We start from the raw sequence: 57671 nt of genomic DNA, 5'->3' as shown, positions 1-57671 counted from the left end.
TTGCCTTGCTCAAGGACCAGCAAGCGCTTTCGGAGACCGTACGCTTCCCCATCATCCGGCTCGAAGAGCCGACCAAGGTGGATCTCGCCGCCTTCCGGAATGGCGCCAACCTGCCAAGGCTTGCCTTCCTCCTTGCGATGGATGTGACAACCGGCGAGGCCAATGAAGCGATCGTCGACTTGCGTTCCGGAAAAGTCCTAGGTTTCGTTCGTCTTCCACTCGACCAGGCCCCCTACGGTCAGCCACCGGTCATGCTCGAAGAGTTCATGCGCATCGAAGACGCGGTCAAATCGGACCCGCGCTGGGTTGCGGCCGTCAAGAAGCGCGGGATTACCGACGACGACATTCCACTGATCCAGATAGATCCCTTCTCGTCGGGCTATTTTGGCCGAGAGTTCGAGAAGGGGAGGCGTATCGTGCGGGCGGTCAGTTACTGGCGCGAAGATCCTCGAGACAACGGATACGCACATCCGATCGAAGGCGTGGTCGCGGTCGTCGACCTGATTTCCAATACCGTAGTCGACCTGGTGGATGACGAAGAGGTCATCCCGGTTCCAAGGAAGAAACGCAACTACGGTCGCGAAGCGTTTCCCGAAACGCGCAACGATGTCAAACCGCTGCACATCGTTCAGCCGGACGGGCCGAGTTTCCATGTCGACGGCTGGAAGGTCGAGTGGCAGAACTGGAGTTTCCGCGTCGGCTTCACTCCGCGTGAAGGCCTGGTGCTGCACGAGCTCGGCATTGCTGACGAGGGCAGGGTACGGCCTGTCATTTTTCGGGCGAGCGTCACGGAGATGGTCGTGCCTTACGCCGATCCGACCGCCAATCACTATTGGAAAAGCGCCTTCGATGCCGGCGAATACGGTCTCGGCCGGCTGGCCAACTCTCTGGAGCTTGGCTGTGATTGCCTCGGCCAGATCCACTATTTCGATGTGCCCTCCGCAGACGATCTCGGCCAACCGGTGGTGATGAAGAACGCTATCTGCATGCACGAAGAGGACTACGGAATCCTCTGGAAGCACTATGAGTTCCGCAACGATATCTTCGAAGTCCGTCGCTCTCGTCGCCTGGTGATTTCGTTCTTCGCAACCGTCGGCAATTACGACTACGGCTTCTATTGGTATCTCTATCAGGACGGCACCATACAGCTCGAAGCGAAACTGACCGGTATCATCCAGACTGCGGCGGTCGCACCAGGCGAGACATACCAGTGGGGAGGCATGGTCGACGACAATCTCGGTGGACCGACCCACCAGCATTTCTTCAATGCCCGTCTGCACATGGATGTCGACGGCGGAGGCAACACCGTAACCGAGCATGAATTCGTCCCTCGTCCGTGGGGCGAGGACAATCCGTATGGCAATGTTTTTGACACAACCACACGCCCGCTGAAGCGCGAGCTGGACAGTCCTGCCGTCGCCAATGGCGAGACCGGTCGCTATTGGAAAATCTCTAATCCGAATGTTACCAACAGCGTCGGCAAGGCGCCGGGCTACAAGCTCTCCGTGATGCCATCTCCTTTGATGTTGGCTCAGCCTGGCTCCACGGTCGCCCAGCGCGGTGGCTTTGCCAAAAAGCACATCTGGGTTACCGCCTTTAACGCGGCGGAAAAATATGCCAGCGGCGACTATCCCAACGTCCATGCCGGCGGCGACGGACTGCCCAAATATGTGCAACAGAACCGGCCGATCGAAAATGCAGATCTGGTCCTCTGGCACTCCTTCGGCCATACGCATGTTTGCAAACCGGAAGATTTTCCGATCATGCCGGTGGAATATGCGGGCTTCACCCTGAAGCCAAACGGCTTCTTCTCTGCGAACATCGCCATGAACCTGCCGGCCGAGAAGAATGCACACAGCAGGGACAACCGTGATCCCGCGGGGGAGGGGGACCCGAACCATTCCTGCTGCCATCCAACCGTAGCATCATCCAACTTCAGTTAGCCGAGCACGACTCCGCTATCGAATAGGGATCTGAAACCAGAGGCGAGCGACTTTCGCAGTCCGTCTCTGGTTTCATCGTGCGATCACCACGTTGTCTGCGGACAACTGCCGACCGAAACAGCCTCACGCGACTTGAGCAGATGATCCGTGCCCACGCATCAGTGCCATGATCATCGGTCCAAGCGAGAACTCACCTCTGCGCGCCCGACCGGTCAAATCGCGAAGATAGCCGCCCGGCGAATTGATGTGGCCCGACCTCTCGAAGATGCACGCCATGACGGACGCCGCCGTCGCTTGTCCCATGACCTCGCAAGCCTCTTCATACGCCGACGGGCTGACCCCAAGCATCGATCGAACGGTAACCGCCGCCATCATCAGATCGCGCCAATTCTTGATGTCCCCCTCCGGCCCGTAGTCGCGGATGTCCCGGCATGCCCTCAAGACCATCTCCAACGGAAATGCCTGAACCTTCATCTTGGGTCTGTCATCCAGATTGAGCGATCTCGCCTCCTGCTCTTTTTCAGAGCTAGGTTCAAGTTCATTGCTGGATTCGGTATTTGAATTCTGTTTGTGGCGATCAAAATGACCATCATTGGCATTCATATCTTGTGAAATTACCTGCTTTTCCAGCATATTGACGACTTCGTCGTGAAGCAGCGTCAGTTCTTCAGCGATCTCCGTGAGGTCGGTGACCGTCGGCGAGCGCGGAATACGGCCCACTATCGCAATGTAGTAATCTCCCACGCGAGCCCAGTCACCGGCAGCCCCCTCCTCTATCGCAGCAGAGATCAGCTTGCGAATATCTCGGCGGCAGAGAGAGACGCGTTCCTTGGCAGCCTTGAACCGCCGCTGCTCCGCGACAACTTCCTGCGCCAACATCGCCAGTTCTTCCGAGCGCGCCAGAAGCGGTGCGAGACTGAACCCGTAAGCCTCCTGGATCTCGCCCTGGTTTCCTTTTCTGGCGTAGCGCTTTCCGTTTGGGCTATCTTTTCGTGAAATCAACCCCGCGTCGACGAGTGCCGCAAGGCTACGCCTCAGCGTGCTGCCGGATATGCCATTCGAGCGGCTGGTCAGCTGCGCGTTCGAAGGGAACACCACCATCGGGCTGTCGCCGGACAGTTCCGCGTTTGGATAAAACGACAACAGAGCGTTCAGGACCGCCAATGCACGATCCTGCAGCCCCAGCCGCGATCGTGCGTCGCATGCGTCGCGATGGATCTTCCATTTGTCCACAGATTTGCCAGAGGCAATGTCTGAGGCTTCGATCTGTCGTTTTACCAGCGCAAGCGACATCGAACGCCGTCCAAACGGCGTCGTAACGCTTAATCTCTCCATTTTCTTCTCTACCTTTTTCTAGGCAAAGAAATAGGGATCACCGGAAAGGCGTCGAATCTCACGCGAGACTCTTGACTGTGATTCTTGGAAGTGCGAATCTCGAAATCGCCAAAGATCGAGAAAGGGCCTTCTGAGACGCTGTTTCGGGGGGCCTTTTTTCTTTTGCCGGTATATCTCCGTTCAAGGTGTTGGAATAACCGAACTTAATGTTCGGCGCCGTCTTTACCTGCCTGCTCAGCTTCCCTGTATGCGTCGTAAAGCGCGGGAAGTTTTGCCGCCAGGTATCCTGCAAAGCCGTCGTTCTTCGCGCGATTGACGGATAGTCGCCACTGCGCGCTCGTCATTGAAACCTTACCGATCTCCTCGCCCGACAAGGAAACGACCGACATGCTCGACGCCGGGACCTTGTCTTCCTCGACCGCATTGGCCGCGGACAAAACCGCGATGAACCTGTCGTCAGTTGCCTTCGTCCCCAGCTTCGCCGAGGCCATCGCTGCCGCGACGCGCACCGACGCGCCAGGCGTCTTGAGAGCATCCGCCAAAGCCTGCCATCGGCCGCGGCCAATCTTGGGGGCACGACCGATCGCATCAACGATCTCGCGCGACAAGGCCCTGGAAACGGCAATCAGTTTCGATACTTCTGCTCGGTCGACCGAAAGTGCCGTCTGGATCAGAGCCCTCTGAAAACCCGCATCCTCCAACCGCGCCGCAAAGACCGCCCGCTCGATGAAACTGAGGTCTTCACGTGCCGAGTTCTCCAGCCCTTGTGCGACGACAAGGTCTTCGTCGGAGAGCGGCCGGAGATAGGCCTTGACCGGCAGTCCTAGTTCTCTTGCCGCACGTACACGCCGATGACCGTAAGCGCTCTGGAAGCGTCCAGCTATCGTCGGGTGCTGGCGTACGAGCACAGGAATTTCCTGGCCACGTTCGCTGATGGATGTTTTCAGGGCGTCAAAGGTAGCAGCGTCCTGTTCCACGAACCGGTCCGCAAGAGGCGAGGGGTCAATCAGTGCCGGATCGATCTCGATCGCGACCTGCCCGGTAGCAAGCTGCGCCCGAAGCGCCTCGTACTCCCGTTCGACGTCGGAAAATGTGTCCTTCAACGAACGTACTGCGCCTGACGTAACCCGCGATAGCGTCGGTCGCTTCTGCTCGCCGGCGTCAGCGCCGTCGGACTGCCCGGCAAACATCGATCGGATTGATTGTGTCCGCTTGTTCACACCGTTATCCCTTCAGCCTGGCCTATCGAAGAAAGTGCAGAAGAGATCATCGACCCCATACCTCCGATATCATCGCCACCACTTCAGCGTTGACCGCATTAATGGACTCCATGGCGCGGTCATAGACCGAGCGTCCAACGGAACCCTTCGAAAGCTCATAGAGCGACTGCTTGGTCAGTCCGGCATTTGCAATTGCCGTCGATTTCCATGCTGTCGCTCGCAAAACATCCGGTCCGAACAAGTCGCGAAGCAACCCGACGATCTCCTGCTCCGGCACGTCGCGTGGATCATGTCGCGTGACGACAAACTTCAGGAAGTCGTAGTTGAGATGGCCGCCGGCCTCTTCCAGGACAGACACGAGGTCCGCCGTCATCAGCAGGAACTGGCTCATCGAGGCCACGTCAACCATCTGCGGGTGGATGGTGACCAACATTCCGGTCGCCGCATTCAGCGCACCCATCGTCAGAAAGCCGAGCTGTGGCGGGCAATCGATCACGACAACATCGTAGTCCGCTTCGATCTGGTCGATGGCGACGGCGACGCGCCGGAAGAACAAATCCTCCGGCCCCGTCCGCTTGCTGAGTGCCCTAGGCGTCTCGTGCTCGAACTCCATGAGCTCCAGGTTGCCAGGCACCAGATCGATCCCCGCAAAATAGGTCTTGCGAATAACCGACCGCATATCAACGCGGTCTTCGTCGTAACGGATCGCACCATAGAGCGTTGTGTTCGGCGCAACGTCGAACTCCGGCTGATATCCGAACATCGCCGACAGCGATGCCTGCGGGTCGAGATCGATCGCCAGAACCCGATATCCCTGAAGTGCCAGTCCCTGTGCTAGGTAGAGCGAGGTCGTCGTCTTCGCCGACCCGCCCTTGAAGTTGGCAACCGTGATCACCTGCAGTTTCTCGCCGGCGCGGCGGCGCGGCCAGAACTTCAGCGCTTCCTTCGGCCGTGCCTTAGCAAGGTACTCGCGAAGTTCGTTGATCTGCTCGAGCGTATAGGAACGCCGTCCCGCCGTACCAAGTTCGGGCATCGGGCCGAGGCCATCAAGCGACAACTGTCTGAGATACCCATCGGAGACGCCGACAATCTGCGCGACCTCGCCAGAGGTAAACGATCGCAGCGATTTCTCCGCCAACGGTGGGAAGGCGAGTTCGCCGACGGCGCGCAAGCGGTCGGAAAGAGCCGACGCTTGACGCGTGATCCTTTGCGACGTTGTCTCGTTTTCCAGTCGGGGCATCACAACTTTTAGCATTCGCAAGCTCTTCAAAACGGTTTCTGCGCGTCTGACGCATCCTTGCCGTCTGTGATTAGAGACACGATTCGATGAGTTCCGACAAGATCTTTAAGGTTAACAAGGCATTAACCCCTTTCGCGGACTTGAAATGGCGGCAGGGTGCAATTCCGCTTTTCGTTATTTGTAACAGTGGTTTAACACCACCGCCACCATCCACTTGCTTGTCGTCGCATCTCGCCCCTGCCAGACACCCATCTGCAGGCCGCACTCGCCCTGTTTCGATGGCGAGCGCGAAGGTGGCGCTCTCTCGAATCGATTCCTACTTGGCGAAAATCAGCAGAAAATACGCCAGGAACAGGACCAGATGAACCGCACCCTGCATCAGATGCGTGCGTCCACTCGCGAAAGTCAGCATGCTCAGCGCAAGCGTCAGGATCAGCAGGACGGGATCGCTGTGCTCCAGACCAAGTACGATAGGGCGGTCGGTGACATGACTGATCACCAGCATGGCGGGTACCGTCAAGCCGATCGTGGACAGCACCGAACCGAGAAAAATGTTCACCGACCGCTGCAGGTGATTGGCTACCGAGGCACGCACGGCGCTGATCGCTTCCGGCGTCGCAACCAGCACCGCCATCATAACGCCGCCAAGCGCAATGGGCGCGTGCAGTGTCTCGATAAAGTAATCTATCGGAGGCGCGAGCTTCTCGACCAGGAACACGACCAGCGCCATGTAAGCGAATAGGAAAGCGACCGGAAACCAGAGCGACCCCTCGTGAGCAGTCTTGTGCTGGACGTTCACACCTTCCTCGCCATCATCAATGAAAAATCCCCGGTGCCGACCTGTCTGGAGCATCAGGAACACAGCGTAGAGACCGACTGAGATCACCGCCAAAATCGACTGCTGCGGAATGGAGTAGCCTGGCCCGTCACTTTGTCGGGTGAAATTCGGCATGATCATGCTCAGCGTCGCCAATGGTACGATGACACCGAGATAGGCGTTGGCGCCTTGGAGATTGTGGTGCTGATCAGGTCTCCGCCACCCTCCCACAAGCAAGGAGAGGCCAACCATGCCGTTCAAGATGATCATCACGACGGCAAACAGCGTATGGGTGACGAGCGTTGGATTGTTGTCGCCGTGCAGCATCACGGCCGTAATGGCCATCACCTCGATCGACGTGATGGTCAATGTCAGGATCAGTGTGCCGTAGGGCTCACCCAACCGCTCGGCAAGATGATCGGCATGGCGAACGACGCAGAGCGCGGAGCCGAGGACGACGGAAAACAACCAGACAAAGATGATCGTCAGCCACACAGGATTGGCAAACTGGCTGGTAAAGGTATCGCCATAGATGAGGAACAGGATGCTCGTCACCGCGCTGACGGCAAGAAACCACTCCCGATGGGCCAACTCACCAAACCCAGCACGTCGCGACGTACCGCTCTCCGCAGTCACACCGGTGCCCTCCACAGCCGTTCGCGACGCCATCACGGCGTCCGCACCCAAGCGCGCGACGCGCCAGCGGTCGCGTGCACCTGAACATGACATTTGCCCGGTTTCCCGGCTTTATCAACTGGCGATCACGAAGCACCGACCTTTGACGTACGTTGATCGCGATCAGCCGGTTACAGCGTGTGATATTGCCGATTGAAATAGATCAGCGCCTGGCCGCCATCGTTTTCGCGGATCGCCACAACCTCGCAGATCAGGATGTCGTGCGTGCCGCCGTCCGAGACAGTCTTCACCCTGCAGTCGAGAGATACCAACGCGTCATCAAGCACCGGTGCGCCCGTCTCCAGCAACGACCAATTGGCACCGTCGAAACGCTCCTTTGCCGGGGTCTTGCCGCCAAACCGCCGACTGAGATCGGCATGGCCTCCCTCTAGCGTATTGACGCAAAGCACCTGATTGGCCTTGACGGCAGGGTAGGCGGACGACGCCCTGTTGAGGCACACCAATAGAGTTGGGGGGCTGTCGCTGACGCTGCACACCGCCGTTGCCGCAAAGCCGGCAAGGCCACCGGGACCATCAGTCGTCACGATGTTGACCGCGGCCCCAAGCCGCGCCATCGCGTTGCGATACTCATCCTTTCTCTCATCAAGAGATGGAATGGTCGATGGGGTCGGAGTCACTGGTGTGGCGTGCATGTCAGGTTCCTTGCGCAAGTGACATCAGGCGATAACGCATGCATCCTCGAAGCTGAGCCGCGGCAAGCGACCAAAGAGCTTCGAGGGATCCCCGTGGCCGAGGTTGATCAAGAGATTTGATCTCCAGCTTGTCCCCGCAAAGAAGGCTTCGTCGACCTTCGCTTTGTCGAACCCGGACATAGGACCTGTATCAAGCCCGAGCGCACGTGCTGCAAGGATCAAATATCCCGCCTGAAGGGTAGCATTCCGGAACGCTGTTTCCTCGCTGAGGGCTGGGCTGGATGTAAACCACGACCGAGCGTCAGCATGCGGAAACAATTCCGGCAGACGCTCGTAAAAGGCCGCGTCGTAGGCAGCGATGACGGTCAGGGGAGCCGTGATGGTCTTCTCCCGGTTGCCCGATGACAGAGACGGCTCCAGCTTCGCCTTGGCCTCAGCGCTTTCGATGAACACGAAGCGTGCCGGCGAGCAGTTGGCCGAGGTCGGCCCCATCCGCACAAGTTCGTAAAGTTTGCGGATCGTTTCAGGCGCGATCGGTCGATCGTCCCAGCCATTGTGGGTGCGCGCATCCGTGAAAAGGGCCGCAAGGGCGGCATCATCCAGCATCGTCAATTTCTTATCCTTGGGGAGCGTGGGCGTCTTGTTTCAGAAAACTCATAAGTGTTCTGTTGAACCGTTCCGGTTCAACGACGTTCACTGCATGGGCGCCGAAATCCGAAAGAGCGAGTTGGGCATTCGGCAAACCATCCGCCAGGCGAACTGATCGCGAATAGGGCACGAGCAGATCATCGCGCGTGGCGACCACCAGCGTGGGAGTGTCGATCTCGCCGAGGCGGTCGTCGACATCAAAGGCGCGCAGGGCCGCGATGCGTCGCAAGATATTCGCCTTACCCTGGAAATGAGCGACGCCATGGTCGTCCTCGGCGCCCATTCGCTCCGCGTTTTCGGACATCCAGATGGCCGGGTAGAGAAAGAGAGGCTGGGCTTTGACAAATGCCTCGACACCAGAGCGTTCGAGCAGTTCAACGCGAACGTCGAAGCATCGGCCGGAATGTGGATCAGCCTTGCTCCATGCGTTGACGAGAACAAGCCGATCGATCAACCCGGGCCGCCGCAGCGCAATATCCAGACCGATCAACCCGCCAAGCGCATGGCCGACGAAGTCGAAGCGATCGAGCTGAAGCTCGCTCGCGATCGCCAGCACATCATCCGCCATGGCGCCAACTCCACCCTCCGGCACGTCACCACCGGTTCGGCCCGTACCACGGTGGTCGTAGGTGACAATGCGAAACTGGGTGGAAAGCGCCTCGATCTGAGGCGCCCAGTAGCGACCGGATCCACCAAGGCCGGAGGAGAGGATCACTGTCCCGGCCTCCGGATGATCAATCCCATGAACCTCGAAATGCATGCTCTTACTTCTTGCCAATATGAGCGACGGTGGCGATTTCGACCAATGCATCCGGTTTTACGAGGCCGCACTGGACGCAGTAGCGCGCTGGCTTGTCGCCCGGAAAATATTCGGCATAGACAGCGTTGACGGCCTGATAGTTGGACCAGTCCGTGACGAAGATGTGGTTCATCGTCACGTCCTCCATCGTGCCGCCAGCCGTCTCGATCACCGATTTGATCGTTTCGAGCACGTGCCGTGTCTGTCCGCCTGCGTCGCCTACGTGGACGACATCGTTGTTCTTGTCGAAGGGCAGGGTGCCCGAGACGTAGACGACGCCATCGGCGAGAGTGCCCGGCGAATAGGGTGCGATCGGCTTCTGTGTTCCGACCGGAACGACGATAGACTTTGGCATTGAAACTCTCCTTAAGGGGTGGCCGGGGCTGCTTGAGAAATGACGCCGCAGAAGTCGTTGACCGTCGCAACCCAGCCAAAGAACTTTTCGACGTTGTAGACGGTCGCTTGCTGAATGAAGTCCGGGCCGAGGTGGTGGGTGGCGTCCTCGAGCATCACCCCGAAATATTCGAGATGAAACGCGTCCCGCAGCGAGCTCTCCACGCAGACATTCGTCGCGATACCGACAAAGACGAGATTGCGAATCCCCCGTGCGCGCAGCACGCTGTCCATGTTTGTGTTGAAGAAGCCGCTGTAACGGGTCTTCGGAACCAGGATATCGCCGGGCAGGGGCTGCAACTCGTCGACGATCGCGTAGTCCCAGGTGCCTTTGGCGAGAAGCTTGCCGTGCAGTTCCGGCCGCTGACGCATCGTCTTCAGCGCATTGGATTTGTGGTAGTTCGGCGAGCCCGGTCCTCCGGCCTCCACGTAGTCCTTGTCCCAGCCGTTCTGGAAGTAGATGACCTGCACGCCCGCCGCGCGCGCCGCGTCGAGCGTCCTCCTTATGTTGGCAATCGTGCCCTTGGCGCCGGCTATGTCGAAGCCAGCGAGATCGACATAACCACCCTCCGTCGAGTAGGCGTTTTGCATGTCGACAACGACGACAGCGGTCTCGCTCGGTTTCAGGGTGATCGGCTCAGGACGGGCGGGCAGGGTGACGCTCTGCGCATGCTCTTGAGGTGCGACATATCCAGCTGCAGCGGTGCTCATTCTGCAGCCTCCAGCATCGGCTTGATATGCTGCCGGCACTTCATCAGGGGCTGGATCTTCGTTCCGAAATCCTCGACGCCCTTCACGAAATCATCGAAGGTCAGAAGCACACCGCCGGTTCCCGGTACCGTCGGCACCTCATCAAGCAGCGCGGCGACTGTTTCGTATGAACCGACCAGCGTTCCCATGTTGATGTTGACCGCCGATACCGGATCGGCCATCTGCCGAACGTTGGTGTCCGCGCCGGATTTCGTGTCGGCTGCGCCCTGCAAGCCAAGCCAGGCAATGGCCTCCTGGTCGGCGCCATCCTTGTAGCTCTCCCACTTGGCGCGGGCCGCCTCGTCAGTCTCGTCGGCGATCACCATGAAAAGCACGAAGGAGGAGACATCGCGGCCGGTCTTCGCTGTTGCCGCCTGCAAGCGCTCGGCGGCTGGGGCGAACGCCTTCGGCGTGTTCACTCCAACGCCGAAGCAGAAGTTATAATCGGCATATTGTGCCGAAAACTCCATACCTGCATTCGAGGAGCCCGCGCAGATGACCTTCATGTGGGTCTGCGGCTGGGGCGAGAGACGGCAATCGTCCATCTGGAAGAACTCGCCTTTCAGATCGCTCTTGCCGGTTTCCCAGAGGTCCCTCAGAACCGTTGCGTACTCACCCAGATAATCGTAGCGCTTGGTGAAATACTCATCGCCGGGCCACATCCCCATCTGCGAATATTCCGGCCGCTGCCAGCCGGTCACAAGATTGAGGCCAAACCGGCCATTGGAGATGGAATCGATTGTCGACGCCATGCGGGCGACGATGGCGGGTGGCATCACAAGCGTCGCTGCAGTCGCAAACAGCTTGATTCGCGTCGTGACCGCAGCCAGCCCAGACATCAACGTGAAGGATTCGAGATTGTGATCCCAGAACTCGGTCTTGCCGCCGAAACCACGGAGCTTGATCATCGACAGCACGAAGTCGAGACCGTACTTCTCCGCCTTCAGCGTAATTTCCTTGTTCAGCTCGAAGGTCGGCTTGTACTGCGGTGCGTTCTCAGACAGCAACCAACCATTATTTCCAATCGGAATGAAAACACCGACTTCCATATTCTGCTCTCCTCTTGAGGCGACGGGCGGCCGCGGCCTTGGGTTCGCAGTATTGAATGCAGGTTGCGTGCCACTCTAAAAACATCAATAAAATCAACGCCACGCTTGTTGATGCTCTCTGTTTATTTATCGTTTGGTCAATTTTTTATCGGATGATAAATTTTCTGCCGAAATGACGGTCATTGCCGCCTACATTTTCACCAGTGCAAGATTTTGCCCACAAACTACCCACCAGATCGCCGCGGAAGGCGTCCGAGAAGTGTGCTCCGACCATGGGGCGATTGGTCCGCGAAACCTGTTTACGACACAGTCCTCCGGCCCTCCGAACCGCAAGCCTTCAGGTTCTTGTCAGAAAAGATCGTCATCCAGCGTCGGCGCGGACCGTCGATCTCCTGTGGCTCTCCCCCGAGATGTCCCGCGCCAGTAATCTTCTGGAGACAATCGCTTGAGCGACAATAAAATGAAGGCCGGAGCGAATGCCTTCCGGCCAGCAATCGGCGCAGTAACGCTCTGCCTGATAACGACCGCCTACATCCTGCTCGTGACCAACCGCACATTCTGGACCAAGGCGTTCGGATATTTCGAGGCCGATCACCTCTCGTTTGCGCTTTTCCTCACCGGCATCGCGGTGGCGAGCATGGCGTTCATCACTGCCTTTTCGGCAAAGTATATTACCAAGCCATTCCTGATCTTCTTCATTCTCGTCTCATCCGCGGCATCCTGGTTCACGGACCAGTTCGGCGTGATCGTCGACAGGGAGATGATCCGCAACGCCGCCGTTTCGACCGGTGCCGAGGCCGGCCATCTCATCACCACGCGGTTTGCGATCCACCTGCTGCTGACCGGCATCCTGCCGTCTCTGCTCATCCTGTGGGTTCGGATCCAGCACCGTCCCCTACTGCAAAAGCTTGCGCACAATACCGCGGTCGTCGTGGGGTGCCTCGCGGTTTTTGCGGCCGTGGGCCTCGGCAACTACCGGACATTTGCCGGCGTCGGGCGCGCTCACAACGACATCCTCGACACGCTCAATCCATTTGCCCCGATCACCAGCGCGGTGAAATTCGCCATTTCTCTCCAGCGTGACGCACGCGTCGTTGCCCAGCCGTTGGGAACCGACGCTCACCGCGTCGGTTCTATAAATCCGGCCAAGCCACGCGTAACCATCCTCGTTGTCGGAGAAACGGCACGCGCGGAGGATTTCTCGCTTGGCGGATACAAGCGCGAGACGAATCCTGAGCTGAAGAAGCAGAATGTCGTGTACTTCCAGAACACGAGCAGCTGCGGCACGGCGACAGCCGTTTCGCTGCCGTGCCTGTTTTCGGTCTACACAAGAAATACCTATACGCACCGCAAGGGTCTGGAAACACAGAACCTCCTGGACGTCCTTGCCAACGCGAAGGTGACGAGCACCTGGCTCGACAACGACACCGGCAGCTATCACGTCACCGATCGCGTTTCCTACACCTACCTGCCTCCGTCGGCCGATCCGCGCTTCTGCAAGGACGGCGAATGCCTCGACGACATCCTTTTGGACAAGGTGGACGCATGGCTCGACAAGGTGAACGGCGACAGCGTCCTTGTCCTTCATCAGCTCGGCAGTCATGGCCCCGCATACTTTGCGCGCTACCCCGAGGAATTCCGGCGCTTCAAACCGGATTGCCGCGCCAATGATTTCGGAAGCTGCTCGCCTGAGGAAATCAGGAACGCTTACGACAATACCATCCTCTATACTGACCACCTCGTGGCGTCGGTCATCGAGAAGGTAAAGCGGCGTTCGGAGAACCTGACGGGAGCTGTCGTCTATCTATCGGATCACGGCGAGTCACTGGGCGAGAACGGTATATATCTCCATGGCACGCCGTATTTCATTGCTCCGTCGCAGCAGACGCACGTGCCATTCCTTGCCTGGCTGTCGGATGACCTCCAGAAGACCGCCGGCTTCGATACGGCATGTCTGGCAAACCGGGCAGGCGAGACCTACTCGCACGACAACTTCTTCCATAGCATCCTGGGCCTCATCGATGTCTCGACGAAGGTCTATGATCCGAAGCTTGACGTGTTTGCCGGATGCAGGCGGCAGCCAGCCAACGTTGCATCGCTAACGACCAACTGACCCGAGTGCCGGCTTGCGCCATTTCTGGCGCTGGCCGGCGCTTCCATCCCCCAAATGCGGGCTAGGCGGGGCTGCCACCGCTGCAGTTCAAGAAGCGTCAGATTAGGTTTAATACAGCTGCGTCGGAGCGCAGCCCCTGAACAGCATCTCGGAGCTATCGAGACACCGAAAACAATGTTATCCTAATATACGGATGGTGAAATGTAATATTGTCGATCTCGCAGGTGGAGAGAACAATGCAGGATTACTCACCTTATCTTCCGCGACGCGCCCGAACGCTCGTAGCGTCTCACGCATTTCTTGCCTTCGTAATCTCTTTCGGTTCCGCGTTGGCGCAACAGGCCACCCCCGAGCAACGGAGTGCAGTCAGGGCAGCCTGCCGCGCGGACTTCATAGCGCAGTGCTCAGGCGTAACGCCTGGCGGCATCGAGGCACTGACCTGCCTGAAGAAGCATAGCGCGACACTCTCCGAGAGCTGCCAAAAGGCAGTGTCCGCCATAACTGCACCCAAGAAGGCGACGGCATTCTCGCCAACCGAAGCACCGGCCGCACCGGTTATCCTCGTGGCGTCGCCCACCACCGCTCAGCGTAATGCGATCAAGTCGGCTTGCAGCTCCGATTTCATGAAGCTGTGCGCGGGTGTCACGCCGGGCGGCGCCGAAGCGCTTTCATGCCTGCAGAAAAACAACAGCGCCCTATCGGGCTCGTGCCAGCAGGCAGTCGGCGCACTATCAACCGGCTCGGCTCCCGCAGCGAGCCCTCCGGCCGCAGGCGGAACGACCACAGCAAGCCCACCGGCAGCCATGCCGTCGTTCACTCCGAGACAAGAAGTCAGGATTGTGCGCGAGACCTGCGGAGGGGATTTCCGCCGCCTTTGCAGCACCGTGCCGCTTGGCGGCGGTCGCGGCATTGCATGTCTGAGGGAAAATCTCTCTCATCTCTCGGCGGGCTGCCAGAAAGTCCTGACCAAGGGTCTCTGAGAGACCAAAGGCGTTTCTCCTCGCAGCAAACAGGCCCCTATGCCTGCGACACTGGAGCTGTCTCCTTGTTGCGCCTTGTCTTTCGGTATTCCTCGAAGCGCTGCAGTACGACGTAGAACGACGGAACGAACAACACCGCCAGGCAGGTCGATGCAATCATACCGCTGAAGACCGAGATCCCGATCGACTTGCGCGCGGAAGCGCCCGCACCGGACGCAAGCACCAGCGGCAGAACGCCAAGGATGAAGGAAAAGGACGTCATCAGGATCGGCCGGAAACGCAACCGTGCCGCTTCGATTGCGGCATCGCCGATCGCCATTCCCTCCGCGCGCTTGTCACGTGCATATTCCACGATCAGAATTGCGTTCTTGGAGGCAAGTGCGATCAGAAGGATGAGACCAATCTGCGTGTAGAGATTGTTGGCAACGCCGGTAGCGGTCAATGCGCCGACGGTCCCGATCAGCGCAAGCGGCACTGCAAGAAGCACCGCTAGGGGCAGAATCCAGCTCTCATACTGGCCGGCCAGCACGAAATAGACCAGCAGCAAGGCCAGCGCGAATACCACATAGATCTGCGAGCCGACGGCCTTCTCCTGATAAGAAAGTGCGCTCCATTCGAACCGGGTGCCCGGCGAAAGCGTCTGGTCGGCAAGTTGCTCCATGAGCTGCAGCGCCTGGCCGGAGCTGAAGCCGGGGGCTGACCCGCCCACGATTGTGGCTGTCGGGTAGAGGTTAAAGAGACTGATCAGCGAAGGCCCCTGGCTCTCCGTAATATCGATAACGGTGTCGAGCGGGATCATCGTTCCGTCCCCCGCCTTCACCTTAAGATTGGCGATGTCGGCGGCACTCACGCGCGCTTCGGGCGAAGCCTGCACATAGACCTGGAATGTGCGGCCGAACGTGTTGAACTGGGTGACGTAACTAGACCCCACATAGCCGGAAAGCGCCGAGAACACTTGTCCCGTCGTGACGCCGAGCGTTTCAGCCTTGATGCGATCCACCGAGATCGCCAATTGCGGCACCTCGGAGCGGAATGTGGAGTTCAGCCTCTGCAATGAGGATTGTGCATTGCCGTTCCTGACGATCGTTTCCGCCAGTGTCTGCAGAAGCGGATAGTCGAAGTTACCGCTGGTCAGCTCAACCTGCATGGTAAAGCCGTTTGCGTTGCCGATACCCTGGATCGGAGGGGGTACGACGACGAGCGTCCGCGCCTCCAGAACCTTCTCGAGATCGACATTCAGGCGGTCGTAGATGGAACGCAGGTCCTGGCCCTTCTGCTTTCCACGCTCGCCCCAGTCCTTCAATACGACATAGGCGACACCAGCATTTTGAAGGCTCGCATTGTTGTCGAGGATCGAGATACCGCTGATCGTCAGCACCTGGTCCACACCCGGCGTCGCCTGTGCGATCGCGCCGACCTGCGCCATGACGGCATCTGTTCGCTCCTTTGAAGCTCCGTCCGGCAGCTGAGCGCTGATCAGGACATAGCCTTGATCTTCGACCGGCAGGAACGCCGTCGGCTGGCGGGTCAAACCCCATATGGCGATGGAGATCAGGACGAGCGCCACGATGACCGATACCGCGCTATGGCGGACGAGACCGCCGATGAGCCTGACATATCCCCTCTCGCCAGCCGCATAGATCCTGTTGAAACCGCGGTAGATGAAGTTGCGCTGCTCCGGCGGCACCGGTGGACGCAGCCACAACGCGCATTGCGTCGGCTTCAACGTCATCGCGTTGATGGCACTGATCAGTGCCGTCGCGGCGATAACAAGCGCGAACTGTCTGTAGAGCTGGCCGGTCAGGCCGGGCAGGAAGGCGGCTGGAATGAAGACCGCCATCAGGACAAGGGTGATCCCGATCACCGGCCCGAACAGCTCGTCCATCGCCGCCTCGGCGGCTTCTCTGCCCGGCATGCCTTCTTCTATCTTTCGCGCAACGCCTTCCACGATGACGATCGCGTCATCGACGACGATGCCGATCGCAAGGACGATGGCAAACAGGGTCGACAGGTTGACGGTGAAATTCAACGCCGCCATCGCGGCAAATGACCCAATGATCGTCACCGGCACCGTTGTCGCCGGCACCAGCATGGCGCGCCAGTCCTGAAGGAAGATGAGGATGACGACAAGGACGAGAACGCCGGCTTCAATCAACGTCATGTAGACCTCGCTGATGGAGGCCTTGACAAATTTCGTCGTGTCGAAGGGAATTTGGTAGGCAAGGCCCTGCGGGAAGCTCTTGGAGAGCTCGGTCATGCGCGCGGAAACCTCCTCGGCGACGGTAATGGCATTGGCCTCGGGTAGCTGGGAAATGCCGATGCCGGTCGCAGGCTGACCGTTCTGCATGAAGGACTGGCTATAACTCTGGGCACCGAGCTCAACACGGCCGATATCGCGAATACGGGTGATGCGCCCACCGTCCTTCGCATCGACCTTGACGATGATGTTCTCGAAATCGGGCGCGTCATTCAGACGCCCGTCGATGTTCAGCGTGTATTGGAAGTCCTGCCCCTTCGGAACAGGCGGCATCCCGACCTGTCCTGCGGCAACCTCCTGGCTCTGCTGCTGCACGACATTGATAATATCCTGCGGTGTCAGCCCGCGTGCCTGCAGGAGATCGGGATTCATCCAGATGCGCATGGCGTATTGCCCGGCACCGAATACGGTCACGTTGCCGACGCCGGGCAGGCGGGAGAGCTCATTCTGGAGGTTGATGACGGCGTAGTTTGACAGGAACAGGCTGTCATAACGCCCGTCGGGCGACGTCAGCGTAACAAAGCCGAGGATCGCGGTGGATTTCTTCTGTGTCGTGACGCCCTGCGCCTGCACCGCATCCGGCAGCGACGACATTGCTGTTGCAACGCGGTTTTGGACCAGCACCTGCGCTTGGTCAGGGTCGGTACCGATGGCAAAGGTCACCGTCAGCGAGTAGGTACCGTCGCTGGCGCTTGTCGACTGCATATAGAGCATGTCCTGGACGCCATTGACCTGCTGCTCGATCGGCAGGGCAACGGTGTCGATCAGCGTCTTCGCGCTCGCGCCAGGGAAGCGCGTGGTGACCTGCACGGTTGGAGGTACGACGTTCGGGTACTGCGCCACCGGCAGCTGGAAAATCGCCACGACGCCCAGCAACACGAAGACCATGGCGAGGACGTTGGCAAGCACAGGCCGCTCGATGAAGAAGCGCGAGATCATGCTGTTGTCCTCAACTGGTCGGCTAAGACGATCGCAAACTCATGGAGTAGTGGCAGTTCCCGCCGCGCTCGGTGCGGCAGCCTTCATGTCGATTTTCTCAGGTGAGACCTTGTTTCCGGGAACAGCCTGCTGGATCCCCCCGATCACCACCCAATCGGCCGCGTCGAGCCCGGATTCGATAACGCGCAATTCGCCTTCGCGCTGGCCAGTCTTCACCGGCCGCTGCTCAACGGTGTCGTCTTTCCCGAGAACCAGCACATAGCTACCCTGCTGGTTTGTCCCGATGGCATCGTTGCGCACCAGCAGCGCCTTGTCATCGTGGCCGACGGGGACGCGAACTCGCACGAAAAGCCCCGGGATCAGCGCCCGTTCCTTGTTGTCGAAGAGACCTCGTACCTGCAGCGTGCCTGTCGAGGTATCGAGCTGCGGAGACACATAGTCGAGATGCCCCTTGTGCGGGTAGCCTTCCTCGTTCTGCAGGCCGATCTCAACGGGGATGTTGGGAAGGTCCGTCTGTTTCAGCGTGCGGCCCTGTTTCGCCAGCATCTGCTTGATCGACAGAACCTGCGTCTCGCTGACATTGAAATAGGCATAGAGCGGGTCGGTCTGGACAATTGTCGCAAGCGTCGTCGGGCCGGATACACCCACGAGTTCGCCGATATCGACGAGATGGTTGGTCACCGTTCCGTCGAACGGCGCCAGCACTTGCGTGTAACCGAGATTGATCGTGGCAAGTTCCAGGCTCGCCTGCGCATTAAGTATCGTTGCGTTGGCTTCGTCGTAAGTGGCCTTCGCACTATCCACGGCGGTCTGGGTCGTGACCTCCTGCTTCATCAGATTGAGCTGGCGATCATATTCCTGCTTCGCCCCGACCTGCGATGCCTGGGCGGACGCAAGCGTCGCCTTTGCCTGATCGACCTGTGCTTGATAGGTCTCCCGTTCGATGCCAAAGAGCTGCGTACCCTTGGTAACCGGGGTTCCGTCGCGGTAGTCGATCGATTGGATATAGCCGATGACACGGGCTTCGATATCGACCGAGTTGAGCGCCCCCGTATTGCCGGTCAGCTCGAAGTATTGAGTCACCGATTCCTGTACGGGGAGCGCTATGTGCACGACAGGCGGGGGAGGCGGTGCGTAGCTGTTGTTGGGCCGGTCGCACGAGGCGATGAACGTCACGCATGAAAGCGTCACCAAGACCTGCAGAGCCTGACTGAACCCTTTACGCATTGTCGCTGCCCCAGACAATCTTCGGCGTTTCCAGTCGTCATGCGCGCCCTGTCGCTGCCAGCCGTCTCGCAGGTCCAAGGCATGAAACAATATGAGGGGGCTATAGCGCAAATTGCAATAGCATTTACGAATATACCACTATCGGCTAAACGCTCGACTTCCGCCTTCCAATCAGCCACAACCGGTAATAGAAAAAACTCAAAAACGCCCTAGCGATCGCCTTCCCATTGAAGCGCTGCGGTGGCGACCGGATAGTCCCAGAGCCCGATCTCTTCATCGGTCAGAAGCGCAAGCGTCACGGACAGTCCCCGCATGTCGAGCGAGGTGACATAGGTTCCGACCAGGGACCGCGCGATGTGAATATGCCGCTCTTCCATCCAATTGCGAGCCGCATTGTATGCAACGTACAATTCTGCGGGTGGCGTGCTTCCCAGCCCGTTCAAGAAGAGCAGCGCTCTCGTGTCGGCCGGCGGCGAAAGATCATTCAAGATCGTCGTGCATAGCCGGCTGACAATCTGGTCGGAAGCACAGAAGGCTTCGCGTGAATAGCCGGGCTCGCCGTGGATGCCGACACCCAATTCCATCTCGTCAGGCCCAAGCGCGAAGGTCGGCCGGTCCGTTTGAGGCACCGTGACACCGCCAAGCGCCACGCCCATCGATCGCACCCTGTCATTCAACTGCTCACCGAAACGCTTCAATTCGGCAAGCGGCACGCCTTGCTCAGCCGCCGCCCCGAGCAGTTTCTCAAAGATTAGCGTGCCGGCGACGCCGCGGCGTCCACGTCCGTCACCAGCCCGCGCCGTTTCGATGTCGTCGCGGACGATGACCATTTCGATCCGGTGGCGGTCCGCTACCATCTCCATCGCCATCTCGAAGTTCATCACGTCGCCGTCATAATTCTTCACGATGACAAGGCAGCCTGCACCGGTATCGGCCTCCTCGATCGCCCTGATGATCTGGGTAGGAGTTGGGGAGGTGAAGGTGTGTCCGATGCAGGCGGCATCCAGCATGCCGCGACCGATGAAGCCGATATGCATGGGCTCATGGCCGGCGCCGCCGCCCGAGACGACAGCGACCTTGCCGGGCGTCAGATACTTGCGCCGCACACATTTGCGATCCCTGTCGAACACCAGAAACGTCTCATGAGCCCGCACGAAGCCTTCAACGCTTTCGGCGACCATCGTTTCCGCTGTGTTCATGAACCTCTTCATCGAGCCCCTCCCAAGGCGGCGATTACGATAGCAAATTCATCGGTCTTCCGTCATCGATCAATCCGCCCCACCGGAGATCGCGACAATCTTCTGCACGAGGTCCGAGATGGCCTCTTCCAGCAGGCGATTGCGCCGCTCGTCGCCGAAATCCGGCACCATCAATGAAAGGTGGCGTAGTTTTTCCGAATTGCCGAGTTCCGGCAGCTTTCCCGGATGAGCATCCTGATACGCGCCAAGAAAGCGTTCCTGCTCGGCGGCGCTGAAATGGCAAACCCGAAAGATGGTTGCCAGGTGGCGTGCTGGCAAAGGTGTCGCATAGCTCGGATTGGTGATCTGCGTGACAAAACTGCGATGCTTTCCGAGCTCCGTCGCCAGACGTTGGCGCGTTCCGGAAGGTCGGTTGTCGATGATCTGAGCCAGAATAGACTTGTAGGCGATAATGGCGTCTTCGGTTTCTTCGCGCGCCATTTTATTCTCCGGCTGCCGTGGTCCCATCGGCGTTCAAACCGATGAGTGCCGACCTTATCGCGGGAAGTCGTGCGGGTGCCATGGAAAAATGACGTATGCCGGCGGCAAGAAGCGCCGACAGGTATTGCGGATCGCCGGCCATGTCCCCACAGATGCTCATCGGCTTTGTCGAAGCGAGCCGAGCTGCGTTTGCCAGGATCCGGAGCACGGCAGGTGAGGTCTTCCGGCTGTCCGCCGTCACGGCGCGACGTGTCGACGCCGCAAGGTACTGCGCCAGGTCATTCGTGCCGAACGAAAAGAAATCAGCGGTCGCAAACGTATCCAGCATCACGGCTGCAGCAGGCACCTCGACCATCATGCCGATGGGCGGCATGCAATAGGGCAGGCCGCGCCGATCAAGCTGAGCTGCCTCCTCCTGGAATATTCGCCGCATCGCCTCCACTTCACCCGGAAAGGTCACCATTGGCAGCAAGACGGCCAGTTTGCCGAACACCGCCGCGCGAAGCAGCGCACGCGCCTGAACACGCGCGATCTCGGGTCTTTCGAGCAGCAACCGGATGCCCCGCAGCTCGGCATGTACATCCTCGAGCCCCGAGAGCGGTTTGTCACCCCCGACGTCCAGCATCCGGATCGCAACCGACTTCCCGTCGGCCCACTCGAGCACCCGCCGATAGATCGAGAGCTGCTTCTCCTCGTTGGCAGCATCGGCGATAGACGATATCGCGAACTCCGTGCGCATCAGGCCAACGCCTGCAATCGCTCTGATGCTCACCGCATCGACCTCGGACGGATCGTTCAGGTTGACCGACAATAGAACCGGCTTGCCATCCGCCGTGTTCAGCATTCCGTTGTCGGACGGCTCTGTGTGGTCGTGCCGCCGGGCTGCCGGTCGCGGCACCATTCGCATCACCGTGTTGCCTGTCGGCAGGAAAACCATACCAGCATCGCCCTCCACGGTAATCGGCGCACCCTCGGCAACCGTGAAATCGCCGGCTCCGACCACCATCGGCACGGATCTCGATCGCGCAAGCAGCGCGACATGGCCGACGGCACTGCCTTTATGCAGCACTATGCCTCCGCCCGCGGACCAATCATGGGCAAGAAAACGGCTGGGCTCCATGTCACTGCCGACGAACACCGAACCGGCTGGAAAATCCTTGATCGGCTTGCCTGTCAGTGCGCCGAGCACGCGGTTCTTGATATCCTGGATATCGACGGCGCGGGCCCGCATCTGCTCCTCGTCCGCGCCCTCCAGCTCGGTAATGTATCCATCAAGGGTGCCTACCCATGCGAAGACGACATTCTCTCCGGCTTTCACCCGGGCAGTCGTTGTGGCCGCGATTGTGGGATCACGCAGAACCTCGATCTGGAAATCGATGATGTCATGGCTTTCAGGATCGGCGCCTTCCGCAAGCCGCTGCAACTCGCCGATCGCCGTTTGTACGGCCCCGGCCAAAACCTCATGCCCGGATGTCGCCTGCTGGCCAGCAGCGAACTCCGCGGTCGGCTGCGCTGCAAGATAGGCCGGCCCTACCGCGATGCCGGGCGAAGCGCTGATCGCTCTTTGCCTAAACCGTTCGGCCATGCTTCATTTCCTCATCGAAGTTGCGTTCGATGAGCTCCTTCAATGCCCTGATCGCCTCCTCGGCGAGAATCCCGTCGGCCCTTATCCGCAGGACGGATCCCTTGCGGATCTTCGCGCCCATGATCTTGATAATGCTCTTGCCGTTCAGCCAGATGTCGCTGCCGTTGACCGCGACTTCGATCGAACAGGGAAAGGATTTTGCAAGCCGCGTGAAGGTCACGGACGGGCGCGCATGCAGCCCCACGCCGTGCTTGACTTCAACCTCGGTCTGGCAACTCGAATGCACTGTATCATCCTTTCGCTTGTCGATACGCAACCTGTCGGTCATCAGGGGGAGAGCTCCTCCGCCGTAGCGACGACCCTCGCCAAGGTGGCACCGCCGGAAGCCTCTGCAGCCGCCATCACTGCACCTTCCACCAACGGCGCGTTGCAGATGGAAACCAGCCCCGACCGAGGCGCTCCCAGCATCTCGATCGCCATCTCGCTGTTTGTCTCGGCACCGCCGAGATCGACGAAGACGGCGACGCCGGCATCCGACCACGCCGTCTCTATGGCACGAAGGATGCCCGCCGCGTCCGTGCCCAGCTCACCGCGAACATTGCCGCCCGACCATGCAAGCGGCACGCAATCACCCACCATCTGCCGCACCATGTCGGCAATTCCCTGAGCGACGAGGGGTGAATGCGAAACGATCACGATCCCCACATTGGTGGTCTTTCCGCTCATTGCAGATGCTGCTCCTCGAGATACCGGCATATCGCCGTGGTCAACAGGGCACAGCTCGATGCCCCTGGATCAATATGGCCGATCGAGCGGTCGCCAAGGTAGGAGGCGCGGCCGCGCATTGCTTTCATGGCCGCCGTCCCGGTAGCGGAATATTCGGCCCGAAGGGCGATCTCCCGAAGCGAAGACCGGCTCACAAGCGCGGCGTGGACGGGATAGAGGACATCGAGAAGCGTCTTGTCTCCCTCGTGCGCGCGACCCCGTTTCGCCACCGCATCGATCGCCTGCTTCAGCACCAGCGGAAAGTCGGCTCCATCGCGCATCCGAAGCTCGCGCCCGATTTCCATGAGCAGCGTCCCGTAGAGGGGGCCCGCCGCACCGCCGATGTTCATGACGAGTGTCAGACCGATCTTCTCGACAGCGTCGGGGAAGGGGAGGCTCGACAGCTGCGCACCTTCGGCACTCACCGCCTCGCAGCCGCGCTTCATGTTCGTTCCGTGATCCCCATCGCCGATTGCCCGATCCAGCGCGCAAAGATGATCGCTGTTGGCAACAATCGCCGCGCAACAGACCTCGATCAATTCCGCCAAATGGATTGGCTCCGGCTGCAATTCGAATCCTCCCAAAGGCTGTCTTCTATACGAGTCGCGCAGCAACCTCGAATGCGCGAGCGACAGCGACTGCTCCGGGATCGGCTACTCCCACCAGATCCCTTTCGCCGACATAGGATGCTCGCCCCGCCTTTGCTTTCGTCATCGTCTTCGTCGCCTCCGCGCCTGCCGCCGCCGCCGTGGCCGCCGCAACAGCGCCATCGGTGGCCAGAGCCTTCAGCGCAGGCGCAAGCGCATCGACCATCGTCCGGTCGCCTATGCCAGCCCCCCCATAGAACGTCATGCGATCGAGCCCGGCAAGCAGGGCCGCGGCGATATCCTGCTTCTCCGCCATCGCCTTGGCGGCAGCGGTGAAGAAGATCGACATCAGCACCCCGCTCGACCCGCCCATGCTGGTGCCGAGCGTGTCGCCGATCACAGCGAGTGTCGAGGCGGGTTGGTTCAGCGGCAGCCGGTCCATCCGAGCAAGAATGCTGCGTGCGCCCGTGGCAACCGTGGAGCCGGTATCTCCATCCCCGACGCGGCCGTCGAGCCGGTTAAGCTCGTCCTCCAGCGAAATGAGGTGGTCGCACAGCGCCGAGATGAGCCGGCGTGTCTGTTCATGGTTGCTGGCTGCGGCACGGCCATCTACCGCGGCCGGCGTCTGTGGTGCGGCAACGACCGTAATGGCGTGGCGTTCTACCACGGGTATCCAGGCATGCGGCACCACTGGCGCGGCCAGTGCCTTCTCGCGGCCTTCATCCAGCCGGATCAATGACAGAGAAAAGCCGTTCATGTTCAATGCCGTCATCATTGGCGCCGGACCGACGATCAATCGAACATGATTGCCCAGAGTGGACGAAAAGACGGCGTTTGCGATCACCGCCATTTCGAGCGGCGGTACGGCCCCAAGATTGTTGATCAGCAACGCATACTTGCCCCCGTCGCGAAGCTTTGCGGACAGTCGAGTGGTCATCGTGGCGACGATGTCGGCCACCGGCTGCAATGCAATGCGCTCGACGCCCGGCTCGCCATGGATCCCGAGCCCGAGCTCGCCTTCGTCCGCGCCCAGCCGACTTTCGTGAGCCTGCCCCGGCACACTGCAGGTGGAGAGCGACATGCCCAGCGATACGATGTCGGCAGCTGCGGAGGCGGCATGGGCCGCGACTGTCTTCAGGTCCGCACCGGCCTCTGCGTGATAGCCCGCGATCTTGTGTACGAAGAGCGTGCCGGCGACGCCGCGTGGCTGGTTGATATCGGGTATGGCGATATCGTCGGCTACGATCACCATTTCAACGTCGAACCCTTCGGCCCGTGCCTTTTCAGCCGCAAGACCGAAATTCAGACGATCGCCCGTGTAGTTCTTGACGATCAGCAGGACACCCATTGGACCAGTGACGGCACGGATTGCCGTCAGAACCGCATCCACGCTCGGTGACGCGAATATTTCACCGGAGACGGCGGCGGTCAGCATGCCTTTGCCAACGAATCCAGCATGCGAGGGCTCGTGTCCGGCGCCTCCACCGGAGACAATCGCCACTTTCGATTTGTCCCAATCGGCGCGCAGGATCACCTTGATGTCGGGGAAGGTATCCAGGCGGGCGAGGCGGCCCTCGCCAGTCGTCAGGAGCAGCCCGTCCAGAGCTTCCGTGACGATGTTTTCCCTGCGGTTGAAGAAGTGCTTCATTGATTGATACCCGTCTTTTCTGCTGGGCTGCTGATGATTGTTCGAACTCGGTCTTACGAGAGGCGCTGCCCGCTCGCGTCGAAATAGAGCGGATCGCGCAGTGTCAAGTTGATCCTGTCGCCGCGTTTGATGGCGAGATATGGGTCCGCAAGTGTGACGAGCTTGTGATCGCGGACACGGATATGCAGATGGTTCTGATCTCCGAGATGCTCGATCCAGTCAATCTCCGCATTGGCGTCCTTGCCCACGACGATATCCAGGTGTTCGGTGCGGGCGCCGACTGTTCTGGTACCTGCCGGCGGGTGTCCGCCTGGCAGAAGGTCGGCGGGCAACAGGTTGATGTGCGGCTGTCCGAGGCGTGCTGCAACATGCAGATTGGCCGGGTTGCCGTAGATCTCACGCGGCGTGCCGACCTGCATCAGCCGGCCCTCGGCAAGAATGCCGATTCTGTCGGCCATAGTCATGGCCTCGACCTGGTCATGGGTGACGTAAAGCAACGTCGACCCCAACTCCTTCTGAATGCGTTTGAGTTCCAGGCGAAGTTCGGCGCGCAGCTTGGCGTCCAGCGAAGACAGCGGCTCGTCCATGAGGTAGATCGAGGGCTGACGGACCAAGGCACGCCCGATCGCCACGCGCTGCATCTCACCACCCGAGAGCCTGGTCGACCGGTTCTCCAGCTTGTGATCGATCCGGACCATCCGGGCAACATCCCTGACGCGGCGATCAATCTCGCTGGCAGCCAGCCTGCGCACCGGTGCGCGCAGCGGGAAGGCGAGATTTTCGTAGACCGTCATGTGCGGATACAGCGAATACTGCTGAAAGACGAAAGCCACATCCCGCTCCGCCGGCGCTTCGCCACCGACATTGCGGCCGCCGATTTCGATGCGACCGCTTTCGGGCCGCTCCAGGCCGGCGATGAGGCGCAGCGTGGTTGTCTTCCCGGCGCCGGTGGGCCCCAGCAGCACGACAAACTCGCCGTCGCGGATTGCCAGGTCGAGGCTGGAAAGGGCACGCGTCTCACCAAAACTCTTGTTGAGCCCCTTGAGAACGACATCAGCCATTGTGAGCCTCCTGGTAAAGTGCCGACGCGAGCGCGCGGCCCGACTTGCAGTCGAAAAGCGCGAGGTTCGCGTTGCTGAACTCCAGGCCAACCGGCTCGCCGATGTGAAAGTTCCGGTTGGCGGGCACCCGCGCCTTGATGAGGCCGCTCGATGTCTCCACCGCAACGACCTGGTTTGTGCCGAGATATTCACTGCCATAGACGGCGCCGCGCAGTGGCGATGCGTCGTTGAAGCGAATGTGTTCCGGCCGCACTCCGAGCGCAAGCTCACCCACGGCCACGTCCTGACGAACTTCCGGCACCGAAACATCGACGCCGCCGAGCGAAACCGAGCGTGTTCCTTTTTGCAGGCCGGCATTGAACCGCATGAAGTTCATAGGCGGCGAACCGATGAAATCCGCGACGTACATGGTCGCAGGCTTGCTGTAGATTTCCTGCGGCGTTCCAAATTGCTCGATAACGCCGTGGTTCATCACCGCGATCTTGTCTGCCATTGCCATCGCCTCGTGCTGATCGTGCGTCACGTAGACGGTCGTGGCATGGATGCGGTTGTGCAGCTCGCGCAGTTCATGGACCATCACTTCACGAAACTCCGCATCGAGCGTGCCCAGCGGTTCATCCATGAGGAAACATTTCGGTCGGCGAACGATGGCGCGGCCGAGCGCCACGCGCTGCCGGTCGCCACCGGCAAGTCCCGACACCGAGCGGTCAAGGATGTGGTCGATCTGGAGCAGCCGAGCGGTCTCCTCGACGCGCTTGCGGATATCCGCCTTCGGCATGCCCTGCGACAACAGCGGAAATCCGATGTTCTTGCGCACGTTCATATGCGGGTAGAGCGCAAACAGCTGAAAAACGAACGCGATGTCACGAGCGCTGGCACGGTTGAACGTCACATCCTCACCGTCGAGATAGATCCTTCCGCTGGTCGGAAGCTCCAACCCGGCGATCATGCGCAGCGTCGTCGTCTTACCGCACCCGGATGGACCCAGTAGCGCCAGGAACTCCCCGTCATGGATGACGAAGTTCGAATCCTGAACCGCAACGAAGTTGCCGAACTGCTTGCGGAGATTCTCAATTCTGATGTCCGCCATGGTTCACTCCGGGAACTTCGAGACGATGATGAACATGACGGTTCCTGCCAGCAGCGTCACCAGCGAGTAGGTGTAGAGCACCAGCAGAAAGGGCTGGAACAACATGAGGAAACCGACAGCGATCAGGACGGTCGCAATGTTCTCCATCGGCCCGCGACGTAGAAAGAAGGGCCGCTTGGGAGCAACAGGGCGGGGTGTTTCAATCAGGTGCGTCATTTGCGGACCGCTCCGAAGGTGATGCCACGCAGCAGCTGCTTGCGCAGGAGAATGGTGAAGACGAGGATCGGGATCAGGAAGATCGTCGTGCCGGCCGCCACCGCCGGCCAATCCTGGCCGCCTTCGCCAATGATCGTCGGGATGAACGGTGGTGCCGTCTGCGCCTCGCCCGATGTCAGAAGGGCAGCGAAGGCATATTCGTTCCAGGCGAAGATCAGGCAGAAGACGGCCGTTGCCGCAATGCCGGTCGTTGCCTGCGGCAACACGACCTTCCAGAATGCCTGCAAGCGCGTGTAGCCATCGATCATCGCTGCTTCCTCGTATTCACGGGGAATCTCGTCGATGAAGCCTTTGAGCAGCCAGACGGCGAGCGAGACATTGACCGCAGTGTAAAGCAGGATCATGCCGAGCGCCGTGTCTGACAGACCCAACTCGCGATACATTAGGTAGATCGGGATCGCGACCGCGATCGGCGGCATCATGCGTGTCGACAGAATGAAGAATAGCAGGTCATCCGCGAGCGGCACTTTGAACCGCGAGAAACCATAAGCGGCAAGCGTGCCCAGGAAGACCGCCAGAAATGTCGAACCGAACGCGATCACCAGCGAATTGACGAAGCGCGGCAAGAAGTTTGAAGGGCCGGCAATCACCATATTGCGCTTGCGCGTCACCTCATCGCAGGTTCCGGTCGGCGCCGGCAATGCTGCGATATATTCGGGTGTCTGGCGCGTTCTCGTCGTAAGGAGATTGCAATAGCCCTCCACCGTGGGGCTGAAGACGATCTTCGGCGGGTAGCTGATCGAGTCCGGCGGCGACTTGATGCTGGTCAGAAAGATCCAGACGAGCGGGATCAACGTTATCAGGGCATAGACGATCACGATCGCACCGGCGACCCGCTTGCTCGTGGCGCTCGGCTCGACGACCGAATGGGCGGCGTTGACGGAGCTCATCTTTGCTTCACCTTGTTGAGAACCTTGACGTAGATGTTGGCAAGGCCGAACACCGCGACGAAGAGGACGATAGCGAAGGCAGAGGCACGGCCGGTCGCCCAGCTTTCGAATGCCGCCCGCTTGAGGGTGATCGAGGCGACCTCGGTGACCGAGCCCGGCCCGCCGCCCGTCAACAGCGTGACCATGTCGAACATCTTGAAATTCTCGATGCCACGAAAGAGGACGGCGAGCATGATGAAGGGGAGGGCCATTGGCACCGTGATCGACCAGAACTGCCGCCACGCCGACGCGCGGTCCACCTCTGCTGCCTCGTAGATATAGTCGGGGATAGAGCGCAGGCCGGCCAGGCAAATGAGCATCACATATGGCGTCCACATCCAGGTATCGACGATGACGATGGCCCAGGGCGCCAACGAGACATTGCCCAGCATCTGGATGTCGGCGGTCGGGATTCCGGTGACCAACGAAACCGCATAGGCAAAGAGCCCGATCTGCGGTTCATAGAGGAACCGCCAGAAATTGCCGACCACGGCAGGCGACAGCATCATCGGAATGAGGATGATGGTCGTCCAGAAGGCATGGCCGCGAAACTTGCGATCAATCAGATAGGCCAGCGCAAAGCCGATTACGGTTTGCAGCAGGATCGTCCAGAACACGAAATGCGCCGTGGTCTGCATGGCTTGCCAGATATCCGGATCGGTCAGAACGCGCTCGTAATTGCTGAAGCCGACGCCTTGAACCGGTGCATTCGGCCGATTGGCCCGGTAATTCGTGAACGACAGATAGATTGCCCAGATCAGCGGAAATATGTTGATCGCGAGCAGCAGCGTGATGGCAGGTGCGATGAACACCCAGGCGATAGCTCGATCGGATAGGCCGCGGACACGTCGGGCGACAGATACGGGCGTCGCCCTTGCTGTCACGTCAGCCGCCTTCTCGACGATGGAAGAATGGGAGATATTCAAGATGTCACCTGGTCTTTGCGTATGTGAGACATCTGGCGGCTCGGCCCGTTTGCCGATCCGAGCCGCCATCTTGACGATCAGGTTGGATGCCCAGCGGGACACTAGATCTTGCCGTCGTCCTTGAAGACCTCGGTCCAGTCCTTCACCAGCCCGTCCAGCGCTTCCTGGGCAGTCCCGTTACCGGCGACTACATAGTTGTGGACGCGCTTCTGCATGTCCTGGAGCAGGGTGGCGTAGCTCGGCTCGGCCCAGAAATCCTTGACGATTGCCATGGAGTCCAGGAACGCCTGAGCATAAGGCTGGCTTGCTGCAAAGTCCGGCGCATTGACGACCGCCTTCAGGCAGGAATAGCCACCAAGCTTCCACCATTTGGCCTGCACATCAGGCTGGGCGAACCATTTGATGTACTGCAGCGCCGCATCCTTCTTGTCGGAGTAGGACACGACGGAGATGCCCTGGCCGCCAAGCTGGGCGAAATGCTCTTTTTCCGCAGGGTTGGGGAAGAACCCGATCCTGTCGCCGCCCACCTTCTCGTCCTTGTAAAGGCCGGGCCAAGTGAAGGCAAAGTTCATCTGCATGGCAACCTGACCTGATTTGAAGGCATCAGCGGATTCCACCATGTAGACGTTGGAGCTGCCGGGCGGTGTGCAGCAATCATAGAGAGCCTTGTAGAACTCCAGACCCTTGACTGCTTCAGGAGAATTGACGAAGCCTTCCATTTCATAGGGCTTCTTCGGGTTTTCGTATTGGAAACCCCAGTCGTAGAGGACGTTGGTCACGCCCATGGTGATACCTTCCGAGCCGCGCTCGGTGTAGATCGACGCGCCGTAGACGGTCTTTCCATCGATCTCACGCTTCTGGAAAAACTCGGCGATCTGCTTCAACTGATCATAGGTCTTTGGCGCCGCCAGTTCCCAGCCGTACTTTTCCTTGAATTCTTTCTTCAGCTCCGGTCTTTCGAACCAGTCCTTGCGATAGGTCCAGCCCACGACGTCGCCCATGGCGGGCAGCGCCCAGTAATTCGGGGTGTTCTTCGGCCACTCGGAATAGCCCACGACTGTCGCCGGCACGAAGTCATCCATCTTGATGCCTTCCTTGTCGAAGAAGTCGTTCAGCTTGACATAGTGGCCATTCTCAGCCGAGCCGCCGATCCACTGGCTGTCGCCGATGATCAGATCACAAAGCTTGCCATGAGAGTTCAGTTCGTTGAGGAACCGGTCGGCGTAACTAGTCCACGGAACGAACTCGAACTTCATGTCCGTTCCCGTCTTGGCGGTGAAGTCCTTCGACAGTTCGACGAGCGCGTTTGCAGGGTCCCAAGCGGCCCAGCACAGTGTCAACTGATCGGCTTTTGCGAGGTTGGGCAATGCCGACGACAACACGATTGCCGAGGCAAGCCCGATGAGGGCTTTCGATCTTTTCTGCATAAGTTCCTCCCAGAACCAAAGCCGGCCCGGCCGGCAGCACAAGTTCACCCATTTCTAGAGAATGCTCACATGAACTCCTCGACCATCATGTTTAGCAATATGTTTAACGCTAAACATTTTTATAAACATTGCAAGCGACATTCGATGCTGCGTTGCAGCGCGGATGAAAAACGGGCGCCGGAGAGGGGAGAGCCGTGAATGTTGTCTGAAAATTCGGCTTGGGGAGCTATTCTGACCGATAGGACTATGGTCTATTCTCGCACCGCAGATCGACCTGACGCGGTGCCGTCGCTTCGACCGCGCTCACTGGCCGCAACGCTCGAAAAACAATGGAGCAGACGATGATCTTCCGACAATTGTTCGACAGCGTTTCAGGTACCTACACCTATCTCATTGCAAGCAGGCAGGGCGGCGAGGCCCTGATCATCGATCCGGTGCTCGAGAAGGTCGATCGATACCTGCAGCTGGTAAGGGAGCTGGACCTGAAGCTGGTCAAGGCTGTCGATACGCACCTGCACGCCGATCACATCACGGGCCTCGGCGCCCTTCGTGACCATACGCATTGCATCACCGTCATGGGCGAGCAGACCAAGGCCGATGTCGTCGCGATGCGCGTTGCCGAGGGCGACCGCGTTTCGATCGAGGGTGTCAGCCTCGATGTGATGTACACGCCGGGCCATACCGACGATTCCTATTCGTACCTGATGGGGAACCGTATCTTCACCGGTGACACACTGTTGATCCGCGGCACAGGACGCACCGACTTCCAGAATGGCGATCCGCGAGCGCAGTACGATTCGATCTTCAACAAGCTTCTGCGACTGCCCGACGAGACGCTGCTTTATCCGGCGCATGACTACAAGGGCGACACCGTTTCGACGATCGGCGAAGAGAAGCGTTTCAATCCGCGCCTGCAGGTGAGATCGATCGACGAGTATGTCGACCTGATGAACAACCTGAACCTGCCCAACCCGAAGATGATGGACGTGGCCGTGCCGGCCAATGTCCATATCGGGCTGCATCAGGATGAAATCGCGCGCAAGGGATGGGCGCTGTCGGCAACGCAGGCGCTCTCCTTGCGCGGTCGCACCGACACGACGATCGTCGATCTGCGCGAGCGGAGCGAACGCGAACGGCACGGCGTCATACCGGGCTCGCTCCATGCGCCTTACCCCGACCTTCAGGAAAACCTCAGCGCCGGCGGAATACTCCACGAGCTTGCAATGGCCACAGGCAAGAGGATCGTCTTCTACTGCGCCTTCGGCGAACGCTCGGCGATGGCCGTACAAGCCGCCCAGGATGCGGGCCTGAAGAGCGCCTGCCACATCGAGGGTGGAATCGATGCTTGGAAGAAGGCAGGCGGTACGATCGAGCAGTGATACGCAGCCGGTCGATCAACAAACGGCGGGGCAGGGGACCTCATATCGGCAGCACTTTAGGGGGCGGCCACTCAACGGCCACGATTCCGCCGGAGGGTTGCCCCGTTGCATCCTGCGCCGACAACATGTCGGTTCCCACACGAGAACACCTCCCGAGATTCCCATGGTTGAAAACCGCATTCGCCGCAAATCCCTGCTCGACAAGATAACCACGCCGCAAGCTGCTGCCGACCTCATCAAGGACGGCATGACCATCGGCATGAGTGGGTTTACCCGCGCCGGCGATGCCAAGGCGGTCCCGATCGCCATGGCCGAAAAGGCCAAGACAGATCCATTTCAGATCACCCTCATCACCGGCGCTTCGCTCGGGCATGACGTGGACCGGATACTGACCGAGGCCGGTGTCCTTGCGCGGCGCCTGCCGTTCCAGGTCGACCGGACGCTGCGTGCCGCGATCAACCGGGGCGAGGTCATGTTCATCGACCAGCACCTTTCCGAGACTGTCGAGCATTTGCGCTCCAACCAGCTGGGTCCGATCGACTACGCTGTGGTCGAAGCCGCGGCGATCACCGAGGATGGCGGCATCGTGCCTTCCACATCGATCGGCAACTCGGCAAGCTTCGCGATCCTGGCAAAGAAGATCATCGTCGAGATCAATCTCAGCCAGCCCCTGGCACTCGAGGGACTTCACGACGTCTACATCCCGACAAAGCGTCCGTCGCGAGTGCCCATCCCGGTCGTTGCCTGCGATAGCAGGGTTGGCTTCCCCTATGTCCCGATCGATCCCGACAAGATCGCCGCTATCGTCGTAACGGACGCCAAGGACAGCTTTTCGACGGTCGAGGCACCGGATGCCGACACACAGGCGATTGCCGATCACCTGATCCACTTCCTCGAAGGAGAAGTGGCGCGCGGGCGCCTTGATCTGACGCTTCAGCCACTCCAGGCGGGCATCGGCACGATCGCCAATTCAGTGCTGACGGGCCTTGCGGCCGGGCCTTTCCATCATTTGCGGATGTACAGCGAAGTGCTGCAGGACAGCACGTTCGATCTCTTCGATGCGGGCAAGCTGGCCTTTGCCTCGGGATCGTCGATCACGCTGTCGGCAACATGTGGCGAGCGGGTCTTCAACCAGTTCGACAAATACAAGGACAAGCTGATCCTGCGGCCACAGGAAATCAGCAACCATCCTGAGGTAATCCGCAGACTTGGCGTCATCGGTATCAACACGGCGCTCGAGGTGGACATCTACGGCAACATCAACTCCACACACGTCAACGGCACGCACATGATGAACGGCATCGGTGGTTCCGGAGACTTTGCCCGCAACGCCTATCTGTCGATCTTCGTCACCAAGTCTCTCGCCAAGGGTGGCCAGATCTCCTCGGTGGTGCCAATGGTGCCGCACGTCGATCACACTGAGCACGACGTCGACGTCATCGTCACCGAAAACGGCCTGGCAGACCTGCGTGAGCTTGCGCCACGGGAGCGGGCCCAGTTGATCATCGGCCATTGCGCTCACCCCGATTACCGCGAGGCATTGCTCGATTATTTCCAGCGCGCAACCGCACGCGGCGGCCACACCCCACACATTCTCGAAGAAGCCTTCTCCTGGCATGCGCGTCAGCAGGTAACGGGCAGCATGCAACCGTAACCTCGAAGACGACCGGCATCCTTTCAAACCCTTCCGCTGGACGATCGCTTAAAGTCCGACCGCCAGCATCAATCGTTACGATGGCCAGCCCGCCAGCCTTATCCGCTACCGGGCTGAAATCGTTTCGCCGTCTAGTTTGCGACGGCGCCCAGCGCATGCAAGATGCCGCGAAGCTCCGCTAAGCCACGCAGGCGACCGATCGCCGGGTATCCCGGCGTAACGGTCTTGTTCAGATCATCGAGCATGCGGTGACCATGATCGGAGCGAAAGACGATCGTCTCACTCGCAGCACGCTTGTTGTCTTCGGCCACCAGCTCCTTGAGCACCGCAACCATGTCGACATCACCTTCCAGATGCGCGCTCTCATGAAAGGAGCGGCCGTCTCCCTCACGCTTGGTGGCGCGCAGGTGAGCGAAGTGAATGCGCGATGCAAAACGGCGCGCGATGGCCGGCAGGTCATTGTCGGCACGAACACCGAGACTGCCCGTGCAGTAGCACATGCCGTTGGCGGGGGAGGAAACAGCGTCGAAGAGAGCCGCATAGTCGTCAGCCGTAGACGCGATCCTGGGAAGGCCGAAAAGGGGACGTGGCGGGTCGTCGGGGTGCAGCGTCAACTTGACTCCGCGTGCCTCCGCTACAGGCGTCACCGCCTCGAGAAATTCGATGAGGTGCTGGCGCAGCCGCGCCGCGCCAATATCCGCATAGGCGGCCAGCTTCTCGCGAAACTCCGGAACAGTCAGCGGTTCCGTCGTTGATCCGGGGAGCGCCGATGTGATGTTGTGAGTGATCTCCGCAACTTCCGCCTCAGTCATCGCGTCGAACACTTCGAGCGCCCGCGCCCTGTCCTGCGCCGAGTATTGGCTCTCTGCGCCCTGGCGCTGGAGAACGAACAGATCAAAAGCTGCGAATTTCTCGTGATCGAACCGCATGGCGGTCGCACCGGTGTCGATCACATAGTCAAGCTCGGTGCGTGTCCAGTCCACGACAGGCATGAAGTTGTAGCAGACGATCGGTATGTTGCAGGCGGCTACCGCTTCGAGGCTTGCAATCCACGCCTCGATCTCCGCCTTGGCTCGCCCGCCGTTGCGCTTGACGGCATCGGGAATTGGAATGCTTTCGACGACGGACCAAGTCAGGTCCGAGCGGCCGGGCGGCGTCGTTTCGATCATCGCCTGGCGCTCGCGTACCTCGGCCTGCGTCCACGCCCGACCGATCGGCACCTGGTGCAGGGACGAAACCACATTCGTGGCACCGGTTTGCCGCACCTCGTCAAGCGTCACCGGCGCCTGCGGACCGAACCATCTCCAACCTTGACGCATTGCACTTCCTCCTTGGGATCTTCTGTATCGTTCCTCGCTGAGATTCAGCGGAAATAATCGGGATATCGCGTACGAAGCTCGGCGACATCAGGGATGACCGCACTTAGATGATGCATCATGGCCTCGCGTGCTGCCACAACGTCGTGGGACGCGATCGCATCGCGGATCCATCCGTGTTCCTGCACGACATTCTCCATGCGACCGAGAACCGGCAGCGACAGTCGTCGAGCGCGATCGATTTGAACCTTCACGGTCTTCAGGATCGTCCAGATACCGGGATAACCCGCGATCGCTGCAATAGCCTCATGGAAAGCCTCGTCCTCCTCATGAAAGCCAGAGGTATCGCCAAGCGCCGCAAGCGATCGTTGGCGGGAAATAATGGCGTCGAGACGATCAATGTCCGACGCGGTGGCAATTTCCGCGGCCTGCTCCACCGTTGTGCCTTCAAGCGCCTTTCGCACGACAACAGCTTCAGGGATTGCCGAGACTGGGACCTGCGACACGACTGTCCCCGACTGCGGATAAATATCGACCAGTCCGCCCTCTGACAGCCGAAGCAGAGCCTCGCGAACCGGCGTTCGGCTTACATTGAACTCCTCGGCAATCCGCTTTTCCTGCAACGGCATCCCGGGCGGCAGACGAAGGGAGAGGATATCCGCATGCAGCCGATCAAAGATGGCATCAGCCGTCGTCACCCGACGAAGCTTCAAGGGCTGGGAAGGCGCGGCACTTACCGCCAAAACATCACTCTTCTGCATAGCTCACGCCGACATCAACTGGCTGAGTATTCTAGTATATCAATTTCCATCAACTGCCAAGCAGCATCCTGAAGAGGATCGCTTCGTACCGTATTTTCAAAACACATTAGGCGGCTACCAATAGCTGCTCGATACCGCCAGTCAGGGCTCCTCGTGACACGGCACCTCGTTGCTACCGGCGAGATGCCTATAACCACCCTGCCGCAAGCTCATTCCCGCTCGACTTCAAAAGCAGCAGGCTCGCCACCCTGACATCCCGCGCAAAGCCGCTGCCACACAACGGCGCCTCCGCTCGAAACGGATCGATGGGCCACGGGTCTCGACCGATTCCGTCAGCGCGGGTCTCGATGCGGCTCAGTCACGATATCACGGTCGTTCCAGTCGGCCGGAAGTGGGTGAGGGCGGGCAACACGGACGTCTTCGATCCGCACATTTGGTGCGTTATGAACGAAAATCGCCGGCAGCCCGTCAGGATAAGCGACTAGGCCGACGATGTTGCCGTCGCTTCCTCTCACCCATGCGTTGCCGCGCCCTTCGGCGCCGCTCGGCGGCGCCAGATCGGCGGGCGTCGGGCGAAGATCGTAGCGCCTGGCTGTGCCGAGAGAGCCTTCATCCATCGCAAGCACGATGTTGCGCAACGTCACACCATCGACACCGCCCGGCTTCTCCGCGTAGATGTTGATAGCGCCGTGGCAGCGCCCCGTGATATTCTCGACCGTCACGCCGCGCACAATGCCGGCGGGCAATTCAGCACGACGATCGAGTTGCGTGATGGAGAGGGGTTCGCCGGAGCCCCAGAAGCCGTCGGGCGTTTCGTGGCAATCGAGATCGATATCTGAGAAGATCACATCCTCGATGTGGCCACCATCGCGAGAAAAGATGCCGAGACCGCGGTTCGAGTTTTCCACCCGGCAGCGCGTAAATCGGACGGAGCGAACATCACCGAAGCTCTCCGTTCCGATCTTGAGCGCGCAACTCTTGCTCTCGACGACACAATCACTGACATCGATGTTGTCACAGCGACCAATACCTTTGCTGCTGCGGCTGGTCTTCAGGCAGATCCCGTCGTCGGCGGTGCGGATGAGTACGTGGCGGATGGTGACGTCTCGACAGCTATCGATTACAATGCCATCGGTGTTGGGAAGTTGCCGGTCGTTGAGGATCTTGACGTCGTTGACGGCGACGCCGTCGCAACGAACGAGGTGAACGGTCCACATTGGCGAGTCTGTGATAGTCACTTCACCGAGGCTGACATTGGCGCAGTCTTCGAGGACAAGAACTCGCGGCCGCTTTTCACTTGGCAGATGCGTCCCCACGCTGTCATCAAAGCCAGTGATGAAGGATTGGCCTGAGCCGACGATGCTGCCTGTACCTGAAATCGAGATGTTGCGAGCGCCGCGCGCGGTTATGTAGGCCCGATCCGATTTTTCCGCGATCACACTGACCGTATTTTCGGTATAAAGCTCGTAGTCAGGGATGAATTCAAGGGTGGCGTTATTCTCGAGATGGAGGGTGACATCGTTGCCGAGACGCAATGGCCCCGAGCGGTGTAGACCGGCGCTCAAGCGCAGCGTCCCGCCGCCTGCGGCCGCTAGGCGATCAAGCGCATCCTGAATATTTGCATCGGCGCCGCCATCAACTTTGATCGAAATTTCCATTGCGTATCCTCCACGTTCGGACGCGACTCATAAAACTCCAATTTTTATTCGTCAACCTAACGAACTAATATGGAGCATTCCGCCAACCCGCGTATTGACACCGTCTGAAAGTCGTATTTAATTCGTCATGGTTACGAACAAAGGACGGGACGGCATTGGGAGGACAGGCCGTTCCGCAACTAAAATCCGTTGTAAATATGAGCAGCGAAGGGGAACCCATGATACAGCTCAAGACAATTGGAATGGCCGCGGCAGCAACCATGTTGATGCTCTCTGGTGCGATGGCTTCCGAACTGAAAATGGTCTGGTACGTCGACGGCGACGAGCAAGAGGCGAACGTACGCGCGCTGCTCGACCAGTACACCAAATCCCATCCCGACACGACCTTCGACCTACAGATCACGCCCTATGACGGCATGATTCAGAAGTTCCAGCAGTTCGCCGCATCTGGCATCATGCCGGATCTGTCGCTGACATCGGCGATGGAACCGGTAATCCGTCCTTTCCTCGCCGATCTCAACAAGGAAATCGGTCCGGATTGGATCAACGACTTCGTCAAGGGCTGGGCCGACGGCGCCAAGCTCGGCGACAAGGTCATTGCAGCTCCGCTGCAGGTCACGTCGACCGGCATTTTCCTCAATGTCGACGCCTTCAAGAAGGCTGGCGTACCGATCCCGGATCAGGCAACCGGATGGACTTGGGAAGAATTCCTGCCCAAGCTCAAGGAAGTGGCGGAGAAATCCGGCACCCGCTACCCGCTGGTCTGGGACGTTTCGGCCAGCCGCTGGATCGTTCATGAATATCAGTACGGCAACCACATCTTCTCCGAAAAGGAGCCGGTCAAGGTTGTGATGGACGAGGCGGCTTGGACGAAGACGCTCGACAAGTTCGTCGATCTGTCCAAGTCGTACATGCCGCCGGGCCTCTGGACCGGGGCAAGCTCCGACAATCCGAAGGAGCTGTTCACGGCGGGCCAGGCTGTCGCCTACATGTCGGGTAGCTGGCAAATTGCCGGCCTAGCCCAAAACGCTGGGTTCGCCTGGCAGGCGGGACCAACGCCGCGCGGCACCGTAGCGTCGTCCATTTATGGCGGTGACTATCTGGTAGCCTTCAACACCAGCCAGCACCTGCCGGAAGCGGTGGAGTTCATCAAGTGGGTCACGTCTCCCGAGATCCAGGCGCAGTACGCCAAGACCTTCGGCATGATCCCGGCCAACCTGAAGACACCGGCGATCGAATACGGCAATCCCGCGGCGACGGAAGCCGTCAAGATCATGCAGAACGAGCTGAACGTCAGCCCCGCCTATGCCGCGACGGACCAGGCATGGCCGCAGATGCAGGCCGTGTGGGGAACCGTGAAAACGGCCGTGACCCAGACTGTCGCCGGACAGATCACATCGGCGGAGGCGATCGCACAGATCAAGAAGGCCGCTGACGACGCAGTCGAGGCGTCGAAGTGACGGATGCGGTGATCCAGAACGAGCAAACGATGCCGGGCAAACGCCCGGCATCCCAGCGGCTCGCGCGTACAGCCGGACGCGCCATCTGGCCCTATCTGCTGATGGTGCCGACGGTTGCCCTGCTGGTCGCGTTCACACTCTACCCGCTCGCGCAAGGTCTGATGATGGCCTTCTTCCGGCGCGGCGTTGTCGTCCTCGATCAGATGCCGAACACCTGGCCGCAATTTGTAGGCCTTCAGAACTTCGCTGGCCTGATCAACGACAACGAGTTCCGCATCTCGCTCATCAAGACCGTCGCTTTCGTTGTCGTGGCGGTGCCGCTCAACATCGCCGCTTCGCTGGCACTTGCTCTCCTGCTATCGCCACAGACGAAATTCTTTGCGTTCGTGCGGACGATCGTCTTCTTTCCTTCGATGATCAGCCTGTTGATCATCGGCGTTGCGTGGCGCTGGCTGTTCGGGCTCAACAACGGCCTAGTCAACTATCTTCTGTCGCTGGTTCACATCGCTCCCGTCCCTTGGCTCGAGCAGGACACGATGGCACAGATCGCCGTGGTAATCGCCTGGACCTGGGCACAGGCTGGTTTCAACATGATGATCTTCATCGCGGGATTGACGGCGATATCGCCGGACTATTACGAGGCCGCCTCGATTGATCGCACGACCAAATGGCGTCAGTTCACTCATATTACGTTGCCGTTGCTCAAGCCGACGATGGCCGTCGTCCTGGTTCTTTCCTCGATCGAGGCCTTCAAGGTCTACGAGCTCGTCGTGTCGCTCACCGGTGGCGGGCCCGGCAAAGCAACGGTCTACCTCATCCAGACAATCTATGACACGGCCTTCCAGAAGCCGATGCAGGCGGGGGTCGCCGCGGCCCAGTCGATGGTGCTCTTCGTCATCCTGCTGGCTCTGACAGTCTTCCAGCTGCGCGTATCGAGAGGTGACAAATGAACCGCGTCTACACACCCTGGCGGCTGATATTCGTTGCCCTGACGCTCTTCGTCTTTCTTATGCCGCCGGTCTGGCTGTTCCTCTCGTCGCTGAAGTCGCAGCAGGAGATCTTTCAGTGGCCGCCGACCATTCTGCCCGCGCGGCCAACGCTGCAGAACTTCGTCGATACGGTATCGAGAGCGAAGTTCCTGCTGTTCTTCCAGAACTCGGCGATCGTTTCGGTCTTGTCTGCCATGCTATCGGTGACGATCAGCGTCATGGCCGGTTATGCGCTCGCGAAATTCCGCTTCAAGGGCGATACCCTGGTCTTCCTGCTCATCATGTCGTCGCTGATGGTGCCGTTGCAGATCGTCATGATCCCCGTCTTCCTCGTTCTTCGCGATCTCGGGCTGCTGGATACCCTCGCGGGTTTGATCATCGCGCCGGCGGCCACCCCCACGGGCGTATTCCTGATGCGTCAGTACATCACCAACATTCCGGACAGCCTGCTTGAAGCCGCGAGGATCGACGGCACCCCGGAATGGCGCATCCTTCTGCGCATCATCGTGCCACTGGCATTGCCCGCGATCGGTACCTTGCTGGCGTTTAATCTCGTCTGGCGCTGGAATGATTATCTCTGGCCTTTCCTGATCATTACCGATCAAAGCAAATGGACGGTCCAACTGGCTCTCGCCAACAGCGTCGGCAAGTACGGCATCAACTGGCCACGCCTGCTGTCCATGTCCGTTCTCTCCGTGCTGCCGGTTCTGATCATGTTCACGGCCTTGCAGCGCATGCTGATGAGCGGGCTGATGGCAGGCGCCACCAAGGAATAGCAAAAGCCCCCACCACAAGACGAAAGCCGCCGGTTACCCCTGCGGCTTTTTATTGTTCTGATCAGTGCGTCGCCTGACAAAAAGACCGCCCGAAGGCGGTCTCAGTTGAGAAAGCTATCGCTTGGTCGCCAGAACCCTATCGCGGTAGGCGAGCGCTGCCGCGGCCGGCATGCTGCTCCAGCCCTGGAGAAGCGAACCGCGTCCCCAAGGTGGAGAGAAATATTCAACGGCGCCCATCCAGCCCTGCTCAAGGCAGGTTTCCCACCAGCGCAGCAACGGATACTCGAAGCCGTCGAGACCATAGGCGAGACGCTGCTCGGCATAGAGACCGGTCAGATAGGGCCAGTCCGAACCGTTGTGATAGCGATAGGCGAAATAGGACTTTTCGCGCGTGTCCTTCGGCCTCTTGAAAGGCGGAAAGGCGCACAGGACACCCCAGTCACCATAGGGCTGGGTCTTGTTGTTGCGGCTTTCGAGTATCTCCTGAACCTTGCCAAGCACAATCTTCGCGCGTTCAGGCGAAACGGCACCAAAGCGCAGCAGCGTCAGGCCGTCCAGCGTCAGGTGATCCTCAACGAAATCGTCCTTCGTGCCGTAGTCTGCGTAGGTGCCGCTCGGCTGCAGCAACGCCGCATCCAGTGAGGCACGGGCCCGCTTTGCGACGGCCGCCGCGCGCGCGGATACCGCTGCATCAATCGCAGCGCCATGTTCAGCGATGACGTCGAGCGCTCCGACCCAGAGGCCAAGGTCATAGGCGACATAGCCATGACGATAGACGTTGTCCGCCCAGTCGCGATCATGGCGAGGCTTCACAGGCAGGCCGTTGCCGGCAGCATCAAGACCAAGGTAGCGATCGAAGATCGCAACGATCTTGTCCCAATGCTGCGAGAGTGGCTGGGCGTCGCCTGTCGCCTTGATGTAGTCGCCAATCGTCAGGATGAAGAACAACGGGCTATCGAAGTGATCGCTCCACCAGTCGCCGGGACGCAGGTGCTCTTCCTTGATCCTCTCGTGCGACCGACGCACCTTTTCCCACTCTTCAGCCTGAGCAGGCCCCGTCAGGATCACGCCGCTTGGTGCCTCGCCATCCGGCTGGATACCACGCGCGAGCAACTCGATTTGGCCACGCACGGCGTCGGGCTCCCGCTCCAGAAGCGCCTGCAGCGTCCAATAGCCGTCGCGATAGTATGTGCGCGCCGGGGCGCTGTAAGCTTGTCCGGCCGCAAGCCCGGCAAACTCACCATGCTCGTCGCGGCGAATGCTGGAAAAGGCGGCATGCAGGCTTTGTGAAATCATGCTGCGCATCAATGGCTGCGCGTCCGGCATGGCGTCGCAGCGCTCGACGTAGAGGCGCGCCTCGTCGACGATTGCCGTTGGGTCGATCAGCAGCCCCGTCCGAGCCTCTTCCTCGGTGGCACCAGCGGCAACAAGAACTCCGCCTGCCCGCTGCTCGGCGATGACGACGCCCCAGGCGGTGCGCGCGGTACGTTGGTCGCCGTGGCGCTCGATCGGCTGGCGCGGCATCAGGCTGCCCCACCAAGCGCAGCGCCGGGAAGGCGTCAGCGATTTTAGTCGTGCGCCTTTCAGAAACAGTGACGGCACCGATTGAGCCACGAAGAGGCCACCATCATTGCTGGTTTCGACGCGGTTCGGAGCATAGGTAAACGGCCCCCTCCAACCAGAAAAAGAAAGCGTTGCGAGTTTCCCGGCGCCCCACAGCGACAGGTCAAGCTTGCCTTCCGGCCGGCAGTCACCTTGTAGCCGTGGCGCCATGAAAGGTAGCAGCACGGCTTGATCGGCACGAAGCTGGCCATCGGCAAGCGGCGTCAGAATGGTCTTTGTTGTCGGCGATGGCGTCATTGAGCGGCCTCCTGTTGCCCATCATCTGGAAGATCGGCGATATCCGTCAGCCCCAGCATCACGGCGCCAAGCATGCCGGCATCGGGACCCAGGCTGGTCGCCTCGATCGACGCCTCGAATGGCAGCAGAGCCACGATATGCCGTCTGACGGCCTCTACGAATATGCCTTGAGAGCCGATCCCGCCGCCGAGGACGGTCAGCGCCGGATCGAACATCGCCTGCACAGAAGCAATGCCGAGCGATGCTGATTTCGCCAGTGTCTCGATCACCGCCTTCGCTTCCGGTTCGCCCGATGTCGCTCGCGCAAAAATATCGCTGACCATCACCGCACCGTCACCATAGAGCGCGCGGATCGCGGGAGAATCGACAAGATCCTCAAACAACCCAGCGCGTGCCGTCGGCGCGGTCCGATGAGGCTCGGCGCCGAGCGGAAGCAGGCCAAGTTCGCCAGCTCTGCCATGTTGGCCGCGAACGAGCTTCCCGCCGACGATCAATCCCATGCCGACACCGGTTCCGAAGGCAACAAACGCCAGCGATCCCTGATCCCGACCCTTACCCAGTGTCGCCTCTGCGAAAGCGGCGAGATTGACGTCATTCTCGACGATCACGTTACACGGAAGTTTTTCCGCCAGGAGATCGGCAAGCGGGCGGTCTACCGGGATAGCAAGATTGGGTGAAAGCGATGCGAGGCCGGTCGCGGGGGAGACCGCACTCGGAATGCCGACGACCACCTTCCGCAACCTGCCACCGCCACCATGCTCGCCGAGCAGAGACGTCACCATGCGTGCGATCTGCTCAAGGACCGGAGCACCTGCACCGTGTTCGGTTCGCTCCTCGAGCCTGCCCAGGACATCGCCGCTCAAGTTGGCAATCCCGGCGAGGACCTTTGTGCCTCCGAGATCAACACCGACGACAAGGTCAGAGTGTCTGGTCCTCAAGGCGGCACCGGTTGCCGAAGAAGGTTCCCGGAAGCTCGACGCAATGGTTGAGATATTTGACAAATGCAGACCTCTGCGGTATTTGTTCGGCAGGTTGACGAATTTATTATTGCCGCGTCCGCAAGCTGTCAACAAGCAGTTTGAATTCGGGCGCCTTTCATGGAAAAAGCAGAGGCATCAATTTGCCAACACAACATCGATCCGGCGGGAAAGCTCACATATGGCCATAACCGAAAACGCGCCGCCCGTGCTCCGTCAGATTTCGGTTCGCGCGGTCATGGACGTGCTCCTGCATGCAGGGCCGACATCGCGCGCTGAACTTTCGAAAATCACCGGTCTATCCAAGCAAACGATGTCGGAGGTTATCCGCACGCTCGAGGAGAGTGGCTGGGTCCGAGAGAAAGGCGTGACCAGCGGACGTATAGGCCGCACCGCGATCACCTACGAAGTAAACGGCAATGCCGCCTATGCCGTTGGTATCGATATCGGAGCAACGACGACACGGATCGCACTGGTCAACATTGCGGGCGGCATTGTCGGCGAAACCGAATATCCTTCAGACCGTCGAGGGGGCTACCATCTGATCGATCAGGTCGAGGCGATGGTGCTGAAGATCCTGGTTGATACCGGTGTCGCATCCGATCTCGTGCTGGTCGCAGCCATCGCAACGCCGGGCGTCGTCGATCCCACGACAGGCCTGCTTTCCATGGCCCCCAATCTGACCGATATCGAGGGCATAGACCTGGGGCGTGTGCTGAGCGAGCGGCTGGGCTGTCCGACTGTACTGGAGAACGATGTCAATGCAGCCGTGATCGGGGAATCATGGCAGGGCTGCGCCGTAGCGATCGACACCGTCGCGTTTGTCTCGCTCGGCACCGGTATCGGTCTTGGCGTTTTGCTCGACGGAAAGCTGCTGCGCGGCGCAAGCGGTGCGGCCGGCGAAATCTCTTACATGCCGTTTGGCACCGATCCCTACGCGGAAAGCAGTCTGGAGCGGGGCGCGCTCGAATGCGCGATCGCCGCGCAGGGGATCAGCGATCTCCATGCGAGGTCCGGCGGCGCAGCAGGATTGTCCGTGCGCGATATTCTCACCCTCGGCGAAGCAAATGATCCGGTCGCAACGCGGGTGATTGGTCAGGTCGCCGACACAGCGGCGCTGCTTGTGGTCTCCGTCAATGCGATCGTAAACCCGCACACGGTGGTTCTGGGTGGCAGCATCGGCAGCCACCCATTGATCGTCGAGGCGGTCCATCTCGGCATCGCCAAAGCCAGCCGGCGTGCGATCGATGTGAAGGCGAGCATTCTCGGCAACCGCGCGACCCTGGTCGGCGCGCTGGCGATCGGTCTGAACCATGTGCACAATCTGCTATTCTCTCCGCAGATCCTGCCAGAGCAACGGCGCCTCCCGCCGCCGCCGCTCTGATGGGTCAGCGGCGCGGTCCTTTCGACAAGCGCCGTTCGCGATACAGGATGAACAGCCCCGAAGCGACGACGATACCGGCACCGACAAAGGTGTGGATCGTCGGCACATCGCCGAAAATCAGGAACCCGAGCAGAATAACCGCCAGGAACTGGGCATATTGAAGCGGCGCCAGAAATGATGCCGGCGCATAGCGATGTGCCCGAATCATGAGGAAATGGCTGATCGCTCCGAAGGCACCGGTCGCAATCAGCGTGCACCAGGCATAACCGCTCGGCGGCCAGACCCAGATGAAGGGAAGGACTGGAAGCAGAACCGCAGCTGGGAAGGCCGCCATGATCAGCAGCATGCTTCCGGGATTTTCGGTCGCCGCCAAGCGGCGAGTCAGGATGTTGTAGCTTGCACCGACCATGACCGAGATAAGAGAGATGCCGAACGCCCAGTGAAAACCAGTCATCCCCGGACGGGTGACGACCAGAACGCCGGCAAATCCGATGAAGATCGCAAACCATCTGTAGCGACCGACCTGTTCACCCAGAAAGGCGATCGATAAGATCGTCACGAAGATCGGAGTCGTGAACTGTATAGAGAGCGTCTGGGCGATCTGGAGATACCCAAGAGCCAGGAAGTTCAGCCCTGTGCAGAAAATCTGTACGCCGGCGCGTGCCAGCTGCAACTTCGGCGCGCGCGTCTGCCAGGCCTGCGGAGTCCACCATGGATTGAACACCACGGCAACCAGAATGAAATGCACGGCAAACCGGAACCACACGACTTCGAGCGTCGGCACCTCGCGGCCCGATAATTTGGCTGCGGAATCCAGAAACGCAAACAGCGAGACAGCAAGCAGCATGAAGACCACAGCCTTTCGGCGGTTCTCTTCAGGGGCACTGGGAAGCGGATCAAGCCGACGCCCAGTCGCGCCGCGTGAAAAGGCCTTCGCGGGCGCCACCTCTAAGGCGGGCGCGGCTCGGCCAGGATGAACAGTCATGGGAGGATCCTGTTTTACGGGATGAGGAGGAACAGGAGAGAACTAACAGATAATTTTACGTTCGTCATCTTGACGAACTAATTATCTACCCGCAAACTGAACTCAAATTCGAGGCAAGCGCGGGCCTGGTTTGACCGTCGCAGAAAGTCATGCTTTTCAGGCAGCAGACGAGAATTGAAGGATATGTTTATGGCTGGTCTCAACTTGAACGGCGTCACGAAGAGCTTCGGCCATCATTCGATTCTGCATGGTATCGATCTCGACGTGAAGGAAGGCGAGTTCGTCGTGCTCGTCGGTCCGTCGGGTTGCGGAAAGTCCACCTTGCTGCGCCTGATCGCAGGGTTGGAGAGTGCCACCTCGGGGCAAATCACGATCGGCGACAATGATGTGACCACAGCGCCTCCAGGCGATCGCGGCATCGCGATGGTATTCCAATCCTATGCGCTTTATCCGCATATGACCGTCGCCAAGAACCTTTCCTTCGGCCTCGAGAACCTGAAAATGAGCCGCGCCGACATCGATCGACGGGTCGAGGAGGCAGCGCGGATGCTGTCGATCGAACCACTCCTGCAGCGTCGGCCGAAGCAGCTATCCGGCGGCCAGCGTCAACGCGTTGCCATCGGCCGCGCGATTGTCCGCGATCCGTCGCTGTTTCTGTTTGATGAGCCGCTCTCCAACCTCGATGCAGCGCTCAGAGTACAGACACGTGGCGAGATCAGCCGGCTTCACAAGCGCCTCGGTGCGACGATGGTCTATGTCACGCACGATCAGATCGAGGCGATGACGATGGCCGATCGCATCGTGGTGCTCAATGCCGGGAGGGTAGAGCAGGTGGGCACCCCGCTCGAACTGTTCGAGACGCCGGCAAACAAGTTCGTGGCGGGCTTCATTGGGTCGCCGCAGATGAATTTCTTCGACGGAACCCTGACCAGCGCTGATTCGGGAACCGTCACCGTCGATGTCCCGGGCTTCGGCCTCGTGAGCCTTCCAGTCGAGGCCGGCTCATCAGTACCGGGACACCCGATCGTTCTCGGCATCCGGCCAAACCATTTCTCGCTGACCAAGCCGGACAACAGCGCCGCAACGGTCCGCTTCCATGTCGATTATGCTGAAAGCGTCGGAACAGAGACCTATGTCTACGGCAAGGTTGTCGGCAACGACATCTCCGTGGTGCTGCACCTTCCTGACCACGTCGCCATCGCCGACGGCTCCGAATTGCAGCTGTCGGTCGATCCTTCCCGATGCCATGTTTTCGATCGTGAAAGCGGTGTCTCCTTCGTCGGGCGCCGTAAAGCCTAGGTGGCGGATTGGTAGGCGGACTTGGCGAGATAGCGCAGGTTTGCATCACGAAAACGGCAAGGAGGTTGGCATTCTCCTCGCCCACGCCGTGCATTGCGGGTCCCAGGCGCGGCCATTAAGGCACGTTTATCAATCGCCGCGCGTTTCCACATGGAATTCCTATGCGTGTCGCACCACTTGAATCGAGTGGGAGGACTTGCGTATGTCCTTGGATAAACCTTTTGGTCCGCCGACCAGTAGCGTAGCCGAAAAATTTGCTACCACGCGCGAGATGGACCTCTCAGACGCGCCATCCGTGATCCAGTACCTTGCTTCCGTGATAATGGCGGCAATGGCCACCGCAATCGCTGCCGGCTTCGACCGCTATCAGGCCATCCCCAACCTATCACTCATCTATGTTCTGCCTGTCATCGTCAGTAGCGTGGCATTCGGCCTCGGCCCGGCATTGTTTTCCGCGTTTCTCGGCGCCCTCGTATATAACTTCTTCTTCACCGAGCCCCGCTTTTCTCTCGCTGTCGCGGACACCGCTAACATTTGGGCTATTGCGTTACTCTTCATCGTCGGCTGCGTCACCAGTACCATCGTCGCCGCGAAACGACACGACAAGGGGGAGCTTGATCGGTTCCATCGCCAGCAGGAAAAGCTCGGGACCTATGCGCAACAAATGCTCGATGCGACCACCGCTGAGGAAGCAAGAGCACTTACGCTTTCCACCTTGATGTCGCTCTTCCAAGCTCCAGCAGTCGTGTTGTCGGTTGGGCACGGCGACGATCTGGCGATCAAGAGCGAGACAACCCTCGTTCCAGCGGAAGTCGACGCGGCAAGAGAAGCCTGCGCGTCTCAGACTTGCGTAGAAGCAGGCGTATATCCATTTGATCAATCGCGGTTCGATTTCTGGCCGGTCCGTACGAGGTCCGAGCGGAAGACAATTCTTGGCGTTGCATTCGACCCTGATCGTCGGCCCGCCCATACTGACGCTGCCATGTCGATGATTGCCTTGATGCTTGGCGCCACGATTGACCGGCACCAGATATAGCCGAAGCCAGATGGCTCGGCCTTTATAAGATTTTTATATCTTCGCCATCCGCTCCTACTCGAACGGCTATGCGCTTCGGCCGCATATTAACGTCCGAGAGATCCGAAGATCATCTCCAAGTCAGAACGCATCGAAGCGCCGTTCACGGATGGCGCCGCAGTCTTGTCTGACCATAAGAACAACAGGAGTCAGGACCGATGATGGACGTAGTTCTACTCATCACAGCAATCGTATTTTTCGCTCTGTGCTTTGCCTACACCAAAGCCTGCGACCGGCTTTAACCGGAGGAAGCGCCATGACCGTCGATTATATTCTCAGTGGTGCCGTCACCGTATTTCTTACGGTTTACCTCACCTATGCTCTCATCCGCCCCGAGCGCTTCTAGCGCCGCCGCTCCAAACGCGACTGCGCGGCACGCAGAACCAATCGGGTATTGAAAGTTACCTCCCATGACCCTTAACGGATGGCTTCAGATCCTGCTCTTTTGCGGGATCATCATCGTGCTTGTGAAACCGCTCGGCGGTTACATGACACGCGTCTTCAGCGGCGAACGCACGCTTCTCTCACCGGTCCTCGCTCCGGTCGAACGTGGACTTTATGCCATTGCAGGAACCGGCGAACGCGCGGAACAGCACTGGACGTCCTACGCGTTCTCAATGTTGCTGTTCAATCTGCTCGGCGTGCTCGTTCTATACGCCTTGATGCGCCTGCAGGCAGTCTTGCCCTACAACCCGGCCGGCATGGCTGCCGTCGGGCCTGAACTGTCTTTCAACACCGCCGTCAGCTTCGTGACCAACACGAACTGGCAGAACTACGGCGGCGAAAGCACGATGTCCTACCTCACGCAGATGGCAGGGCTCACGGTTCAGAATTTCGTCTCGGCCGCGACCGGCATCGCCATTGCTCTTGGCCTGATACGCGCGTTCTCGCGCGCTTCCGGCAAGGCGATCGGCAATTTCTGGGTCGATATGACCCGCGCCACGCTATACGTCCTCCTGCCGCTCTGCATCGTGCTGACGCTGGTCTATGTCTATCTTGGTGTCCCGCAGACGCTGGGCCCGTATGTCGATGCGACCACTCTCGAGGGTGCCAAGCAGACGATTGCGGTTGGCCCTGTCGCCTCTCAGCTCGCCATCAAGATGCTCGGCACCAACGGCGGCGGCTTCTTCAACGCCAACTCCGCACATCCTTTCGAGAACCCGGACAATATCTCGAACATGATCCAGATGGTTTCGATCTTCGCGATCGGTGCGGCCCTGACCAATGTCTTCGGACGCATGGTCGGAAACCAGCGCCAGGGCTGGGCCATCCTCGGCACCATGGGCATCCTCTTTGTCGCCGGTGTGGCTGTGACCTATTGGGCTGAGGCGGCCGGAAACCCGCTGATGCACCAGCTCGGCCTTTCGGGCGGCAACATGGAAGGCAAGGAAGTCCGCTTCGGCGTGGCCATGTCCTCGCTCTTCGCCGTCATCACCACTGCGGCGTCCTGCGGTGCGGTCAATGCCATGCATGGCAGCTTCACGGCGCTGGGTGGCCTCATTCCGCTCATCAACATGCAGCTCGGCGAAGTCATCGTCGGCGGTGTCGGCGCAGGTTTCTACGGCATCCTGCTGTTCGTGATCATCGCGATCTTCGTTGCAGGCCTGATGGTCGGTCGCACGCCCGAATATCTCGGCAAGAAGATTGAAGCCAAGGAGATGAAGATGGCGGTGCTTGCCATTCTTTGCCTGCCACTGGCCATGCTCGTCTTCACCGCGATCTCGAGCGTCCTGCCGTCCGCTGTTGCCTCGATCGGCACCGCTGGCCCGCACGGCTTCTCGGAGATCCTCTATGCCTATACGTCTGCCGCTGCGAACAACGGCTCCGCCTTCGGTGGCCTGACCGGCAACACGCCCTGGTACAACATCACACTTGGCATCGGCATGCTGATGGGCCGCTTCCTTGTCATCGTCCCGGCGCTCGCAATCGCAGGGTCGCTCGTGGCCAAGAAGACCGTTCCCGCGTCCGCCGGCACGTTCCCGACCGATGGTCCGCTTTTCGTGGGACTTCTTACGGGCACGATCCTGATCGTCGGCGGCCTGACCTTCTTCCCGGCCCTCGCGCTCGGCCCTGTCATCGAGCACCTCGTCATGATCGCCGGCCAGACCTTCTGAGGTGGAGCATGATCCTTCGACACAGGCTTCGCAAATCCTTCAACCCACGTCCCGGTTCGCCGGGACGTGAAAGCCAGCGCATGACCCGCGGCTCCGACATCATCCTCGTGATGCTCGCCAGCCTTCTCGTTCTCGTCGCTGTCTTTCGGATCTTACACGGCTGATCGCGCGGCGATCGCCTTACTCTTTTCAAGCTGGAGTCTCTTATGAGCCAGGCACAATCAGCGAGCATCATGGATTCTCGCATTCTCATTCCCGCCGTTGGCGCGGCGTTCAAGAAGCTCAATCCTCGCACGCTTGCCAAGAACCCGGTCATGTTTGTCGTGGCCACCGTCTCGGCATTGACCACAGTCCTATTCGTCCGCGATCTCGTCACCGGTGGCGGCAATCTCGGCTTCTCCTTCCAGATCAACCTCTGGCTCTGGTTCACGGTGCTTTTCGCAAATTTCGCCGAAGCCGTCGCGGAGGGGCGCGGCAAGGCGCAAGCGGATTCACTGCGAAAGGCCCGCACCGAAACGCAGGCAAAGCTGCTAACGGCCAACAGCGGCAGCAGCTACCGTCTCGTCCCGGGCACCAGCCTGAAGGTCGGCGATCTGGTCCTTGTCGAGGCAGGAGATATCATTCCGTCTGATGGTGAGGTCGTCGAGGGCGTTGCCTCGGTCAACGAAGCCGCGATCACGGGTGAATCCGCGCCTGTCATCCGGGAGTCGGGCGGCGACCGCTCTGCCGTCACCGGCGGCACGCAGGTCCTGTCCGATTGGATCCGCGTCCGCATCAGCGCCGCAGCGGGTCACACCTTCCTCGACCGGATGATTTCGCTGGTCGAAGGCGCCGAACGGCAAAAGACACCGAACGAGATCGCCCTCAATATTCTGCTGGCCGGCATGACGCTGATCTTCGTTCTGGCTACCGCCACAATCCCGAGCTTCGCGAGCTATGCCGGCGGCTCCATCCCGATCATCATTCTCGTTGCTCTCTTCGTGACGCTCATTCCCACGACCATTGGCGCGCTTCTTTCGGCCATCGGCATTGCAGGCATGGACCGCCTCGTGCGCTTCAACGTGCTCGCCATGTCCGGCCGCGCGGTCGAGGCAGCTGGCGATGTTGATACGCTGCTTCTCGACAAGACCGGCACGATTACGCTCGGCAACCGCCAGGCAACCTCCTTCCGCCCGGTTCGCGGCGTCAGCGAACAGGAGCTGGCGGACGCAGCTCAGCTCGCGTCTCTGGCGGACGAGACACCGGAAGGCCGCTCGATCGTCGTTCTCGCCAAGGAGAAATATGCGATCCGTGGCCGCGATATGGGAAGCCTGCACGCTGCGTTCGTTCCGTTCACCGCCCAGACCCGCATGAGCGGCGTCGATGTCGAAGGCTCGTCCATTCGGAAGGGAGCCGTCGATGCCGTGCTTGCCTACGTCGGAGCGGCCTCCGCGCCGGCATCGGGCAACACAGCTGTCGCAATCCGGACCAACAGCGAAACCGTGCGCGAGCTGCAGGCGATTGCCGATGAAATCGCCAAGGCTGGCGGAACTCCGCTGGCGGTCGCCCGTGATGGCAAGCTGCTCGGCATCATCCAGCTCAAGGATATCGTCAAGGGCGGCATTCGCGAGCGCTTTGCCGAGCTGCGCCGCATGGGCATCCGCACGGTCATGATCACCGGGGACAACCCGATGACCGCTGCCGCAATCGCCGCGGAAGCCGGCGTTGACGACTTCCTCGCGCAGGCGACACCCGAAAACAAGCTGTCCCTGATCCGCGAGGAACAGGCCAAGGGCAAGCTCGTTGCCATGTGCGGCGACGGCACGAACGACGCCCCGGCGCTCGCCCAGGCCGATGTCGGCGTGGCCATGAACACCGGTACAGTCGCAGCCCGCGAAGCCGGCAACATGGTCGACCTCGACTCCGATCCAACAAAGCTCATCGAGATCGTCGAGATCGGCAAGCAGCTCCTGATGACGCGCGGCGCGCTGACGACCTTCTCGATCGCCAACGACATCGCCAAATATTTCGCCATCATCCCGGCGATGTTCCTTGCCTTCTACCCGCAACTGGGTGTCCTGAACATCATGGGGCTTGCCACGCCGCAGAGCGCCATCCTGTCGGCCATCATCTTCAACGCGCTGATCATCGTGGCGCTGATCCCGCTGTCGCTGAAGGGCGTGAAATACCGGGCGATCGGTGCCGGCGCGCTGCTGTCCCGCAATCTGCTCGTCTACGGTGTCGGCGGCATCATCGTCCCGTTCATCGGCATCAAGGCCATCGACGTGGTCATTACGGCCATCGGCCTCGCCTAAGGAGTTGATATCATGTTGAAAGAACTACGTCCCGCAATCGTGATGATCGTTGCCACCACTGCTATCACCGGCCTCCTCTATCCACTGGCGATGACCGGCGCGGCGCAGGCACTCTTCCCGTCGCAGGCCAATGGCAGCTTGATCGAAAAGGAGGGCAAGGTCATTGGCTCAACGCTGATTGGCCAGGCATTTGCGAGCGACAAGTATTTTCACGGCCGCCCCTCGGCGGCAGGCGATGGATACAACGCCACCTCTTCATCCGGCTCCAACCTCGGCCCGACAAGCCAGAAGCTGCTTGATCGCGTCAAGGCCGACTACGAGGCAGCCAAGGCTACGAACCCGAATGCCGAGGTTCCGATTGATCTCGTGACCGCGTCCGGCAGCGGCCTGGATCCGCACATTTCGCCCGAGGCTGCCTACTTCCAGGTACCACGCGTTGCCAAGGCGCGCGGCGTGGATGAAACCAAGCTGAAGGCGATTGTTGACGCCGCCATCGAAAGTCCCGAACTCGGATTTCTCGGTGAAAGCACGGTCAATGTTCTGGCATTGAACCAATCGCTTGATACTTCTATGTCTGAGTAAGGTGGAAAGCCCCGGTCGCTTGGATGTGGCCGGGGCTTCCTCGTCAGGGAAAGATGAAAATCATGCCGGAAGACAGCCGCGACAAGGTTGGCAGGCCCTCACCAGACGCACTGCTTGAGAAGGCGCGACAGGAGACTCGCGGCCGGCTGAAGATATTCCTCGGAGCCGCCCCCGGCGTGGGCAAGACCTATGAGATGCTCGAGTCGGGCCGCGCCAAGCTGTCCGACGGGATCGATGTCGTGATCGGGGTCGTCGAGACCCATGGCCGCAAGGAAACCCAGGCACTCGTCAGCGGCTTCGAAGTCGTCCCCCGCATCAAGGTCGACTACAAGGGCCATCCGCTCGAGGAAATGGATATCGATGCAATCCTTGCCCGTCGGCCAGACCTCGTGCTCGTTGATGAGCTTGCCCATACGAACGCAAAGGGCAGCCGCCATCCGAAGCGCTATCTCGATGTCATGGAACTGCTGGACCGTGGCATCGACGTCTATTCGACGCTGAATGTCCAGCATGTCGAAAGCCTTAACGATGTCGTCTCGCAGATCACGCGCATCCGCGTGCGCGAAACTGTGCCGGATTCGATCATCGACATGGCTGATGACGTCGAGATCATCGACCTCACGCCCGATGATCTGATCAAGCGCCTGCATGACGGCAAGGTCTATGTTCCGAAGACAGCCGAATGGGCTCTGACCAATTACTTCACGCCTGGAAACCTGACCGCACTGCGTGAGCTCGCCTTGCGCAAGACCGCACAACGGGTCGACGACCAGCTCCTGAACCACATGCAGGCACACGCCATCGCCGGCCCCTGGGCTGCAGGCGAGAGGGTCCTTGTATCGATCGATCAACATGCTCGTTCAGCTTCGCTTGTGCGCTACGCATCCCGCATGGCTTCGCGCCTCCGGGCCCCATGGGCCGCCGTCTATATCGAGACCAACCGCTCGATCAGCCTGACGGAATCGGACCGCGACACGATTGCCGCGACGCTGCGGTTGGCTGAACAACTCGGCGGGGAGGCGATCACCATCCCCGGACGAGAAGTCTCCGAAGAGCTTGTACGGCACGCCGCTGCCAACAACGTCACGCATATCGTGATCGGCGCTCCGAGCAAGCCGACTTGGCGTGATTGGCTTCATCGTTCGATTGCCGACGATCTCATCAGGAGGTCAGGCAACATCAGCGTGCATGTGATTTCCGGCAGCGAGCGGGAAGGGGCCGCTGCACGCGGTGTAAAGGCCGCGCCATCCGCCCCCGCATTCGACATCTATGCCTATCTCGCTGCGACGGTCTATGTAGCGATCGCGCTCGTGGTCGGCGTGGTGCTCGACCAGGTTCTGGATGTTCGCAACCTAGCCCTTGTCTTCCTGATGGCGGTCCTGACATCAGCGGTCATCCACGGGCTTCGCCCGGCACTTTACACCTGCATTCTCAGTGCGCTGTCCTTCAATTTCTTCTTTCTGCCGCCCCGGTATACCCTGACAATCAGCGATCCGGAGAGCGTGCTGGCGCTGTTCTTTTTCCTCGGCGTCGCCGTCATCGCCAGCAATTTGACCGCAACGGTCCAGCGGCAGGCCGCCGCTGCCAGACAACGCGCAAGGACGACGGAAGATCTCTATGTCTTCTCGAAAAAGCTCGCCGGCACCGGGACACTGGATGATGTGCTCTGGGCGACCGCCTTCCAGTTGGCGTCGATGCTCAAGGTTCGCGTCGTCCTGCTGCTTCCGGAAGACGGGACCATTGCCGTTAAAGCCGGCTATCCACCTGACGACACGCTCGACGACGCGGACATTGCCGCCGCGCGCTGGGCTTGGGAGCACAACCATGCCGCCGGTCGCGGTGCCGATACGCTGCCGGGCGCGAAACGCCTCTACGTGCCGTTGCGGACCGGTCGAGCGGCCGTCGGCGTCATCGGGCTCGACAATGACCGCCGCGACGGGCCCTTGCTGACGCCTGAGCAGCAGCGGCTTCTGGATGCGTTGGCCGACCAGGCGGCGCTGGCGATCGAACGCATCCAGCTTGTGGCCGATGTCGACCGCGCCAAACTTGCTGCCGAAGCCGACCGCCTGCGCTCTGCTCTTTTGACCTCGATCTCGCACGACCTGAAGACGCCGCTGGCGGCTATTCTCGGCGCGGCGGGCACCTTGCGCGACTATCGTGATTCCATGCCGCAAGAGGACCAGCTGGACCTCCTGTCGACCATTGTCGACGAGTCCGAGCGCCTCAACCGCTTCATTGCCAACCTGCTGGATATGACGAAGATCGAATCTGGAGCGATGGACCTCAACCACGCATTGCACTATGCCGGCGACATCGCAGGGAGCGCATTGCGGCGTGCCGCAAAGATTCTTGCACACCACAAGACGGTCATCACGATTCCCGAGAACCTGCCGATGGTTCGCGTCGATCCCGTATTGCTGGAGCAGGTGTTCTTCAACCTGCTGGACAACGCCGCGAAATACGCCCCGCAAGGCTCCTCGATCCGTATCGAGGGGAGGGCCGACGCCTACAGTGTCGCAATAAAGGTTTCAGACGAGGGGCCCGGCATTCCGCCGGCGGATCTCGAACGAGTCTTCGACACATTCTATCGCGTGCGCAAGGGCGACCAGGTCCGTGCGGGAACGGGTCTCGGCCTGTCCATCTGCAGAGGTTTCGTCGAGGCGATGGGCGGCACGATCACGGCTGGAAATCGCTCCGACCGATCGGGCGCGGTGTTCACGATACGCCTTCCAAGGCCAAATGAAATTCCAAAACTGGATGAGCTCAAATGACCGGTTCAGCCGTGAAAATCCTCGTCGTCGACGACGAACCTCCCATCCGCAAGCTCCTTCGCGTCGGCCTTACCGCGCAGGGCTATGAGGTGCAGGAGGCATCAAATGCCGCGACCGCCCTTCAGGCCGTGAAAGACGAACTGCCTGACCTGATCGTGCTCGATCTGGGCCTGCCGGATAAATCCGGCCATGAAGTGCTGCAGGAATGGAGAGACGCGGGGCTCACCTTGCCGATCGTCATCCTTTCCGGCCGTACCGATGAGACCGGCATCGTCAACGCGCTCGAAGCAGGGGCCGACGATTATCTGACAAAACCGTTTGGCATGAACGAGCTTGGCGCCCGGCTGCGGGTCGCGCTGCGCCACCGCTTGCAGCAGCAGGGCGAGCGGGCGATTTTCCAGACCGGTGGGCTCTCGATCGACCTCGTGAAACGCATCGTCAAGATCGACGGGCGGGAGATCAAGCTCTCTCCGAAGGAATATGACATTCTGCGAGTGATGGCCCAGCATGCCGGAAAGGTGCTCACGCACCAGTTCCTTCTGAAGCAGATATGGGGACCGGCAGCCGATGTGCAGTATCTTAGGGTCTATGTCCGGCAGCTTCGACAGAAAATCGAAACCACTCCCGATCAGCCTCAATACATCCTCACCGAGACCGGTGTCGGTTACCGGCTGACCGAACCCACCTGACATCCGCAATGAATGGAGCCATACATGCTCTTGAGCGACTGCTTGCCGCTAGAGAACGTCGTCGTCAATCTTTCTGCCTCATCCAAGCGGGAGCTGATCGGCAAGCTGACCGACGTTGCCGCCCGCAAGACGGGGGCTGACGCAGCCGCGATATTGAAGGCCATCACGACCAGGGAAGAACTGGGCTCAACCGGCGTGGGCAACGGCGTGGCCATGCCGCACGCGGCAGTCGCAGGCCTCGATGCATCCTTCTGCATGTTCGTCCGCCTTCCGAAGCCCGTCGAGTTCGAAGCCGTCGATGACGTGCCGGTGGATCTCGTCGTGCTGGTCCTCACACCACCCATCAGCCAGGGACAAAATCTAAACGTCCTATCGTGTGCCGCCAGGAGGCTCCGCGACGACAGCGTGTTGTCTGCAGTTCGAGCGGCCCGAAGCGCCGAGGAAGTTTTTCTGGTCCTCACGAATGAGCAGGTTAGTTAGCCCCAAACGGGCTGAGTTCAATTGTTCCATAACACAGGTTACGCAATCCGCATCTGTAGCCGGGTACATTCTATTTCCAAGTGCGACATGCCAATGATTTCAACGGCTTCACTTTGGAGATTTTGGCATGTCCCGATGCTATACGCAGCTTGCTCTC

At 59.9% G+C, this 57671-nt stretch carries 50 protein-coding genes (1 of these 50 running past the window's edge); 19 read left to right on the top strand and 31 right to left on the bottom strand.

Annotated elements, in window-relative coordinates; all coding sequences use genetic code 11:
- Positions 1–1943, top strand: partial view of a primary-amine oxidase gene (locus QTL94_RS26540; protein ID WP_289803609.1) — the 3' portion only. The gene continues 67 nt to the left of window position 1, outside the view; 1943 of the gene's 2010 nt are visible here — the last part of the coding sequence; its start codon lies off the left edge, out of view; its stop codon occupies positions 1941–1943.
- Positions 1944–2066: 123 nt separating this feature from the next.
- On the opposite strand, the gene repC is transcribed toward QTL94_RS26540, so the two are convergent.
- From repC to rutA, 10 genes are all read right to left on the bottom strand, one after another.
- Positions 2067–3278, bottom strand: a complete 1212-nt coding sequence (gene repC / locus QTL94_RS26535; RefSeq protein WP_289803608.1) for a plasmid replication protein RepC — start codon at positions 3276–3278, stop codon at positions 2067–2069.
- 203 nt (positions 3279–3481) lie between these two features.
- Positions 3482–4498: a plasmid partitioning protein RepB gene (gene repB / locus QTL94_RS26530; protein WP_289803607.1), complete on the bottom strand. Its 1017-nt coding sequence runs from the start codon at positions 4496–4498 to the stop codon at positions 3482–3484.
- Between the two features lie 46 nt (positions 4499–4544).
- Complete coding sequence (gene repA / locus QTL94_RS26525) at positions 4545–5738, bottom strand: plasmid partitioning protein RepA (protein ID WP_065693394.1); 1194 nt, start codon at positions 5736–5738, stop codon at positions 4545–4547.
- 316 nt (positions 5739–6054) lie between these two features.
- Positions 6055–7224, bottom strand: a complete 1170-nt coding sequence (locus QTL94_RS26520) for a calcium:cation antiporter family protein (protein WP_083199638.1) — start codon at positions 7222–7224, stop codon at positions 6055–6057.
- Positions 7225–7361: 137 nt separating this feature from the next.
- Positions 7362–7883, bottom strand: a complete 522-nt coding sequence (locus QTL94_RS26515; RefSeq protein ID WP_289803606.1) for a flavin reductase — start codon at positions 7881–7883, stop codon at positions 7362–7364.
- A 24-nt stretch (positions 7884–7907) separates the two neighbouring features.
- Positions 7908–8489, bottom strand: coding sequence for a malonic semialdehyde reductase (locus QTL94_RS26510; protein ID WP_289803884.1), 582 nt, complete (start codon positions 8487–8489; stop codon positions 7908–7910).
- Positions 8490–8499: 10 nt separating this feature from the next.
- Positions 8500–9291 (bottom strand): pyrimidine utilization protein D, encoded by a 792-nt coding sequence (gene rutD, locus QTL94_RS26505; RefSeq protein WP_289803605.1) that lies wholly within the window; start codon positions 9289–9291, stop codon positions 8500–8502.
- Positions 9292–9295: 4 nt separating this feature from the next.
- A complete protein-coding gene (gene rutC / locus QTL94_RS26500; RefSeq protein ID WP_065693333.1) occupies positions 9296–9685 on the bottom strand; it encodes a pyrimidine utilization protein C in 390 nt (129 codons plus the stop codon).
- 11 nt (positions 9686–9696) lie between these two features.
- A complete protein-coding gene (gene rutB, locus QTL94_RS26495) occupies positions 9697–10434 on the bottom strand; it encodes a pyrimidine utilization protein B (RefSeq protein ID WP_289803604.1) in 738 nt (245 codons plus the stop codon).
- Entirely contained in the window at positions 10431–11522 is a 1092-nt protein-coding gene (gene rutA, locus QTL94_RS26490; protein WP_065693335.1) for a pyrimidine utilization protein A, read from the bottom strand. The genes rutB and rutA overlap by 4 nt, the downstream gene beginning before the upstream one ends.
- 460 nt (positions 11523–11982) lie before the next feature.
- Between rutA and QTL94_RS26485 the strand changes: the two genes are divergently transcribed.
- Together QTL94_RS26485 and QTL94_RS26480 are read left to right on the top strand one after the other, a co-directional pair.
- Positions 11983–13635 (top strand): phosphoethanolamine transferase, encoded by a 1653-nt coding sequence (locus QTL94_RS26485; RefSeq protein WP_289803883.1) that lies wholly within the window; start codon positions 11983–11985, stop codon positions 13633–13635.
- A 236-nt stretch (positions 13636–13871) separates the two neighbouring features.
- Entirely contained in the window at positions 13872–14615 is a 744-nt protein-coding gene (locus QTL94_RS26480) for a cysteine rich repeat-containing protein (protein ID WP_289803603.1), read from the top strand.
- A 37-nt stretch (positions 14616–14652) separates the two neighbouring features.
- On the opposite strand, the gene QTL94_RS26475 is transcribed toward QTL94_RS26480, so the two are convergent.
- The 15 genes from QTL94_RS26475 to QTL94_RS26405 form a co-directional block, all read right to left on the bottom strand.
- Entirely contained in the window at positions 14653–17811 is a 3159-nt protein-coding gene (locus QTL94_RS26475) for an efflux RND transporter permease subunit (protein WP_289803602.1), read from the bottom strand.
- Positions 17812–17850: 39 nt separating this feature from the next.
- A complete protein-coding gene (locus QTL94_RS26470) occupies positions 17851–19038 on the bottom strand; it encodes an efflux RND transporter periplasmic adaptor subunit (protein ID WP_289803601.1) in 1188 nt (395 codons plus the stop codon).
- Positions 19039–19247: 209 nt separating this feature from the next.
- Positions 19248–20249, bottom strand: a complete 1002-nt coding sequence (locus tag QTL94_RS26465; protein WP_289803600.1) for a dihydroxyacetone kinase subunit DhaK — start codon at positions 20247–20249, stop codon at positions 19248–19250.
- Positions 20250–20306: 57 nt separating this feature from the next.
- Positions 20307–20717 carry a hypothetical protein gene (locus QTL94_RS26460; RefSeq protein ID WP_289803599.1) on the bottom strand — a complete coding sequence of 137 codons (411 nt, stop codon included), beginning with the start codon at positions 20715–20717 and terminating at the stop codon, positions 20307–20309.
- A gap of 1 nt (position 20718) precedes the next feature.
- On the bottom strand, positions 20719–22302 hold the full coding sequence (locus QTL94_RS26455) for a putative PEP-binding protein (protein WP_289803598.1): 1584 nt from the start codon (positions 22300–22302) through the stop codon (positions 20719–20721).
- Positions 22286–22630 (bottom strand): HPr family phosphocarrier protein, encoded by a 345-nt coding sequence (locus QTL94_RS26450; protein ID WP_065693343.1) that lies wholly within the window; start codon positions 22628–22630, stop codon positions 22286–22288. Before QTL94_RS26450 ends, QTL94_RS26455 begins: the two co-directional genes overlap by 17 nt.
- Positions 22630–23028 carry a dihydroxyacetone kinase phosphoryl donor subunit DhaM gene (gene dhaM / locus QTL94_RS26445; RefSeq protein ID WP_065693344.1) on the bottom strand — a complete coding sequence of 133 codons (399 nt, stop codon included), beginning with the start codon at positions 23026–23028 and terminating at the stop codon, positions 22630–22632. The genes QTL94_RS26450 and dhaM overlap by 1 nt, the downstream gene beginning before the upstream one ends.
- Positions 23025–23636: a dihydroxyacetone kinase subunit DhaL gene (gene dhaL, locus QTL94_RS26440; protein WP_289803597.1), complete on the bottom strand. Its 612-nt coding sequence runs from the start codon at positions 23634–23636 to the stop codon at positions 23025–23027. Before dhaL ends, dhaM begins: the two co-directional genes overlap by 4 nt.
- A 25-nt stretch (positions 23637–23661) precedes the next feature.
- Positions 23662–25302: a dihydroxyacetone kinase subunit DhaK gene (locus QTL94_RS26435; protein ID WP_289803596.1), complete on the bottom strand. Its 1641-nt coding sequence runs from the start codon at positions 25300–25302 to the stop codon at positions 23662–23664.
- Positions 25303–25355: 53 nt separating this feature from the next.
- Positions 25356–26363 (bottom strand): ABC transporter ATP-binding protein, encoded by a 1008-nt coding sequence (locus tag QTL94_RS26430; protein ID WP_289803595.1) that lies wholly within the window; start codon positions 26361–26363, stop codon positions 25356–25358.
- On the bottom strand, positions 26356–27453 hold the full coding sequence (locus tag QTL94_RS26425; RefSeq protein ID WP_289803594.1) for an ABC transporter ATP-binding protein: 1098 nt from the start codon (positions 27451–27453) through the stop codon (positions 26356–26358). The genes QTL94_RS26430 and QTL94_RS26425 overlap by 8 nt, the downstream gene beginning before the upstream one ends.
- 3 nt (positions 27454–27456) lie before the next feature.
- Positions 27457–27669 (bottom strand): hypothetical protein, encoded by a 213-nt coding sequence (locus QTL94_RS26420; RefSeq protein WP_065693349.1) that lies wholly within the window; start codon positions 27667–27669, stop codon positions 27457–27459.
- Entirely contained in the window at positions 27666–28619 is a 954-nt protein-coding gene (locus QTL94_RS26415; protein ID WP_289803593.1) for a carbohydrate ABC transporter permease, read from the bottom strand. Before QTL94_RS26415 ends, QTL94_RS26420 begins: the two co-directional genes overlap by 4 nt.
- Positions 28616–29584: a carbohydrate ABC transporter permease gene (locus tag QTL94_RS26410; RefSeq protein WP_289803592.1), complete on the bottom strand. Its 969-nt coding sequence runs from the start codon at positions 29582–29584 to the stop codon at positions 28616–28618. The genes QTL94_RS26415 and QTL94_RS26410 overlap by 4 nt, the downstream gene beginning before the upstream one ends.
- A gap of 101 nt (positions 29585–29685) precedes the next feature.
- Complete coding sequence (locus QTL94_RS26405) at positions 29686–31011, bottom strand: ABC transporter substrate-binding protein (protein ID WP_065693352.1); 1326 nt, start codon at positions 31009–31011, stop codon at positions 29686–29688.
- A gap of 341 nt (positions 31012–31352) precedes the next feature.
- Between QTL94_RS26405 and QTL94_RS26400 the strand changes: the two genes are divergently transcribed.
- Together QTL94_RS26400 and scpC are read left to right on the top strand one after the other, a co-directional pair.
- Positions 31353–32390, top strand: a complete 1038-nt coding sequence (locus QTL94_RS26400; RefSeq protein ID WP_289803591.1) for an MBL fold metallo-hydrolase — start codon at positions 31353–31355, stop codon at positions 32388–32390.
- A gap of 163 nt (positions 32391–32553) precedes the next feature.
- Positions 32554–34044, top strand: coding sequence for a succinyl-CoA:acetate CoA-transferase ScpC (gene scpC / locus QTL94_RS26395; RefSeq protein WP_289803590.1), 1491 nt, complete (start codon positions 32554–32556; stop codon positions 34042–34044).
- 131 nt (positions 34045–34175) lie between these two features.
- Here scpC and uxuA read toward each other — a convergent pair whose 3' ends face one another.
- The 3 genes from uxuA to pglB all read right to left on the bottom strand — a co-directional run bounded on the left by uxuA (position 34176) and on the right by pglB (position 37779).
- Entirely contained in the window at positions 34176–35363 is a 1188-nt protein-coding gene (gene uxuA / locus QTL94_RS26390) for a mannonate dehydratase (RefSeq protein ID WP_289803589.1), read from the bottom strand.
- Between the two features lie 44 nt (positions 35364–35407).
- Complete coding sequence (locus QTL94_RS26385) at positions 35408–36121, bottom strand: GntR family transcriptional regulator (protein ID WP_289803588.1); 714 nt, start codon at positions 36119–36121, stop codon at positions 35408–35410.
- A 332-nt stretch (positions 36122–36453) separates the two neighbouring features.
- Positions 36454–37779 (bottom strand): polygalacturonase PglB, encoded by a 1326-nt coding sequence (pglB, locus tag QTL94_RS26380; RefSeq protein WP_289803587.1) that lies wholly within the window; start codon positions 37777–37779, stop codon positions 36454–36456.
- A gap of 218 nt (positions 37780–37997) precedes the next feature.
- On the opposite strand from pglB, the gene QTL94_RS26375 reads away from it, so the two are divergent.
- The 3 genes from QTL94_RS26375 to QTL94_RS26365 are packed head-to-tail and all read left to right on the top strand — an operon-like array spanning position 37998 to position 41004.
- Complete coding sequence (locus QTL94_RS26375; protein WP_289803586.1) at positions 37998–39239, top strand: ABC transporter substrate-binding protein; 1242 nt, start codon at positions 37998–38000, stop codon at positions 39237–39239.
- Entirely contained in the window at positions 39236–40189 is a 954-nt protein-coding gene (locus QTL94_RS26370) for a carbohydrate ABC transporter permease (RefSeq protein ID WP_289803585.1), read from the top strand. The genes QTL94_RS26375 and QTL94_RS26370 overlap by 4 nt, the downstream gene beginning before the upstream one ends.
- Positions 40186–41004 carry a carbohydrate ABC transporter permease gene (locus QTL94_RS26365; RefSeq protein ID WP_289803584.1) on the top strand — a complete coding sequence of 273 codons (819 nt, stop codon included), beginning with the start codon at positions 40186–40188 and terminating at the stop codon, positions 41002–41004. The genes QTL94_RS26370 and QTL94_RS26365 overlap by 4 nt, the downstream gene beginning before the upstream one ends.
- A gap of 114 nt (positions 41005–41118) precedes the next feature.
- Here QTL94_RS26365 and QTL94_RS26360 read toward each other — a convergent pair whose 3' ends face one another.
- Entirely contained in the window at positions 41119–42864 is a 1746-nt protein-coding gene (locus QTL94_RS26360; RefSeq protein WP_289803583.1) for a GH116 family glycosyl hydrolase, read from the bottom strand.
- Positions 42861–43802: an ROK family protein gene (locus QTL94_RS26355; protein ID WP_289803882.1), complete on the bottom strand. Its 942-nt coding sequence runs from the start codon at positions 43800–43802 to the stop codon at positions 42861–42863. The genes QTL94_RS26360 and QTL94_RS26355 overlap by 4 nt, the downstream gene beginning before the upstream one ends.
- Before the next feature lie 220 nt (positions 43803–44022).
- Here QTL94_RS26355 and QTL94_RS26350 point away from each other — a divergent pair, with 220 nt between their 5' ends.
- A complete protein-coding gene (locus QTL94_RS26350; protein WP_289803582.1) occupies positions 44023–45225 on the top strand; it encodes an ROK family transcriptional regulator in 1203 nt (400 codons plus the stop codon).
- Between the two features lie 4 nt (positions 45226–45229).
- Here QTL94_RS26350 and QTL94_RS26345 read toward each other — a convergent pair whose 3' ends face one another.
- Positions 45230–46210 carry a DMT family transporter gene (locus QTL94_RS26345; protein ID WP_289803581.1) on the bottom strand — a complete coding sequence of 327 codons (981 nt, stop codon included), beginning with the start codon at positions 46208–46210 and terminating at the stop codon, positions 45230–45232.
- A gap of 189 nt (positions 46211–46399) precedes the next feature.
- Between QTL94_RS26345 and QTL94_RS26340 the strand changes: the two genes are divergently transcribed.
- From QTL94_RS26340 to QTL94_RS26295, 10 genes are all read left to right on the top strand, one after another.
- A complete protein-coding gene (locus tag QTL94_RS26340) occupies positions 46400–47509 on the top strand; it encodes an ABC transporter ATP-binding protein (RefSeq protein ID WP_289803580.1) in 1110 nt (369 codons plus the stop codon).
- Positions 47510–47711: 202 nt separating this feature from the next.
- Positions 47712–48545: a DUF4118 domain-containing protein gene (locus QTL94_RS26335; RefSeq protein WP_289803881.1), complete on the top strand. Its 834-nt coding sequence runs from the start codon at positions 47712–47714 to the stop codon at positions 48543–48545.
- A 295-nt stretch (positions 48546–48840) separates the two neighbouring features.
- Positions 48841–48930: a K(+)-transporting ATPase subunit F gene (locus QTL94_RS26330; RefSeq protein WP_065693356.1), complete on the top strand. Its 90-nt coding sequence runs from the start codon at positions 48841–48843 to the stop codon at positions 48928–48930.
- A gap of 64 nt (positions 48931–48994) precedes the next feature.
- Positions 48995–50698, top strand: coding sequence for a potassium-transporting ATPase subunit KdpA (gene kdpA / locus QTL94_RS26325; protein WP_289803579.1), 1704 nt, complete (start codon positions 48995–48997; stop codon positions 50696–50698).
- 8 nt (positions 50699–50706) lie between these two features.
- Entirely contained in the window at positions 50707–50862 is a 156-nt protein-coding gene (locus QTL94_RS26320) for a hypothetical protein (protein ID WP_289803578.1), read from the top strand.
- A 42-nt stretch (positions 50863–50904) separates the two neighbouring features.
- Positions 50905–52992, top strand: coding sequence for a potassium-transporting ATPase subunit KdpB (kdpB, locus tag QTL94_RS26315; protein ID WP_289803577.1), 2088 nt, complete (start codon positions 50905–50907; stop codon positions 52990–52992).
- A gap of 12 nt (positions 52993–53004) precedes the next feature.
- Positions 53005–53574 (top strand): potassium-transporting ATPase subunit KdpC, encoded by a 570-nt coding sequence (kdpC, locus tag QTL94_RS26310; protein WP_289803576.1) that lies wholly within the window; start codon positions 53005–53007, stop codon positions 53572–53574.
- Positions 53575–53636: 62 nt separating this feature from the next.
- Positions 53637–56345, top strand: a complete 2709-nt coding sequence (locus tag QTL94_RS26305) for a DUF4118 domain-containing protein (protein WP_289803575.1) — start codon at positions 53637–53639, stop codon at positions 56343–56345.
- Entirely contained in the window at positions 56342–57034 is a 693-nt protein-coding gene (locus QTL94_RS26300; protein WP_289803574.1) for a response regulator transcription factor, read from the top strand. Before QTL94_RS26305 ends, QTL94_RS26300 begins: the two co-directional genes overlap by 4 nt.
- 24 nt (positions 57035–57058) lie before the next feature.
- On the top strand, positions 57059–57514 hold the full coding sequence (locus QTL94_RS26295; protein WP_289803573.1) for a PTS sugar transporter subunit IIA: 456 nt from the start codon (positions 57059–57061) through the stop codon (positions 57512–57514).
- The last annotated feature ends 157 nt before the right edge of the window (positions 57515–57671 follow it).

Source organism: Rhizobium sp. S96, from assembly GCF_030382195.1.
In the GTDB taxonomy this organism is placed as follows: Bacteria; Pseudomonadota; Alphaproteobacteria; order Rhizobiales; family Rhizobiaceae; genus Rhizobium.
The sequence above is the reverse complement of the archived record's forward strand: the minus strand, read 5'-3'. Positions and strand labels throughout refer to the sequence as shown.

Bases quoted from the DNA above. Each gene is read 5' to 3' on its own strand.
- QTL94_RS26470 (WP_289803601.1), bottom strand. From the start codon at position 19,038: ATGCGTAAAGGGTTCAGTCAGGCTCTGCAGGTCTTGGTGACGCTTTCA.
- QTL94_RS26510 (WP_289803884.1), bottom strand. From the start codon at position 8,489: ATGCTGGATGATGCCGCCCTTGCGGCCCTTTTCACGGATGCGCGCACC.
- QTL94_RS26465 (WP_289803600.1), bottom strand. From the start codon at position 20,249: ATGAAGAGGTTCATGAACACAGCGGAAACGATGGTCGCCGAAAGCGTT.
- QTL94_RS26330 (WP_065693356.1), top strand. From the start codon at position 48,841: ATGACCGTCGATTATATTCTCAGTGGTGCCGTCACCGTATTTCTTACG.
- QTL94_RS26320 (WP_289803578.1), top strand. From the start codon at position 50,707: ATGATCCTTCGACACAGGCTTCGCAAATCCTTCAACCCACGTCCCGGT.
- QTL94_RS26415 (WP_289803593.1), bottom strand. From the start codon at position 28,619: ATGAGCTCCGTCAACGCCGCCCATTCGGTCGTCGAGCCGAGCGCCACG.
- QTL94_RS26345 (WP_289803581.1), bottom strand. From the start codon at position 46,210: ATGACTGTTCATCCTGGCCGAGCCGCGCCCGCCTTAGAGGTGGCGCCC.
- QTL94_RS26365 (WP_289803584.1), top strand. From the start codon at position 40,186: ATGAACCGCGTCTACACACCCTGGCGGCTGATATTCGTTGCCCTGACG.
- QTL94_RS26295 (WP_289803573.1), top strand. From the start codon at position 57,059: ATGCTCTTGAGCGACTGCTTGCCGCTAGAGAACGTCGTCGTCAATCTT.
- scpC (WP_289803590.1), top strand. From the start codon at position 32,554: ATGGTTGAAAACCGCATTCGCCGCAAATCCCTGCTCGACAAGATAACC.
- QTL94_RS26475 (WP_289803602.1), bottom strand. From the start codon at position 17,811: ATGATCTCGCGCTTCTTCATCGAGCGGCCTGTGCTTGCCAACGTCCTC.
- uxuA (WP_289803589.1), bottom strand. From the start codon at position 35,363: ATGCGTCAAGGTTGGAGATGGTTCGGTCCGCAGGCGCCGGTGACGCTT.
- pglB (WP_289803587.1), bottom strand. From the start codon at position 37,779: ATGGAAATTTCGATCAAAGTTGATGGCGGCGCCGATGCAAATATTCAG.
- QTL94_RS26305 (WP_289803575.1), top strand. From the start codon at position 53,637: ATGCCGGAAGACAGCCGCGACAAGGTTGGCAGGCCCTCACCAGACGCA.
- QTL94_RS26360 (WP_289803583.1), bottom strand. From the start codon at position 42,864: ATGACGCCATCGCCGACAACAAAGACCATTCTGACGCCGCTTGCCGAT.
- kdpA (WP_289803579.1), top strand. From the start codon at position 48,995: ATGACCCTTAACGGATGGCTTCAGATCCTGCTCTTTTGCGGGATCATC.
- QTL94_RS26520 (WP_083199638.1), bottom strand. From the start codon at position 7,224: ATGGCGTCGCGAACGGCTGTGGAGGGCACCGGTGTGACTGCGGAGAGC.
- QTL94_RS26300 (WP_289803574.1), top strand. From the start codon at position 56,342: ATGACCGGTTCAGCCGTGAAAATCCTCGTCGTCGACGACGAACCTCCC.
- QTL94_RS26375 (WP_289803586.1), top strand. From the start codon at position 37,998: ATGATACAGCTCAAGACAATTGGAATGGCCGCGGCAGCAACCATGTTG.
- rutB (WP_289803604.1), bottom strand. From the start codon at position 10,434: ATGAGCACCGCTGCAGCTGGATATGTCGCACCTCAAGAGCATGCGCAG.
- dhaM (WP_065693344.1), bottom strand. From the start codon at position 23,028: ATGAGCGGAAAGACCACCAATGTGGGGATCGTGATCGTTTCGCATTCA.
- QTL94_RS26455 (WP_289803598.1), bottom strand. From the start codon at position 22,302: ATGGCCGAACGGTTTAGGCAAAGAGCGATCAGCGCTTCGCCCGGCATC.
- QTL94_RS26335 (WP_289803881.1), top strand. From the start codon at position 47,712: ATGTCCTTGGATAAACCTTTTGGTCCGCCGACCAGTAGCGTAGCCGAA.
- QTL94_RS26460 (WP_289803599.1), bottom strand. From the start codon at position 20,717: ATGGCGCGCGAAGAAACCGAAGACGCCATTATCGCCTACAAGTCTATT.
- QTL94_RS26385 (WP_289803588.1), bottom strand. From the start codon at position 36,121: ATGCAGAAGAGTGATGTTTTGGCGGTAAGTGCCGCGCCTTCCCAGCCC.
- repC (WP_289803608.1), bottom strand. From the start codon at position 3,278: ATGGAGAGATTAAGCGTTACGACGCCGTTTGGACGGCGTTCGATGTCG.
- kdpC (WP_289803576.1), top strand. From the start codon at position 53,005: ATGTTGAAAGAACTACGTCCCGCAATCGTGATGATCGTTGCCACCACT.
- QTL94_RS26420 (WP_065693349.1), bottom strand. From the start codon at position 27,669: ATGACGCACCTGATTGAAACACCCCGCCCTGTTGCTCCCAAGCGGCCC.
- QTL94_RS26400 (WP_289803591.1), top strand. From the start codon at position 31,353: ATGATCTTCCGACAATTGTTCGACAGCGTTTCAGGTACCTACACCTAT.
- rutA (WP_065693335.1), bottom strand. From the start codon at position 11,522: ATGGAAGTCGGTGTTTTCATTCCGATTGGAAATAATGGTTGGTTGCTG.
- rutC (WP_065693333.1), bottom strand. From the start codon at position 9,685: ATGCCAAAGTCTATCGTCGTTCCGGTCGGAACACAGAAGCCGATCGCA.
- QTL94_RS26350 (WP_289803582.1), top strand. From the start codon at position 44,023: ATGGCCATAACCGAAAACGCGCCGCCCGTGCTCCGTCAGATTTCGGTT.
- rutD (WP_289803605.1), bottom strand. From the start codon at position 9,291: ATGCATTTCGAGGTTCATGGGATTGATCATCCGGAGGCCGGGACAGTG.
- QTL94_RS26480 (WP_289803603.1), top strand. From the start codon at position 13,872: ATGCAGGATTACTCACCTTATCTTCCGCGACGCGCCCGAACGCTCGTA.
- kdpB (WP_289803577.1), top strand. From the start codon at position 50,905: ATGAGCCAGGCACAATCAGCGAGCATCATGGATTCTCGCATTCTCATT.
- QTL94_RS26435 (WP_289803596.1), bottom strand. From the start codon at position 25,302: ATGAAGCACTTCTTCAACCGCAGGGAAAACATCGTCACGGAAGCTCTG.
- repA (WP_065693394.1), bottom strand. From the start codon at position 5,738: ATGCCCCGACTGGAAAACGAGACAACGTCGCAAAGGATCACGCGTCAA.
- QTL94_RS26430 (WP_289803595.1), bottom strand. From the start codon at position 26,363: ATGGCTGATGTCGTTCTCAAGGGGCTCAACAAGAGTTTTGGTGAGACG.
- QTL94_RS26485 (WP_289803883.1), top strand. From the start codon at position 11,983: ATGAAGGCCGGAGCGAATGCCTTCCGGCCAGCAATCGGCGCAGTAACG.
- QTL94_RS26450 (WP_065693343.1), bottom strand. From the start codon at position 22,630: ATGACCGACAGGTTGCGTATCGACAAGCGAAAGGATGATACAGTGCAT.
- QTL94_RS26425 (WP_289803594.1), bottom strand. From the start codon at position 27,453: ATGGCGGACATCAGAATTGAGAATCTCCGCAAGCAGTTCGGCAACTTC.
- QTL94_RS26515 (WP_289803606.1), bottom strand. From the start codon at position 7,883: ATGCACGCCACACCAGTGACTCCGACCCCATCGACCATTCCATCTCTT.
- QTL94_RS26340 (WP_289803580.1), top strand. From the start codon at position 46,400: ATGGCTGGTCTCAACTTGAACGGCGTCACGAAGAGCTTCGGCCATCAT.
- QTL94_RS26405 (WP_065693352.1), bottom strand. From the start codon at position 31,011: ATGCAGAAAAGATCGAAAGCCCTCATCGGGCTTGCCTCGGCAATCGTG.